The sequence below is a fragment of the Streptomyces sp. ISL-99 genome (assembly GCF_018614005.1).
Lineage (GTDB): Bacteria > Actinomycetota > Actinomycetes > Streptomycetales > Streptomycetaceae > Streptomyces > Streptomyces flavidovirens.
Genome location: NZ_JAGGPC010000043.1, coordinates 1 through 54,979 on the forward strand (window position 1 = coordinate 1; position 54,979 = coordinate 54,979).

54 protein-coding genes and 1 pseudogene (1 of these 55 cut by a window edge) are annotated in these 54,979 nt (G+C 70.9%); 24 read left to right on the top strand and 31 right to left on the bottom strand.

Annotated features, from left to right (window positions below):
* Positions 1-15: 15 nt before the first annotated feature.
* Positions 16-723 carry an ANTAR domain-containing response regulator gene (locus J7E91_RS25115; RefSeq protein WP_214908524.1) on the bottom strand — a complete coding sequence of 236 codons (708 nt, stop codon included), beginning with the start codon at positions 721-723 and terminating at the stop codon, positions 16-18.
* Between the two features lie 75 nt (positions 724-798).
* On the opposite strand from J7E91_RS25115, the gene J7E91_RS25120 reads away from it, so the two are divergent.
* A complete protein-coding gene (locus J7E91_RS25120) occupies positions 799-2,025 on the top strand; it encodes a PAS domain-containing protein (RefSeq protein WP_214908526.1) in 1,227 nt (408 codons plus the stop codon).
* Here J7E91_RS25120 and J7E91_RS25125 read toward each other — a convergent pair.
* On the bottom strand, positions 1,973-2,767 hold the full coding sequence (locus tag J7E91_RS25125) for an RNA polymerase sigma factor SigF (RefSeq protein WP_214908527.1): 795 nt from the start codon (positions 2,765-2,767) through the stop codon (positions 1,973-1,975). The genes J7E91_RS25120 and J7E91_RS25125 overlap by 53 nt on opposite strands.
* A gap of 270 nt (positions 2,768-3,037) precedes the next feature.
* Between J7E91_RS25125 and J7E91_RS25130 the strand changes: the two genes are divergently transcribed.
* Positions 3,038-4,843, top strand: coding sequence for a thiamine pyrophosphate-requiring protein (locus J7E91_RS25130; protein ID WP_214908528.1), 1,806 nt, complete (start codon positions 3,038-3,040; stop codon positions 4,841-4,843).
* Positions 4,844-4,871: 28 nt separating this feature from the next.
* Here J7E91_RS25130 and J7E91_RS25135 read toward each other — a convergent pair whose 3' ends face one another.
* Complete coding sequence (locus tag J7E91_RS25135; RefSeq protein ID WP_214908781.1) at positions 4,872-5,048, bottom strand: hypothetical protein; 177 nt, start codon at positions 5,046-5,048, stop codon at positions 4,872-4,874.
* A gap of 325 nt (positions 5,049-5,373) precedes the next feature.
* Between J7E91_RS25135 and J7E91_RS25140 the strand changes: the two genes are divergently transcribed.
* Entirely contained in the window at positions 5,374-5,811 is a 438-nt protein-coding gene (locus J7E91_RS25140) for a CBS domain-containing protein (protein WP_214908529.1), read from the top strand.
* 78 nt (positions 5,812-5,889) lie between these two features.
* Positions 5,890-6,435 (top strand): type 1 glutamine amidotransferase domain-containing protein, encoded by a 546-nt coding sequence (locus J7E91_RS25145; protein ID WP_214908530.1) that lies wholly within the window; start codon positions 5,890-5,892, stop codon positions 6,433-6,435.
* A 73-nt stretch (positions 6,436-6,508) separates the two neighbouring features.
* Here J7E91_RS25145 and J7E91_RS25150 read toward each other — a convergent pair whose 3' ends face one another.
* Complete coding sequence (locus J7E91_RS25150) at positions 6,509-7,114, bottom strand: TIGR03086 family metal-binding protein (RefSeq protein ID WP_374224778.1); 606 nt, start codon at positions 7,112-7,114, stop codon at positions 6,509-6,511.
* A gap of 55 nt (positions 7,115-7,169) precedes the next feature.
* On the opposite strand from J7E91_RS25150, the gene J7E91_RS25155 reads away from it, so the two are divergent.
* Both J7E91_RS25155 and J7E91_RS25160 read left to right on the top strand, forming a co-directional pair.
* Positions 7,170-8,318, top strand: coding sequence for a Vms1/Ankzf1 family peptidyl-tRNA hydrolase (locus J7E91_RS25155; protein WP_214908535.1), 1,149 nt, complete (start codon positions 7,170-7,172; stop codon positions 8,316-8,318).
* An 80-nt stretch (positions 8,319-8,398) separates the two neighbouring features.
* On the top strand, positions 8,399-9,919 hold the full coding sequence (locus J7E91_RS25160; RefSeq protein WP_214908536.1) for a bifunctional phosphatase PAP2/diacylglycerol kinase family protein: 1,521 nt from the start codon (positions 8,399-8,401) through the stop codon (positions 9,917-9,919).
* Here the strand turns inward: J7E91_RS25160 and J7E91_RS25165 are convergent.
* Complete coding sequence (locus J7E91_RS25165) at positions 9,891-10,901, bottom strand: cation diffusion facilitator family transporter (protein WP_374224779.1); 1,011 nt, start codon at positions 10,899-10,901, stop codon at positions 9,891-9,893. The two genes, J7E91_RS25160 and J7E91_RS25165, sit on opposite strands and share 29 nt — an antisense overlap.
* 23 nt (positions 10,902-10,924) lie before the next feature.
* Between J7E91_RS25165 and J7E91_RS25170 the strand changes: the two genes are divergently transcribed.
* Positions 10,925-11,095 (top strand): hypothetical protein, encoded by a 171-nt coding sequence (locus J7E91_RS25170; RefSeq protein WP_028813010.1) that lies wholly within the window; start codon positions 10,925-10,927, stop codon positions 11,093-11,095.
* A 48-nt stretch (positions 11,096-11,143) separates the two neighbouring features.
* Here the strand turns inward: J7E91_RS25170 and J7E91_RS25175 are convergent, their stop codons facing one another.
* The 11 genes and pseudogenes from J7E91_RS25175 to J7E91_RS25225 all read right to left on the bottom strand — a co-directional run bounded on the left by J7E91_RS25175 (position 11,144) and on the right by J7E91_RS25225 (position 18,972).
* Positions 11,144-11,443 carry a gas vesicle protein K gene (locus J7E91_RS25175; RefSeq protein ID WP_028813009.1) on the bottom strand — a complete coding sequence of 100 codons (300 nt, stop codon included), beginning with the start codon at positions 11,441-11,443 and terminating at the stop codon, positions 11,144-11,146.
* Positions 11,440-11,658: a gas vesicle protein gene (locus J7E91_RS25180; protein ID WP_214908537.1), complete on the bottom strand. Its 219-nt coding sequence runs from the start codon at positions 11,656-11,658 to the stop codon at positions 11,440-11,442. The genes J7E91_RS25175 and J7E91_RS25180 overlap by 4 nt, the downstream gene beginning before the upstream one ends.
* The gene (locus tag J7E91_RS25185) at positions 11,655-12,455 is read right to left on the bottom strand and encodes a GvpL/GvpF family gas vesicle protein (RefSeq protein ID WP_214908538.1); all 801 of its coding nucleotides are present in this window, start codon (positions 12,453-12,455) and stop codon (positions 11,655-11,657) included. The genes J7E91_RS25180 and J7E91_RS25185 overlap by 4 nt, the downstream gene beginning before the upstream one ends.
* Complete coding sequence (locus J7E91_RS25190) at positions 12,452-12,790, bottom strand: gas vesicle protein (RefSeq protein ID WP_214908539.1); 339 nt, start codon at positions 12,788-12,790, stop codon at positions 12,452-12,454. The genes J7E91_RS25185 and J7E91_RS25190 overlap by 4 nt, the downstream gene beginning before the upstream one ends.
* A 67-nt stretch (positions 12,791-12,857) precedes the next feature.
* Positions 12,858-13,094, bottom strand: a complete 237-nt coding sequence (locus J7E91_RS25195) for a gas vesicle protein GvpG (RefSeq protein ID WP_214908540.1) — start codon at positions 13,092-13,094, stop codon at positions 12,858-12,860.
* Positions 13,095-13,101: 7 nt separating this feature from the next.
* On the bottom strand, positions 13,102-13,818 hold the full coding sequence (locus tag J7E91_RS25200) for a GvpL/GvpF family gas vesicle protein (RefSeq protein WP_214908542.1): 717 nt from the start codon (positions 13,816-13,818) through the stop codon (positions 13,102-13,104).
* Complete coding sequence (locus J7E91_RS25205) at positions 13,815-14,246, bottom strand: gas vesicle structural protein GvpA (protein ID WP_028813003.1); 432 nt, start codon at positions 14,244-14,246, stop codon at positions 13,815-13,817. The genes J7E91_RS25200 and J7E91_RS25205 overlap by 4 nt, the downstream gene beginning before the upstream one ends.
* Positions 14,247-14,282: 36 nt before the next feature.
* Positions 14,283-14,693, bottom strand: coding sequence for a gas vesicle protein (gvpO, locus tag J7E91_RS25210; RefSeq protein ID WP_214908544.1), 411 nt, complete (start codon positions 14,691-14,693; stop codon positions 14,283-14,285).
* Between the two features lie 83 nt (positions 14,694-14,776).
* A pseudogene (locus tag J7E91_RS25215) lies at positions 14,777-15,584 on the bottom strand (DNA polymerase domain-containing protein).
* A gap of 145 nt (positions 15,585-15,729) precedes the next feature.
* Positions 15,730-17,592, bottom strand: coding sequence for a transketolase (locus J7E91_RS25220; RefSeq protein ID WP_214908547.1), 1,863 nt, complete (start codon positions 17,590-17,592; stop codon positions 15,730-15,732).
* Positions 17,593-17,619: 27 nt separating this feature from the next.
* A complete protein-coding gene (locus J7E91_RS25225; RefSeq protein WP_308377052.1) occupies positions 17,620-18,972 on the bottom strand; it encodes an NAD(P)/FAD-dependent oxidoreductase in 1,353 nt (450 codons plus the stop codon).
* Positions 18,973-19,117: 145 nt separating this feature from the next.
* On the opposite strand from J7E91_RS25225, the gene J7E91_RS25230 reads away from it, so the two are divergent.
* Positions 19,118-20,080, top strand: a complete 963-nt coding sequence (locus tag J7E91_RS25230; RefSeq protein ID WP_214908551.1) for a TIGR03557 family F420-dependent LLM class oxidoreductase — start codon at positions 19,118-19,120, stop codon at positions 20,078-20,080.
* Between the two features lie 41 nt (positions 20,081-20,121).
* On the opposite strand, the gene J7E91_RS25235 is transcribed toward J7E91_RS25230, so the two are convergent.
* Positions 20,122-20,538, bottom strand: a complete 417-nt coding sequence (locus J7E91_RS25235) for a phage holin family protein (protein ID WP_251016228.1) — start codon at positions 20,536-20,538, stop codon at positions 20,122-20,124.
* A gap of 137 nt (positions 20,539-20,675) precedes the next feature.
* On the opposite strand from J7E91_RS25235, the gene J7E91_RS25240 reads away from it, so the two are divergent.
* A complete protein-coding gene (locus J7E91_RS25240) occupies positions 20,676-21,485 on the top strand; it encodes a methyltransferase domain-containing protein (protein WP_214908553.1) in 810 nt (269 codons plus the stop codon).
* Between the two features lie 306 nt (positions 21,486-21,791).
* Positions 21,792-22,145, top strand: a complete 354-nt coding sequence (locus tag J7E91_RS25245) for a VOC family protein (protein ID WP_214908555.1) — start codon at positions 21,792-21,794, stop codon at positions 22,143-22,145.
* A 16-nt stretch (positions 22,146-22,161) separates the two neighbouring features.
* Here J7E91_RS25245 and J7E91_RS25250 read toward each other — a convergent pair whose 3' ends face one another.
* From J7E91_RS25250 to J7E91_RS25260, 3 genes are all read right to left on the bottom strand, one after another.
* The gene (locus tag J7E91_RS25250; protein ID WP_214908557.1) at positions 22,162-24,141 is read right to left on the bottom strand and encodes a DUF5107 domain-containing protein; all 1,980 of its coding nucleotides are present in this window, start codon (positions 24,139-24,141) and stop codon (positions 22,162-22,164) included.
* Positions 24,142-24,274: 133 nt separating this feature from the next.
* Positions 24,275-24,817 (bottom strand): GNAT family N-acetyltransferase, encoded by a 543-nt coding sequence (locus tag J7E91_RS25255; protein ID WP_214908559.1) that lies wholly within the window; start codon positions 24,815-24,817, stop codon positions 24,275-24,277.
* Between the two features lie 114 nt (positions 24,818-24,931).
* Positions 24,932-26,737, bottom strand: a complete 1,806-nt coding sequence (locus J7E91_RS25260; protein WP_214908560.1) for a CocE/NonD family hydrolase — start codon at positions 26,735-26,737, stop codon at positions 24,932-24,934.
* A gap of 196 nt (positions 26,738-26,933) precedes the next feature.
* Here J7E91_RS25260 and J7E91_RS25265 point away from each other — a divergent pair, with 196 nt between their 5' ends.
* On the top strand, positions 26,934-27,434 hold the full coding sequence (locus J7E91_RS25265) for a DinB family protein (RefSeq protein ID WP_214908561.1): 501 nt from the start codon (positions 26,934-26,936) through the stop codon (positions 27,432-27,434).
* Between the two features lie 14 nt (positions 27,435-27,448).
* On the opposite strand, the gene J7E91_RS25270 is transcribed toward J7E91_RS25265, so the two are convergent.
* The 7 genes from J7E91_RS25270 to J7E91_RS25300 all read right to left on the bottom strand — a co-directional run bounded on the left by J7E91_RS25270 (position 27,449) and on the right by J7E91_RS25300 (position 36,514).
* A complete protein-coding gene (locus J7E91_RS25270; protein ID WP_214908562.1) occupies positions 27,449-28,384 on the bottom strand; it encodes an LD-carboxypeptidase in 936 nt (311 codons plus the stop codon).
* A complete protein-coding gene (locus J7E91_RS25275; protein WP_214908563.1) occupies positions 28,381-30,372 on the bottom strand; it encodes an LpqB family beta-propeller domain-containing protein in 1,992 nt (663 codons plus the stop codon). Before J7E91_RS25275 ends, J7E91_RS25270 begins: the two co-directional genes overlap by 4 nt.
* 34 nt (positions 30,373-30,406) lie before the next feature.
* Positions 30,407-31,741 (bottom strand): M20/M25/M40 family metallo-hydrolase, encoded by a 1,335-nt coding sequence (locus J7E91_RS25280; RefSeq protein WP_214908564.1) that lies wholly within the window; start codon positions 31,739-31,741, stop codon positions 30,407-30,409.
* A complete protein-coding gene (locus J7E91_RS25285; protein WP_214908566.1) occupies positions 31,734-32,567 on the bottom strand; it encodes a M55 family metallopeptidase in 834 nt (277 codons plus the stop codon). The genes J7E91_RS25280 and J7E91_RS25285 overlap by 8 nt, the downstream gene beginning before the upstream one ends.
* 6 nt (positions 32,568-32,573) lie before the next feature.
* Complete coding sequence (locus tag J7E91_RS25290; protein ID WP_214908568.1) at positions 32,574-33,365, bottom strand: class I SAM-dependent methyltransferase; 792 nt, start codon at positions 33,363-33,365, stop codon at positions 32,574-32,576.
* A gap of 161 nt (positions 33,366-33,526) precedes the next feature.
* Complete coding sequence (locus J7E91_RS25295) at positions 33,527-35,902, bottom strand: MFS transporter (RefSeq protein ID WP_308377059.1); 2,376 nt, start codon at positions 35,900-35,902, stop codon at positions 33,527-33,529.
* A gap of 168 nt (positions 35,903-36,070) precedes the next feature.
* Positions 36,071-36,514 carry an SRPBCC family protein gene (locus J7E91_RS25300; protein WP_028812985.1) on the bottom strand — a complete coding sequence of 148 codons (444 nt, stop codon included), beginning with the start codon at positions 36,512-36,514 and terminating at the stop codon, positions 36,071-36,073.
* 154 nt (positions 36,515-36,668) lie between these two features.
* On the opposite strand from J7E91_RS25300, the gene J7E91_RS25305 reads away from it, so the two are divergent.
* Together J7E91_RS25305 and J7E91_RS25310 are read left to right on the top strand one after the other, a co-directional pair.
* A complete protein-coding gene (locus tag J7E91_RS25305) occupies positions 36,669-37,697 on the top strand; it encodes an Rv2578c family radical SAM protein (protein WP_214908572.1) in 1,029 nt (342 codons plus the stop codon).
* A 111-nt stretch (positions 37,698-37,808) separates the two neighbouring features.
* Positions 37,809-39,395 carry an alpha/beta hydrolase gene (locus tag J7E91_RS25310; protein ID WP_308377062.1) on the top strand — a complete coding sequence of 529 codons (1,587 nt, stop codon included), beginning with the start codon at positions 37,809-37,811 and terminating at the stop codon, positions 39,393-39,395.
* 1 nt (position 39,396) lies between these two features.
* Here J7E91_RS25310 and J7E91_RS25315 read toward each other — a convergent pair whose 3' ends face one another.
* A complete protein-coding gene (locus J7E91_RS25315) occupies positions 39,397-39,999 on the bottom strand; it encodes a TetR/AcrR family transcriptional regulator (RefSeq protein ID WP_214908574.1) in 603 nt (200 codons plus the stop codon).
* A gap of 71 nt (positions 40,000-40,070) precedes the next feature.
* Between J7E91_RS25315 and J7E91_RS25320 the strand changes: the two genes are divergently transcribed.
* Entirely contained in the window at positions 40,071-40,577 is a 507-nt protein-coding gene (locus tag J7E91_RS25320; RefSeq protein WP_214908576.1) for an SRPBCC family protein, read from the top strand.
* A complete protein-coding gene (locus tag J7E91_RS25325) occupies positions 40,574-41,128 on the top strand; it encodes a GNAT family N-acetyltransferase (protein WP_214908579.1) in 555 nt (184 codons plus the stop codon). Before J7E91_RS25320 ends, J7E91_RS25325 begins: the two co-directional genes overlap by 4 nt.
* Here the strand turns inward: J7E91_RS25325 and J7E91_RS25330 are convergent.
* Positions 41,077-41,655, bottom strand: coding sequence for an adenylosuccinate lyase (locus tag J7E91_RS25330; RefSeq protein WP_214908581.1), 579 nt, complete (start codon positions 41,653-41,655; stop codon positions 41,077-41,079). The genes J7E91_RS25325 and J7E91_RS25330 overlap by 52 nt on opposite strands.
* A 337-nt stretch (positions 41,656-41,992) precedes the next feature.
* On the opposite strand from J7E91_RS25330, the gene J7E91_RS25335 reads away from it, so the two are divergent.
* From J7E91_RS25335 to pssA, 9 genes are all read left to right on the top strand, one after another.
* A complete protein-coding gene (locus J7E91_RS25335; protein ID WP_214908583.1) occupies positions 41,993-43,774 on the top strand; it encodes a 3-hydroxyacyl-CoA dehydrogenase family protein in 1,782 nt (593 codons plus the stop codon).
* A gap of 97 nt (positions 43,775-43,871) precedes the next feature.
* Entirely contained in the window at positions 43,872-44,708 is an 837-nt protein-coding gene (locus J7E91_RS25340) for a TetR family transcriptional regulator (RefSeq protein ID WP_214908585.1), read from the top strand.
* A gap of 410 nt (positions 44,709-45,118) precedes the next feature.
* Positions 45,119-46,456: a crotonyl-CoA carboxylase/reductase gene (ccrA, locus tag J7E91_RS25345; RefSeq protein WP_214908587.1), complete on the top strand. Its 1,338-nt coding sequence runs from the start codon at positions 45,119-45,121 to the stop codon at positions 46,454-46,456.
* The gene (locus J7E91_RS25350) at positions 46,456-48,477 is read left to right on the top strand and encodes a protein meaA (RefSeq protein WP_214908589.1); all 2,022 of its coding nucleotides are present in this window, start codon (positions 46,456-46,458) and stop codon (positions 48,475-48,477) included. The genes ccrA and J7E91_RS25350 overlap by 1 nt, the downstream gene beginning before the upstream one ends.
* Positions 48,474-49,433, top strand: a complete 960-nt coding sequence (locus J7E91_RS25355; protein WP_214908591.1) for a CoA ester lyase — start codon at positions 48,474-48,476, stop codon at positions 49,431-49,433. Before J7E91_RS25350 ends, J7E91_RS25355 begins: the two co-directional genes overlap by 4 nt.
* Positions 49,434-49,435: 2 nt before the next feature.
* Complete coding sequence (locus tag J7E91_RS25360; protein ID WP_214908593.1) at positions 49,436-49,963, top strand: MaoC family dehydratase; 528 nt, start codon at positions 49,436-49,438, stop codon at positions 49,961-49,963.
* A 2-nt stretch (positions 49,964-49,965) separates the two neighbouring features.
* Positions 49,966-51,171 carry an acyl-CoA dehydrogenase family protein gene (locus tag J7E91_RS25365; protein WP_214908595.1) on the top strand — a complete coding sequence of 402 codons (1,206 nt, stop codon included), beginning with the start codon at positions 49,966-49,968 and terminating at the stop codon, positions 51,169-51,171.
* Positions 51,172-51,341: 170 nt separating this feature from the next.
* Positions 51,342-51,998: a phosphatidylserine decarboxylase gene (locus tag J7E91_RS25370; RefSeq protein WP_028812974.1), complete on the top strand. Its 657-nt coding sequence runs from the start codon at positions 51,342-51,344 to the stop codon at positions 51,996-51,998.
* The gene (pssA, locus tag J7E91_RS25375; protein ID WP_251016229.1) at positions 51,985-52,842 is read left to right on the top strand and encodes a CDP-diacylglycerol--serine O-phosphatidyltransferase; all 858 of its coding nucleotides are present in this window, start codon (positions 51,985-51,987) and stop codon (positions 52,840-52,842) included. The genes J7E91_RS25370 and pssA overlap by 14 nt, the downstream gene beginning before the upstream one ends.
* A gap of 80 nt (positions 52,843-52,922) precedes the next feature.
* On the opposite strand, the gene J7E91_RS25380 is transcribed toward pssA, so the two are convergent.
* A complete protein-coding gene (locus J7E91_RS25380) occupies positions 52,923-54,200 on the bottom strand; it encodes an ABC transporter substrate-binding protein (RefSeq protein ID WP_214908597.1) in 1,278 nt (425 codons plus the stop codon).
* Positions 54,197-54,979, bottom strand: the 3' portion of a protein-coding gene (locus J7E91_RS25385; RefSeq protein WP_214908599.1) for a branched-chain amino acid ABC transporter permease. It continues 282 nt past the right edge of the window; the window shows 783 of its 1,065 coding nt (coding positions 283-1,065); its start codon lies off the right edge, out of view; the stop codon is at positions 54,197-54,199. The genes J7E91_RS25380 and J7E91_RS25385 overlap by 4 nt, the downstream gene beginning before the upstream one ends.

Here is a 54,979-nt window from a genome sequence, read left to right on the forward strand (position 1 = left end):
CACGGGTCAGTACAACTAGGGCTGCTGCGTGAGCCGGGCCAGGGTGCTTTCCAGGCCGCTCCCCTTGCCGTCGACGACCGCCTCCGCGACCTCCGCCAGCTTGCGGTTCGACCGCTGCGAGATCTGCCGCAGCACCGCGAACGCCTCACCGCTGTCGCAGCACAGCACATGCATCACGATGCCGCAGGCCTGGTCGATGACGGTGCGCGAGCGCAGCGCCGTCTCCAGCTGGTCCACCTCGGCCAGGGCCTGGCGATAGCGCCGGTCACGGACCAGACCGGCGGTCACCTGCTCGCCGAGGACGCCCACCGGGCCGTACGCCGCGCGCTCCAGGGTGCCGGGGCGGAAACTGTAGAGGCTGACGGTGACCTCGATGCCGGTCCGGCAGAAGGGAATGGTCACACTGGCCCGTACGCCGGAATCGAGCGCCAGGGCCCGGTACTCGGGCCACCGCTCCTCATACAGCAGGTCTTGCGCGTCCACGGGCTCGCCGCGGTCGATCGCGGTCGGGATCGGCCCGTCCCCCACGGCCAGCTGGAGGGAGGCGAGTGCGGCCAGATCCGGGTGGGTCGCCGTGGCGCGCCGCTCCGTGCCGCCGTCGGCTATCGTCGCCACGGCGCCGCAGCTGGCGGGGGCGCAGCGTGCGGACTGTTCGGCCAGCTCGGAGAGCCTGCGCACCGCGGATTCAGGCTCCGGTCCATGGACTTCCTGCTCGGGATGCATGGTGGCGTCCTCCCTTCCTTGTGCGGCTTCCCACCACCCGGTCCGCCAAACGGCTGGACCCGTTAGCTTTCTCGTATGACGCAGACGGACGACTTCGGCGCGGAACTGGCAGATTTCGTCAGACGGGTCGGCGAGTTGAGGGCAGCGCGTGCCCTGCCGCCCGACGAGCACCTCGCCGTCCTCGACGCGGCTCTCTTCGAACTCCGGCACGTGGCCGACACCTTGTGGCCCCGTTACGAGCAACTGAAGGCAGCCGCCCCCAACGCCTCCTCCCCCGACCGGCAGGAGCGACAGGAGCGGCAGTTGCTCAAGGCCCTGTTCCAGCGGCTGCCGATGCCGGTCGCCCTGGTGGACAGGGACACCGTCGTACGGCGGATGAACTTCGCCGCGACGGGACTCACCGGCGTACGCGCCGGGTACGCGACCGGGCGCCCGCTGGCGGCGCTCCTGAGCCCCGGTGACCGGGGCGCGTTCCGGTCACAGGCCGCGGCCGTGGCGCGCGGTGAGGGCGACCGGAGCCTGTTCGTCCATCTCCAGCAGCGGCCGGACGAGCGGCTGCTGGTCAGCCTCACCGCGCTGCGCCCGCCGGACGAGCCGCATCCGGCGGTGCTCGTCGTCTTCCAGACCGGGGTTTCCGCCGGCGCGGCTGCGCCCGACGGAAAGCCGCGGTCCGCGGGCGCCGTCGCGGCGGGCCGGCGGCGCCCCGCGCTGCCGGATCTCGCCGAGACGACCCGGCACACGGAGCTCCTGGACCTGGTCGACGCGATGACGACGGAGCTGCTGTCCGTCGTGCCCGGGGACCAGGAAGCCGCCCTGGGAGGCGCGGCCCGGGTGCTGCACGAACGTTTCTCCGACTGGGTGATCGCCGACACCGTCGCCGGAAAGCCCCTCAAGCGCACGCTCGTGCTCGGCCCCGGTGGTCCGGGTGACGAGGCGCTCGTACAGGTACTGGCCGGGCAGGACCCGGCCGGCTGCCCGCTGGTGACGGAGGCCGCCCGCGGCGGCTCCGCGACGCTCCAGGTGCGGCCGGAGGACACGGAAGGCTTTGGTCACGACCCGGCGGGGGATCCGGTGCTCGTCCGGGCGGACGTCACCTCACTGCTGTGCGTGCCGCTGACGGCGCCGGGCGACGGCGGGACCACCGGACCCGTACAGGGAGTGCTCACCCTGTTCCGTACGGGCGCCCGCAGGGCGTTCTCCATGGCGGAGGGCCAGGTCATGGACCTGATGTCGCGCCACGCGGCGCTCGCTATGCGGCGTCCCGCAGAGCCTCGTCGCGCAGGCGGGTACAGCAGCGGCTGATCAGCCGGGAGACGTGCATCTGGGAGAGCCCGAGGTCCTCGGCGATGCTGCTCTGCGTCATGTCGCGGAAGAAGCGCATGTAGAGGATCTTCTTCTCGCGCTCGGGGAGCCTGTTCAGGGCCGGCTTGACGGCCTCGCGGTCGACGACGACGTCGAGTGCGCCGTCGGGGCCGCCGAGGGCGTCGCTGAGTGAGTACCCGTCGCCCGTACCCGGCAGCTGGGCGTCGAGGGACAGCGCGGTGAAGGAGTCGAGCGCCTCAAGGCCGGTGAGGGCCTCCTCCTCCGTCATGCCGGCCTTCTCGGCGATCTCCGCGACGGTGGGGGCATGGCCCGAGACGGTGGCGGACAGCTCCTGGCTGGCGGCGCGGACGCGGTTGCGGAGGTCCTGGACGCGACGCGGCACGTGGAGGGTCCACATGTGGTCGCGGAAGTGGCGCTTGATCTCGCCGGTGATGGTCGGCACGGCGTAGCTCTCGAAGGCCGAACCGTGGTCCGGGTCGTACCGGTCGACTGCCTTGACCAGGCCGAGCGCGGCCACCTGGCGCAGGTCCTCGATGGCCTCGCCGCGGTTGCGGAACCGGCCCGCGAGCCGGTCGGCCATCGGCAGCCAGGCGTTCACGATCTCCTGGCGCAGCACGTCCCGCTCCTCGCCCTCGGGCATGGCACACAGGCGTCGGAAGGCCTCGGTGGTGTCGGGGGCGTCGTGGTGCGGGTGTGTCCTGCGGACTGTGGTGGTACGCATCTTCGTTGCAACTCCCTGAACGGTGCAGACGTCGGACGGTTATCACCGCGGGGAGGGTTTGCCGGGGCTCCAGGGACGTGACACGCCCGGAGCGCAAGACTGCCGCTCCCACGGACGTGCCTCCGGTCCGAAGCACATGGAGCACGTGCCCCCGCTCATGGACCCCAAACGGGTCGGGTTTCGCGGGCGGCCGGTTTCCATCACCGCCTGCCTGGTACTCGGCAGAGTGCTGCCTTTGTCCACCCGCACCGCCCCGTAGGAGGCCCTCATATGAGCACCGACGTCGCCGACCGGATCCTGTCGCGCCTGCGCGAGTGGGGAGTCGAGTGTGTCTTCGGCTATCCGGGTGACGGCATCAACGGCCTGCTGGCGGCCTGGGGACGCGCCGACGACCAGCCGCGTTTCATCCAGTCCCGGCACGAGGAGATGTCCGCGTTCGAAGCGGTCGGGTACGCGAAGTTCGGCAACCGGCTCGGTGTGTGCGCCGCGACGTCCGGTCCCGGCGCGATCCACCTCCTCAACGGCCTGTACGACGCCAAGCTCGACCATGTGCCGGTGCTGGCCATCGTCGGGCAGACCGCGCGCAGCGCGATGGGCGGCTCGTACCAGCAGGAGGTCGATCTGCACTCGCTGTTCAAGGACGTCGCCTCCGACTTCGTCGAGACGGTGACCGTGCCGGAGCAGCTGCCGAACGTACTGGACCGGGCGATCCGTACGGCGTACGCCCGGCGCTGTCCCACCGCCGTCATCGTGCCGGCGGACGTCCAGGAGCTGGAGTACACGCCGCCGCCGCACGCCTTCAAGATGGTCCCCTCCAGCCTGGACCGCAGCAGCTGGACCGCGATGCCCTCGCCGGACGCGCTGCGGCGGGCGGCCGACGTCCTCAACGCCGGCGACAAGGTGGCGATCCTGGCGGGCCAGGGTGCGGCGGGGGCGCGCGCGGAGGTCCAGGAGATCGCGGAACTGCTGGGGGCGGGCGTCGCGAAGGCGCTGCTCGGCAAGGACGTGCTGTCCGACGAGCTGCCGTACGTCACGGGCTCCATCGGGCTGCTCGGCACCCGTCCGTCGTACGAGATGATGCGGGACTGCGACACGCTGCTGACCATCGGCTCCAGCTTCCCGTACTCGCAGTTCCTGCCCGAGTTCGGCAAGGCGCGGGCCGTGCAGATCGACATCGATCCGCACATGATCGGGATGCGCTATCCGTACGAGGTGAACCTCGTCGGCGACGCGCGGGCGACGCTGCGCGAGCTGATCCCGCTGCTGCGGCGCAACGAAGCGCGGGACTGGTTCGACGAGATCTGCGCGGGCGTCGAGCGGTGGACGGAGATCATGGAGCGGCGGGCCGCCCTGTCCGCCGACCCGGTCAATCCGGAGTACGTGGCGGCGGCCCTGTCACCGCTGCTGCCGGACCACGCGATGGTGACGGCGGACTCGGGGTCGGCGACCAACTGGTACGCGCGCCATGTGCGGCTGCGCGGCGACATGCGGGCGACGCTTTCGGGGACGCTGGCCACGATGGGGTGCGGTGTGCCGTACGCGATCGGGGCGAAGTTCGCGCATCCGAACCGTCCCGCGATCGCGCTCGTCGGTGACGGGGCGATGCAGATGAACGGCATGGCGGAGCTGATCTCGGTCGCGAAGTACCGGCACCTGTGGGAGGACCCGCGGCTGGTGGTCGCCGTCTGGAACAACCGGGACCTGAACCAGGTGACCTGGGAGCTGCGGGCGATGGGCGGCGCCCCGTCGTTCCTCCCGTCGCAGTCCATCCCCGATGTGTCGTACGCGGAATTCGCGCGGTCGATCGGCCTCACCGGGATCCGGGTGGAGAAGCCGGAGCAGGTGGAGAGCGCGTGGCGGACCGCGCTGGAGGCGCAGGGGCCGGTGGTACTGGACTTCGTCACCGACCCGTCGGTGCCGCCGATCCCGCCCCACGCGACGTGGGACCAGATCGAGGCCACGGCCTCGGCGCTGCTGAAGGGCGACGCGGAAGGGGCCGCGGTGATGAAGCAGGGCCTGAAGTCGAAGCTCCAGGAGTTCCTGCCGGGCAGCCCCAGGCCGGGCGCGGACGACTGAGAACTCCGCCGCCTCCGGCCCTGGAACCTCATTCGCCGGACGGGCTCACCACCGGGCCTGTCCGGCGATGGCGATGGCGATTGCCCTTCGCCTCTGTCGCTGCCGCTGTCGGCAGGATGAATTCCTCGTAGCGGCCGAGCGCGATGATCACGCCCAGCATGAAAACCGGAATGAATACTGGGATCAGCACGGCTAAACCCACCATGGCCCTGTCCTTCCTTGGGACGGCCTTGTTGCCGGGTCACCAGCACGGCGGTGCGCAAACCCCCTGGAAGCAACGGTTTCGGGCAGGGGAACGCTCCGGGCGCGTCCCGCACCGCCGCCGTTCGAAGCGGTGCGGGACGCGCCCGGAGACTCATCCCTTTTCCCAAGTGGCCGCTCAGCCGCGCACCGAGTCCCCCGCGCGAGGGGGCTCAAACACCACTGGTCGGCGAATGTTTGCCGCCCGCGCCACGGGTACCCGCGCCGTAGCCGACAGCGCGAGCGAAGACGTGAATGAAGACGCGAGTGAAGAGATGAGGCGGACAGCCATGGCTCAGTTCGTGAGGGAAGTCATGACGGCAGGTGTCGCAGCCGTACGGCCCGATGCCTCGCTCGTCGAAGCGGCGCAGCTGATGCGCGCGCAGGACATCGGTGATGTGCTGGTGGCGCGGGACAACCAGCTGATCGGTGTGCTCACCGACCGGGACATCGCGTTGCGCGCGGTCGCGGACGGCGTCGATCCCCTCACAGTCAGCGCCCAGTCCGTATGCACCCCGGCGCCGGTGTGCGTCGGACCGGACGACGAGGTGTCGACGGCCGTCACCCTGATGCGCCAGCACGCCATAAGGCGGCTTCCCGTCGTCGAGGACGGCCTGCCTCTCGGTGTGGTCAGCATCGGCGATCTCGCGGAGTTCCAGGACCCGCAGTCTGCGCTCGCCGACATCAGCCGGGCAGCGCCCAGCGCGGGCCCCGGCACCGGCGCCTGAGGCACCGGCGGCACGGCACAGACAGCACGGCATGAGACAGCACAACAGCACGGAACGCAGTTCCAGGGAAGGAGCACGATGCGGATCGCGTTTCTCGTGGCGCCGGAAGGCGTCGAGCAGGTCGAACTCACCGAGCCCTGGCAGGCGGTGACCGACACGGGTGACACACCCCGGCTGATCTCCACGAAGCCGGGCAGGATCCAGGCGTTCAAGCACCTCGACAAGGCGGACACCTTCCCCGTCGACCAAATGGTCGGCGACGCGTCCGTCGACGAGTACGGCGGCCTGGTGCTTCCCGGTGGCGTCGCCAACCCGGACTTCCTGCGCATGGACGAGAAGGCCGTGGCGTTCGTACGCGCCTTCTTCGACGCGGGCAAGCCGGTCGCGTCCATCTGCCACGGCCCCTGGACGCTCGTCGAGGCGGACGTCGTACGCGGCAGGACCCTGACCTCGTGGCCCAGTCTCTGTACCGACATCCGCAACGCGGGCGGCACCTGGGTCGACGAACAGGTGAAGGTCTGTGACGCGACCCCCGCCACCCTGATCACCAGCCGCAAGCCGGGCGACCTCAAGGCGTTCTGCGCCGCCTTCACCGAGGAGTTCGCCCGGGCGGCCAAGCCCTAGCCCCCCAGCCCCAGCCCTGGCCCGACCCCGGCGGGTCCGGGCCGGGGCGGGGCCCGGTGGCATGGCGCGGGCGTCAGACGCGGCGCCCCAGCAGCGAGAGCAGCTTGGTCTGTACGTCGGCCCCGGGGGGCGGCTCCACCGGAGCGGCGAACAGACCGCTCTTCTCCAGCTCGGCGGAGTACGGCCCCACTTCACGCACCGCGAAGTTCACCAGGTCGTCGGGCAGCCGCTCGTCCGCGCCGATCGCCCGCGCCAGGTCCCAGGCGTGCACCACCAGGTCGGCCACCATCTGCGAGCAGTACGCCGAGCACGGGGTCTCCCCGTACGAGAGCTGCACGGTCCGCTCCAGCGCCCCCGGCTCCGTGAACGCCTCGCGTGCGCCCGCCGCCGCCCGGTCCCAGACGGCCACCGGGTCGTCGCCCAGCGCGTCGCCGTCGGGGTCGAAGCCGAAAGCGCCGTCGGCGCCCTCCTCGGTCGTGCGCTGCTCCGTCACCAGCGGGGGCACCCACAGCTGTTCCACCGTCAGGTGGTTCACGAGATCGCGCACCGACCAGTCGGTGCAGGGGGTCGGTGCCTGCCACTGGTCCTCGCGTACCGCGTGCACGTGACCGCCGAAGAGGGCGAGCGCTTCGCTGTGGCGCGTGAGGAGCGGATTCAGGTTCGAGTCCATAGTGTTCATGGTTCACCTTCGGGTACCCGGCGTGCACGTCCTACCAGACATCCCGGAGGGAGAAATGGACCTCTCATTCCTCACCCCACTGTACGAACGTCCCGGCCCGTGGGCTTCCGTCTACGCCGACACGTCGACCGTCGACGAGGCCACACCGGAACGGCGCGAGCTCCACGCCCGCCAGGCCTGCCGCGACCTGCTGGAGCAGGGCGCGGACGAGGCGACGGGGTACGCGGTGTACGACGCCCTGGCCTCGTACACCCACGGCTCGGCGCCCGCGGGCCGCGCCGTCTTCGCGCGGGGCGGCGCGGTGGTGCTGGACCCGGCGCTGGCGGCCCGCCCGCCGGCCCCTGTGACGAGCTGGTCCGTGCTGCCGCGGGTCGGTCCGCTGCTCGGTCTCGCGGGTGAGGAGCCGGTGTGCCTGGTCGCGTACATCGACTGCAAGGGCGCCGACTTCGAGTTGCGCACCACCCTCGGCAGCCGTCCCGCCGGACAGATCCACGGCGAGGACTGGCCGGTGCACCGCACCGCGAGCGACGACTGGTCCGAGCGCCACTTCCAGCGGAGTGTCGAGAACACGTGGGAGCGGAACGCCCGCGACACCGCCGGGGCGCTGAGTGCCTGTCAGGAGGAGAGCCGGGCGGGTCTGGTGGTCCTGGCGGGCGACGAGCGCGAGCGTCGCGCCGTACACGACGCCCTTCCGCAACGGCTTCAGCCGCTGACCGTCGAGACGGACCACGGGGGCCGGTCGGCCGGGGCGGACTCCCGGCTGCTGGACGAGGACGTGGAACGCGCCCGGCAGGAGCACGCGCGCCGGCGGGCCGCCGCCGAGCTGGAGCGCTTCCGGTCGGCACGCAACCCGTCGGCGGACGGCGGGATCGTCGTCGCGGCCGAAGGGGTGCCGGCGCTCGTGGACGCGGCGCGCGAACACCGGATCTCGGAACTGCTGGTGGACCCCGCCGGGCCGGACGCCGGCCGTGAGGTGTGGGTGGGCGGCGAGCCCCACCAGTTGGCGGTACGCCGCACGGACGCGCGCTACCTCAGTGAGGGCGAGCCGCACACCGCCCGCGCCGACGACGCGCTGCTGCGCTCGGCGGCCATGACCGGCGCCGAGGCGATCAGGGTCCCGCCCTCCGACCACACCGCCCCGGACGCCGGGCCGGCGGGCGGCCTCGGGGCACTGCTGCGGTGGGCGCGGCCGGACGGGACGTAACGGCGGGGGCGTAGCCGGGCCGGAGGGCCCGGCGGGCGTGGCGTTGATTCGGAAGGCTTCGCGCCGGGTACTCGCGTGCCATGTCTTCTGCGTATTCAGCACGCGCGCATGTCCCGCCCCGGGCGCCGGGGCGGATCGCCGCCTGGCTGAGCGCCCGTGACCGGGCGCTCTTCCATGGCGTGGCCACCCATCACTGGCCGGGCGCCGACCGCGTCCTGCCGCGTCTCAGCCATGGGGCGAACCACGGTCTGCTGTGGTTCGGTACGGCCGCCGGGATAGCGGCCATCGGCGGCAGCACCCGCGCCCGCCGGGCCGCCCTGCGCGGGGCCGCCTCGCTCGCACTGGCCTCACTGACCGTCAATACCGTGGGGAAGCGTTCGGTACGCCGGGTGCGGCCCGTCCTGGACGCGGTGCCGCTGATCCGGCAGCTCAAGCGCCAGCCGATCACGACCTCCTTCCCCTCCGGCCATTCGGCCTCCGCCGCCGCCTTCGCCACCGGTGTCGCGCTGGAGTCCAAGGGGTGGGGGGCGGTCGTGGCGCCGGTCGCGGCATCGGTGGCCTTCTCCCGCATCTATACCGGCGCGCACTATCCGAGCGATGTACTGGCAGGCGCGGCGCTGGGCATCGGAGCGGCGTTCGCGGTGCGCGGACTCGTACCCACGCGGGCGCAGATCCCGGCACCGGGGAGGCCGTACACCGAAGCGCCCGCTCTGCCCGACGGCCAGGGCCTGATCGTCGTCGCCAACAAGCGGTCCGGTTCCTCGGCCGCAAAGGCGGCGATGGTGCGGGACGCCCTGCCACGGGCCGAGGTCGTCGAGTGCGAGCCCGACGAGCTGTCGGCCGAGCTGGAGAAGGCCGCGCAGCAGGGCCGGGCGCTCGGAATCTGCGGCGGGGACGGCACGGTGAACGAGGCCGCGGTCATCGCCGCCCGTCATCAGGTACCGCTCGCCGTGTTCCCCGGCGGCACGCTCAATCATTTCGCGTACGACCTGGGCATCGAGGAAGTCGACGACACCTGCCGGGCCCTGGCGTCCGGTGACGCGGTCAAGGTGGACCTGGGCCGGTTCACGCCGGGGCCGGGGCCCGGCGGGGAGCCGGGCTATTTCCTCAACACCTTCAGCCTGGGCGTCTATCCCGAACTCGTACGGATCAGGGAACACTGGGCCCCGCGCATCGGCGGCTGGCCCGCCGGCGTGCTGGCGGCGGCCGAAGTGCTGCGCGCCGAGCGGCCGCTGGAGGCGAACATCGGGGAACACAAGGGCCGCCACCGCAAGTTGTGGATGCTGTTCGCCGGCAACGGCATGTACCAGCGCTTCGGCCCGACCCCCGGCCGGCGGCACAACCTGGCCGACGGGCTGCTTGACGTACGCGTGGTGCACGGTGGGCGGCTGCCCGGCCTGCGGCTGCTGGCCGCGGCGCTCGCCGGGCCGCTGAGCCGCTCTCCCGTGCACGCGGCCCAGCGGCTGCGCCGGGTGTGGATCTCTGGCCTGGCGCCGGGCACGCTGCTCGCCTACGACGGCGAAGTGGCCGAGGCTCCGCAGGAGTTCGTCATCGACAAGGCCGACGAGGCGCTCACCGTATACCGTCCGCTTCCTTTGTAGCGGCCTGGGAAGGCACTTCGGAAGGGCCGTCGGAAGGGGCCTCCGTGACATCGAGGAAGACCTGGTCGGCTCGCGGCCAGGTCTTCCTCACGGAACGCTTGATGCGTACGCAGACGAGTTCCACCTCCTCGCTGTCCAGGCCCGGCATCAGGTCGACGCGGGCCGCCACCAGGAGCGATTCGAGCCCGAGCTGCATCGTCAGCAGCTCGGCGACGTTGTCGATCTCCGGCTGGGCCTCGATGAGCGCGCGGATGTCCGCGCGCAGTTCGGGGTCGGCGGCCTCTCCGACGAGCTGGGCCCTGGCGTCCCGGCCGAGCCGGTAGGCGACGTACACGAGCAGCAGGCCGATGGAGAAGGACGCGACGACTTCGTACACGACGTTCCCGGTCACCATGTGGAGTCCCATGCCGGCCGCTGCGAGGAGCACGCCGACGACGGCGGTGCCGTCCTCCGCGACAACTGTGCGCAGGGCGGGGTCCTTGCCCAGCCCGGCCCCCGGCTGGCGCCGCGCCTGGTAGAGGGCGCGGACCAGGGACGCGCCCTCGGCGAGCAGGGCGACGCCGAGGACGGCGAGCCCGGCGACGTAACCGGTGTGCGACTCCTTGCCGGTGGCTCCGCCGAGGGCTTGGAAGCCCTGGAAGAAGGAGAAGCAGCCGCCCATGACGAAGATGCCGACGGCGGCGAGCAGCGCCCAGAAGTAGCGCTCCTTGCCGTATCCGAAGGGGTGCTTCCGGTCGGCCGGCCGACGGCTGCGGCGCAGGGACGCGAGCAGGAAGACCTCGTTGACGCTGTCCGCGACGGAGTGCGCGGCCTCGGAGAGCAGGGCGGGCGATCCCGATGCGAGTCCGCCGACTGTTTTCGCGGCGGCGATGACGAGATTGGCGGCAAGTGCCACCAGGACGGTAATCCGGGTCTTGCGGTCGGACTTTCCGGTCACATCGGCTCTCAGTGTAGGCAGTGTATAAGGACGTAATGCGGGCACTCGGAGATCAGGAGGTACACACAATGGTTCCTATTCTTCTGGTTCTTCTTCTCGCACTGATTCTCTTCGGTGCCGGTTTCGCGGTGAAGGTGCTCTGGTACGTCGCCATCGCGGTCCTGGTCATCTGGCTCCTCGGGTTCCTGATGCGAAGCACTTCGGCCTCGGGAGGCAGGTCGCGTTGGTACCGGTGGTAGGAGAGGCGAGATGAGCGGGGCGGCGGCCTTCGGGCCGCCGCCCCTTTTCTATTCACCTTTGGGCAGCAGCGGTCCCAGGGGCCCCAGGTCGATGTTGAGGTCTTCGGGTTCGAGACCGAACCGGGTGCGCAGGACGTCCATCCGGTCCTCCAGGAGCATCAGTGTCATACCGATCCGCTCCTCCTGCTCCTCGCTGAGATCCCCGGTCTCCACGCGGCGCAGCGCCTGGCGTTCCATCAGCTGGCGCAGCAGCTCCACGACCGTCAGGACGAGCTTGACGAGGTCGCGTTCGACGGTGTCGGCGTCAAGCTCAACACGGCGGCGCCCTTCGGTGGTTTCGGTGGTCACAGGGACTCCTCCTCCTCGAACGGGGACGGCACGTTGACGTTGACGGAGCTGATGAGGGCGTTGAGGTCGACCCGTACGAGGTCGACGTCGGCGATACGGAGGGTCAGGTCGCCCGTGATCACGACGCCGCCGGCCAGCAGCCGGTCCAGCAGGTCCACGAGGGCGAGCTGGCGCTGGGCGAGGGGGCCCGCGCCGGTGGTCTGCTGCGCCGTCATCGGGCTGCCCCTGCCTCTTCCTGCCCTGCGAAGGAGTACGGGGCCCAGGGGCCGGTGAGTTCCACCCGTACGCCCCGGTCCTCCGGCGCGAGTCGGCGGACCTCCGCCACGAACTCCTCGCTGTGCTCCCGTGGCACCAGATACGCCGCGTTGAGGACGTTCTGTCCCCGCGCCTCGGAAAGCCGGGAGTCCTGTGGGCGGTGCAGGGCGGCGGCTTGTGCGCGCTGGGAGAGTTCCGCGTGGAGCGTGCGCGACAGGGCGTCGGCGCGCTCCCAGACGCTCTCGCGCGCCTGGCGCATGCTGAGGCGTCGGCGCAGGTAGTCCCGGCCGGACGCGGGGGCGGCGGCCGGCGCCGCCTGCGGCGCCCCGGACGGCTCGGGCTGAGGGCTCGGGTCCGGCTCGGGATCGGCGTACACCTTGACGCCCCACTCGACCCGTCCGTCCAGCCGCTCCAGCGTCTGTACGAACCGGTCGTGGCCCGCGTCGAGCAGCCTGCGTACGCCGCTGTCGTCCCGGCACACCGTGGCCAGGCGCAGCGGCACCGGGCAGGTGACGGTGGTCATGGCGCCGATGACGGCCTCGTGGACGCGGGCCGTGGCGGTGAGCCAGTCCAGGTTCTCCAGGTGCTCCTTGAGCGGCGCCTCGGCGAAGTCCTCGGCAGGTACCGGGCTGACCACGGCGACGAGGTCGCCGTGATGCAGCAGCCGGGGCGGCTCACCGTCGAGGCCGCACACGCCCTCGGGGAGGACACCGTCGAAGGGCCGGGTGACCGCGTACACGTAGCGCAGTTCGTTCATGCCTCGTCGTCCTTGCGCTCTGCGAGTGCGGGCGCCGCCTCCAGGTCGGCGATGCGCCGCTGCAACCGCTCGTTCTCCTCGGCGAGTTCACGGCGACGGGCGCCGGTGGAGAGGGACGGGTCGTCCTCCCACCAGTCGATGCCCATTTCCTTCGCCTTGTCGACAGAGGCGACGACGAGGCGCAGTTTGATGGTGAGAAGTTCGATGTCGAGGAGATTGATCTTGATGTCTCCCGCGATGACGACACCCTTGTCCAGTACGCGCTCAAGAATGTCGGCGAGATTCGCGCTTCCATTGGAGGCGTACGCGTCGGGAAGTCTGTTCGGCGTCGTCATCGGCGGCCCCGGATTCCGCTTTCCGCGGTGACGGCGCCCTTTGCGGGGTCATCGGCCGGCCTGTCGTTCATGTCGTGGGGTTCCTCTTCTCCAGCCGGTCCAGGAGTTCGTCCTCACGGCGGTCGAATTCGGCCTCGTCGATCTCTCCGGCCTCCAATTGGCGCTCCAAGGCAGCGAGTTCGCGCTGGATGGCCGACGGGTCGTAGTACTGCCGTTCCGCCTCCGTGACCACCTGCCGCAGCACCCATGAGGTGCCGCGGACAGGGGCCAGCGGCAGGAGAAGCAGCTCTCCCAGGAGACCCATCGTCCCGTCACTCCACGAAGCTGTAGGGCGGCAGCGGGCCGTTCACCTGGAGCACGAGATGGGGGTGCTCCTTGCGCAGGGCGTCCACCGCCTCCACGAAGTCCGCTGTGCGGTCGCGGTCGACGAGGAAGGAGACATTCGCCAGCCAGCCGCTGCTCTCGGGCCCCGGACTGACGGCTCCCGCCGCCCCCTCCAGAGCCTGGCGCACCAGTTCGCCGTCGCGCTGTTCGCGCTGCTGCACCGCCGCCACGACACGTTCACCGAGCCGCAGCTTCTGCTCGTACGTGCCTCCGCCGGCCGCCTGGTTGGCTTCGCTGAGCGCCCGCAGCTCGGCGTCGTCCGCGAGGACCTGGTGGAGGACGGCCTCCTCGTCGTGCGAGGCCTTCACGTTGTACTCGACCTTCTTGTCGAGCGCGTCGAGCCGCTCCAGGTAGTGCTTCTCGCGTTCGGCGAGCACCGTGCGTACCGACTCGTCGTCGGTCGACAGGCTCCCGAAGCGCATCGGCAGCACGGCGCCCACCGCGCCGGCCTCCGCGAGCACGGTCTGGTGGGCCAGCAGATCGCGCCGCTTGGGCCGCAAATCCTGGGGCGCGTCGCTCACCAGGGCGGTCAGCTCGCCGGTCCTGAGGGCGCGTACGGGCATCGGCGGGTCACCGACCCCGTTCGTCGGCTGGGGCAGTTCCGGGTGGTCGCCGCGTGCGATGCCGTAGACGTACGTACTCACTCCTGCTCCTCCTTCCGGCGGGACGTGGTGCTGCGCCGGGCGCGCGGCTTGGACTCGGACTGCTCGTCACCGCCGCCGCGGACCTGCTGGAACGCGTCCGAGATGGTCTCGGCGGCGCCGGACAGCGCACCCTTGGACTTGCCCTTGGCGCCGGACTCGGTGACCTCGCCGACGATCTCGGGGAGGCCGGGGCTCTTGTTGGCGCCGGTTTCGAGGTCGAGGCGGTTACAGGCCTCCGCGAAGCGCAGGTACGTGTCGACGCTCGCCACCACGACCCGGATGTCGATCTTGAGGATCTCGATGCCGACCAGGGAGACACGGACGAATGCGTCGATGACGAGCCCCCGGTCGAGGACGAGCTCCAGGACGTCGTAGAGGCCGCTGGTACCGCCGCCGCCTCCACCTTGCTGTGCCGGGACTACGGTCATGCCGACCGGCCCTCCTTAGTGTGGGAGTCTGGGAGTTTATGAACGGTCTGCCCTGCCGCGCTCGTAGCGGCGGACGCGCCGGTAGCCGGTGAGCGCCCCGTAGGCGTCGAGGGTGACTTCGTACGACGCGAGAAGGCTCATCGTGTCGGGGACCCGGGCCAGTTCGAGCACCTCGATCCGCAACATCCAGCCGTCGTCCTCCATGCGTTCGAAGGACGAGACCGATTCGGCCTCCATGCCGGTGAGCTCCGCCAGTTGTGCCCGCGCTCCGCGCAGCACATCCATCGGGCCCGGCAGACTTTCCGTCTTGTTGCTCTGTGTCTTGTTGCTCTGTGTCTTGTTGCTCTGTGTCTTGTTGCTCTGTGTCTTGCTCGGTGAACTCTGGTCGTTCTTCGGCTTGTTCTCGGATGCTTCGGACGTATCTGACTTTCCGGATGTATTTGCCATTGCAGCCTCCGACATCGGGTAACCCGTGGCGTCGGGTCCAAACTCCCGACGCCCGAATGTCGTTCGAAACCGTGCGGGTTCGGTCAGCGCAGGGCGCGCAGGCGCCTGCGCGCCGGGCCCAGCGCGCGGCCCCTGGAGGAGACGCCCGCCCAGGGGTTCGCGCGGGCCTGTTCCAGTACGCCGTCGGGGTCCGTCAACGACCAGCTCCGGGCGGTGAGTTCCTTGTCGTCGAGCTGCTCCCAGGAGAGGGGCGCGGCGACCGGGGCGCCTTCCTCGGGGCGGAGCGACCAGGGGGCGACGGCCGTCTGGGCGTAGGCGTTGCGCCCGGTGTCCAGGAAGAGCCGGTCGCCGCGGGCGTCCTTGCGTACGGCCGTGGTCAGTTCGTCCGGGTGGCGCGCGGCGAGTGTCTCCGCGTAGCTGGTCGAGGAGTTCACCGAGCCGGTGCGCCGCCTCCCGTACCGCCGGGAAGTCGTCACCGGGCGGGTCGAGGTCGAAGACCAGCCGGTCGGGCCAGTCGACGCGGTCGGCCCGGGAGAGCCAGCGGTGGAGCGTGAGGCACGCCTGGTCGGCCAGGAAGACGAGGGTGGCGCTGTTGTCGCACACGGTGTGCGTGACGGTGCCGCCCTCCTTGGGGACCCGCACCCGGCGTACCCAGTCGGGGTAGTGCTCGGGGGTGTCCTTCTGCATGAAGCGCGGGCCTTCGGTGCCGTCGGGCCGGCGTTCCAGCATCAGGGGCCGGTCGCGCAACTGGGGCACCATGAACGCCGCCACCCGCCGGTAGTAGCCGACGACATCGGCTTTGGTGAGGCCGCAGTCGGGGAAGAGGACCTTGTCCGGGCGGTGGACAGTCACCGTGCGGTGCCCGGCCCTGACGGTCGTGGTGTCGCTCATCGTCTCTCTCCTGGGCTCTCTCGGCGTCGTACGCACTGCGACCGCCACCAGCACGACAAGCGGGCCCGCTCCCGGCGGGCCCGCACGGCGCGGGGAGGGTGGCGGGATGTTCAGGGCATCCCGCCACCCACTCCCCGCCGCGCTCTCACCGTACGATCACCTTCTCCGCCAGCAGCTTCACGGCGGCCGCGATCGAGTCGGCGTCGATCCCCGAGGCGCTCAGCTGTTCCTGCTCCGTGGCCGAGCCGGGCATGTTCCCCACGGCCAGGCGGACCAGTCGCGGCACGGGCCGTCCGTCGGAGAACACCTCGGCGACCGCGTCGCCCAGGCCGCCCTGCGGGTGGTGGTCCTCCACCGTCACCAGGCAGCCGGTGCGTTCCGCCGCCTCCTGCACGGCGCGCTCGTCGACGGGCTTGACCGAGTACAGGTCGACGACCCTCACCGGCACGCCGTCCTGCGCCAGCAGGTCCGCGGCGCGCAGCGCCTCATGGACCGTCACGCCCGCTGCGAGCAGGGTCAGTTGGTCGTCGTCGCCGGAGCGCAGCAGCTTGCTGCCGCCGACGGGGAACTCCTCGTCGGGCCCGTAGATGACGGGGGTGGCGCCCCGGCTGGTGCGCAGGTAGCGCACGCCGCGGCTCTGCGCTTCGCCCTCCGCCATCGCGGCGACGAGCTTGGCGGTCTGGTTGGCGTCGCAGGGGTACAGGACGGTGCTGCCGTGTACGGCGCGGAAGAGCGCGAGGTCTTCGAGTCCCATCTGGGAGGGGCCGTCCTCACCGATGGCGACTCCGGCGTGCGACCCGACCAGGTTGATGCCGGCCCTGCTGACCGCCGCCATGCGTACGAAGTCGTGCGCGCGGGTCAGGAACGCGGCGAAGGTCGAGGCGTACGGGACGTAACCGCGTGTCTGCATCCCGACCGCCGCCGCGACCAGTTGCTGTTCGGCGATGTAGCACTCGAAGAACCGGTCCGGGTGCTCCTTGGCGAAGAACTGCGACCGGGTCGAGTCGCTCACCTCGCCGTCGAGGGCCACGATGTCGCCGCGCGCGGCCCCGAGCGCGGCGAGCGCCTCTCCGTAGGCGTTGCGGGTGGCGACCTCGTCGCCCTTCTCGTAGCCCGGCAGCTTCAGCTTGCCGTTACGGGCGGCGAGCAGAGCGGAGATGCGCGCGGCGGCCGGCTTTCCCACCTCCACGTGGGCGAACCGGGGGCCGCCGAGCTCCTCGATCGCGCTCCCGGCGTCCTTCAGCGGCTTGCCGTGCATGCCTTCCTTGTCCTCCACGGCGGCGACACCGCGCCCCTTGCGGGTGCGCGCGATGACCGCGGTGGGCCGGCCCGTGGTCGAGCGCGCCTCGTTGAAGGCGGTGTCGACGGCCTCGACGTCGTGGCCGTCGACCTCGATGGTGTGCCAGCCGAAAGCGTGCAGCCGGCGGCTGTAGGCCCCCAGGTCCCACTCCTGGCGGGTGGGGCCGCGCTGTCCGAGCCGGTTGACGTCGATGACCAGGGTGAGGTTGTCGAGGTGCTCGTGGGCCGCGTGCTCGACGGCCTCCCACACCGATCCCTCGGCCATCTCGCTGTCACCGCTGAGCACCCACACGCGGTACGGGACCCGGTCCAGCCGCTTGCCCGCGAGCGCCACTCCGACGCCGACCGGCAGGCCCTGCCCGAGCGAGCCCGTCGCCACGTCCACCCAGGGGAGCCTGGGCGTGGGGTGCCCTTCGAGGCGGCTGCCGCGCCGCCGGTAGGTGAGGAGTTCCTCGTCGTCGATGGCGCCGGCCGCCCGGTACATGGCGTACAGCAGCGGGGACGCGTGGCCCTTCGAGAGGATCAGCCGGTCGTTGCCGGGATGGTCGGGGCGGCCGAAGTCGTAGCGCAGGTGCCCGCCGAGGAGTACGGCCGCCAGGTCCGCCGCCGACATCGACGACGTCGGATGGCCCGACTGCGCGGCGTCGGCGGCCCGTACCGCGTCCACCCTCAGCTGCTGCCCGAGCTGGATGAGCTGTTCGCTGTCCATGTCACTCCCTGTGGTCACTCCTTGTGGTCATCGGTCGGGTTCACTTTGCTGCGCCCGGCCGCGCGGTCCGGGGACCCTGGCCAGTTCCGGTGACGACGTGTCGAGCGGGACGGACCAGGACCGTACGAGCCCCAGCTGCACGGCCTGACGCGGCAGTACGGCGTCGAGCACCCAGTCGGCGGCGACCCGCACCCGGTTGCCGGGCATGGCGGCGAGGTGGTAGCCGCGCGTGACCGCGCCCGCGACGGGGCCGGACAGGGGCACGCCGAGCGGGTTGGCGGCGGCCTTGACCCCGCCGAGGTCCACGACGAACCCCAGGTCGTTGTGCTTGTACCGCTGCCGCTCCCCGTGCCCGAGGGAGGCGGCGACATTGCGGCCCGCCACCTTTCCCTGCCGGGCGGCGTGCTGGGCGGTCATCGGCGTGAACTCCCCCGGCCTGGTGAGGTCGGGCACGGCCGCCGCGTCACCGCAGGCGAAGACCTCCGGATGGCCGGGCACTTCGAGCGTCGGCTCGACGAGCAGCCGCCCGCGCTCGACGGGCAGGCCGACCTCGGAGACCAGCGGATCGGGGCGTACGCCGACGCACCAGACCAGCGTCTTCGTGTCGACGAACTCCCCGTCGTCGAGCAGGACCCCTTCGCGGGTGGCCTCCTTGACGGAGGTCTCCGTCCGTACGTCGACTCCGCGCCCCCGCAGCACCTTGTCGGCCGTCCGTGACAGGCGCCGGTCCAGCTCGGGCAGGACGCGCGGCGCGATGTCGAGGAGCAGCCAGCGCGGCTTGTGCCCGGCGTGCCGCCAGGCGCGCTGCTTGCGGACGAGGGCGTCGGTGAACATCTGGCCCTGGGCGGCGACCTCGGTCCCGGTGTAGCCGGCGCCGACGACGACGAAGGTGCAGCGCGCGGCGCACTCGTCCGGGTCGCCGGCGGCGGCGGCCAGTTCGATCTGGCGGGTCACGTGGTCGCGCAGGTAGAGGGCCTCGGGCAGGCCGCGGAAACCATGGGCGTGCTCGGCGACGCCGGGAACCGGCAGCAGCTTGTTGACGCTGCCGACGGCGAGCACGAGCCGGTCGTACTCCAGCTCACCCCTGTCGTCCTCGGGCCCGGTGTAGTGCACGCGCCGGGCCGCCAGGTCGATGTGGTCCGCCTCGCCGAGGACCAGCCGTACGCGCGGAAGCGTCGCGGGCAGCGACACCGTGACGCGGCGCGGTTCGAGGATGCCGGCGGCGACCTGTGGCAGGAGGGGGAGGTAGAGGAAGTAGTCGGTGGGGTTGAGGAGGACGATCTCGGCGTTGTCCCTGAGCTGCCGGGAGAGGGTCTTCGCGGCCTGGTGGCCGGCGAAACCCGCTCCGACGATGACGATGCGGGGACGGTTACGGGTCACTGCGTTCACCTCGTAGGCGGGGCGGTTGCGGTGGACCTTCCCGGTGCCCCTGTCCCCGGGGTGCAAACACGGGGTGGCGCGGGTTTCCCGGCGAACGCGCGGGTTACCCGCCGCACAGCAACCGCTCGCCCGGGAGGCGCCCCTCATGACCGAGTACGGATACTTCCTGTCGACCGAGGAGTTCGGCCCCGCCGACCTTGTCGAACAGGCGCGGATGGCCGAGCAGGCCGGCTTCCAGGCGCTGTGGATCTCCGACCACTACCACCCGTGGAACGAGGAACAGGGGCAGAGCCCCTTCGTCTGGTCGGTGATCGGCGCCCTGTCTGAGGCAGTCTCGCTGCCGGTGCAGACGGCGGTCACCTGCCCGACCGTACGCATCCACCCGGCCGTGGTGGCTCAGGCGGCGGCCACGGCGGCCGTACAGCTCGGCGACGGCAGGTTCCGGCTGGGCGTGGGCACCGGTGAGGCGCTCAACGAGCACATCCTGGGCGGCGCGTGGCCGAGCACGCGGGTGCGGCTGGAGATGCTGGAGGAGGCCGTACAGCTCATCCGCAGCCTCTTCGACGGCAACGAGGTCAGCCACGAGGGCAAGCACTACACGGTGGAGAACGCGCGGCTGTACACCGTGCCGGACGAGCATGTCCCGATCGACATCTCCGCGTTCGGCGCCAAGGCCATGTCGCTGGCCTCACGGATCGGCGACGGCCTGATCACCATGGCTCCCGAGGAGGAGCCGGTGACCCGCTTCCGCACGGGAGGCGGCGGCCGCAAGCCGGTGAGCGGCGGGACGAAGGTCTGTTACGGACCGGACCGCGACGAGGCGGTACGCACGGTCCACCGCCTGTGGCCGAACGCCCAGCTGCCCGGCGAGCTCGGCCAAGTCCTGCCGGCACCACGCCACTTCGAGCAGGCCTCGACCCTGGTCACCGAGGACATGGTCGCCTCGAACGTGGTCTGCGGCGACGACACCGACGCGCACGTGCGCGGACTGCTGGCGTACGCCGACGCCGGGTTCGACCGGGCGTACGTGAACCAGATCGGCCCCGACCAGCGCGGGTTCTTCGACTTCTACCGCACCAAGGTGCTGCCGCAGGTACTGGGGACATGACGCGCCCCCCCCTCCCGCAACCGCACGTCTCCGCCCGGGAGTCAGGCGGGGCGCCGAGGCGCGTCGGGGTCGCCGGATGCCGGGGCGGCCGGGGGCGCCGGCGGGACGGGCGGGGTGCCGAAGGGTGTGCCGCTCGGCGGGACGACGGGCGGCACGGCGGGGGCGCCGAGCTCGGCGTCGTGGGTACCGCTGCCGGGGCGGCCCGCCTGCTGCTTGAGCACGACGGCCAGCCCGGTCAGCAGGATTCCGGCGACGAGTGCGGCCGCCCACGCGGGCAGGGCGATGTCCAGCACGAGTACGAGGAAGGCGGCGACCGCCGCGCCTCCGTACAGCGCGGCGGCCGCGGCGGCGGTGTAGAGGCGCGCGGTGCGGCGTTGCTTCCTGGTCTGTTCGCGCAGTCCGTCCTTGAGGGTCTCGCGGACGACCCGTGCGATCTGTTCCGACAGGTTCGTATCCATGGCGTGCGAGTACCCGCCTCCGGCACGCATAGGCGTCTCGCATACCGAGATCTCCGTCTCACATACCGGCATGGCGGCGTACCGTACGGCGTACCGCTTCCACCACTCGGACGCATGACGAAGAAGGAGTACGGGCCATGCCGGCGGAGACAGCCGTCTACACCCACGGACACCACGAGTCGGTGCTGCGCTCGCACAGTTGGCGTACCGCCGCCAACTCCGCGGCGTACCTCCTGGGCGAACTGCGGCCGGGGCTGGACGTCCTGGACGTGGGCTGCGGCCCCGGCACCATCACGGCGGACCTGGCCGCACTCGTCGGCCCCGGCCGGGTGACGGCGGTCGACGCGGAGCGGGACGTGCTCGGGCGGGCGCGTGAGGTCGCGGCGGAACGCGGCCTGGGCAATGTGGAGTTCGCGGTGGCCGATGTCCACGCGCTCGACTTTCCCGACGACTCGTTCGACGTCGTCCACGCGCATCAGGTACTCCAGCACGTCGGCGATCCGGTGCGGGCGCTGCGGGAGATGCGCCGCGTGTGCCGTCCGGGTGGGCTCGTCGCGGCGCGCGACAGTGACTACGCCGCCATGACGTGGTTCCCGGAGGTGCCGCTGCTGGACGACTGGCAGCAGTTGTACGGCCGGGTGGCCCGCGCGAACGGCGGCGAACCGGACGCGGGCCGCAGGCTCCTGTCCTGGGCGCGCCGGGCCGGCTTCACCGACGTGCGGGCGTCGGCGGCGACGTGGTGTTTCGCGACGCCGGAGGAGCGGGCGTGGTGGAGCGGTCTGTGGGCGGACCGCACGACGGCGTCCGGGTACGCCGAACTGGCGGTGGCCGGCGGCCACGCGACGCGGGACGACCTGGCGGCGATCGCCGGGGCGTGGCGGGAGTGGGGCGGCCGGGAGGACGCGTGGTTCATGGTGCCGCACGGGGAGGTGCTGTGCCGCGCGTGAGCCGGTCGCCCAGACTGCGCGCCCATGACCCTGCGGGGCTTTTCCCCACCCCGCCCCTTCCCACTGTGACACTGTGCGGCAGGTCTGGAGGTGCCATCGGGCGACTGTTTTCGGCTGAGCGCGGCTCATCGAGCCGCGCTCAGCCGAAGTATCCAGCCCGTCCGGCGTTTGAGGACACGCCCGTAGGGCGTCCGGGGTCTGGGGCGGAGCCCCGGTTCGGGAAGGGGCGGGGTGGGGAAAGGCCCCCGGCAGGGACCCTGGGCGTACCCCCGCCGGCCCGGCACACGACCAACTACGCTGGTCCCCATGGAGATCCTCGGAACCACGCTGCGCATCTGCGTCGACGACCTGGAGGCCCCGGTCGCCTTCTACGAACGCCTCACCGGGACCCGCGCGCTGCGCTTCGAGCGCGGCGGGGTATCCGTCGCCGCGGTCGGCTGCTTCCTCCTGATGAGCGGCCCCGAGTCCGAACTCGAAGTGCTGCGCAAGGTGTCGGCGACCATCGCCGTCAAGGACGTCGACGAGGCCGGCGCGGCCCTGACCGGGGCGGGCGCCCGCATCATCGCGGGCCCCGTCCCGACCCCGGTCGGCCGCAACCTGATCGCCGCACACCCCGACGGCTCGGTCTTCGAGTACGTCGACCGGCGCCCGGTGACCTGAGCCGGCCCGAGCCGCCCTACTCCGCCGCCGCCGGCCGCATCCGGTAGTCGTACGCGTCGGGCAACGGATCGTCGCTGACCGCCGCCCACACCTCGCCCAGAATCTCCGCGCCCTCGCGCAGGTCCGGCACCTCGAACCCGGCGTCGAAGACCGCCCGCGCGCCCTCCTTGTCGCCCTCGGCGGCCAGGAGTTGCGCGTCGGCGAGCCGGAAGCGGCCGCTCGCGCGCAGGGCGGGCGGCAGCCCCTGCCAGACCGCGCGCGCCGCGTCCGCCCGCCCCGCCGCGAGCAGCGCGGCGATCGCCTCGCGCCCCAGCGCGGCCGTCGCCGCCGCCCACACCTCACCCTCGCCCCGCTCGCGGCACAGGTCTTCGAACGCCTCGGCGTAATGATCGGCGGCACGCCCGGCGTTGCCCGCGTCCCGGTCGGCGACGGCGAGGCAGCGCAGCAACGGCCAGCGCGACCGGGTGGCTTGAAGGCCCCGCTCCCAGCTGCGCACCGCCTGCGCCAGATCACCCGCGTGCCACTGGGCGACACCCAGGTGGTACTCGGTGAGGGGCTCGGCCGGCGCCGTCTCCAGCATGTCCCGCCAGTGCGGCGCGACCAGGGACGGGCCGGGCGGCGCCACCTCGCCCGACGACGGAAACGTGCCGGTACGCAGCAACTCCAGCCAGGGTTCCTGCGGTTCGCCGAGCGTCGCCTCGCCGAAGGGCGTGCCCGGCAGCTTGGCTCCGGCGCGCAGCACTTCGAGGGCGCCCCACCCGGATCCGGTGGCCAGGGACTCCCCCGGCTCGTGGTCGGCGTACGGCCGCCACGCCTCGTACGCCGCGTCCACCCGCGCCCGCGGCAGCGCCTCCTCCAGCCGCGCCTCGGCCTCCGCGCGCGCCGCGGACCAGTCCTCGCCGTGCACGGCGCCGGGGTCGGCGGCCAGCGGCCCGTACGCCTCCAGCCAGCTGAACTCGGCCCCGGCCTCCAGCGGTACGTGCTCCAGTTGGGTACGGGCGAGGCCGGCCTGGATCTCGGCGTAACCCGGGGTCCCCGGCTCGGTCAGCCACTGCTGCCAGCGCCGCCCGCCCCGCCCCGCGCCCCACAGGAACAGCTTGCGTCCGCGCAGCTCGTCGGTGGAGGTCTGGACGAGGCCCTGCCCGCCTGCGTCGAGTGAGGCGATCCACTTGCGGGCCTCTCGGGGCACTTCGTAGAAGTAGTCGGCGGGGTGTTCGCCGCGCAGCGGGTAGGTACGGTCGACTCCGTCGCCGTGGGAATCCGGTACCGGAACGCGCCGCAGGCTGCGTTCGTACCCGAAGTGCCAGGCCTCGTCCGCCGGGGCGAGGACCCTGGTCCCCTCGTCCTCGGGGACCGCGATGTTGGACCACCAGTAGGTGGGCACGGTCCGCTCGTGCGGGTTGCGTATCCGTACGCCGACGTACAGGAAGTCGGAGTCGGCCGGCAGCCACAGGTCCACCTGGAAGGGCAGGTCGCGCAGCCGTTCCCACTCCCAGAGCCTGACCATGTCGCCGCCGTCGGGGGCGGGGACGATCGCGGCGTGCAGCGGTGCGCAGGACAGCGTCGTGTGTCCGGTGGCGCCGATGTTCCACTCCAGTCCGCCGGAGAACCAGGCGCCGTTGATCGCGAAGTCGGCGGGCTGGAAGACCGGGTTGCGGTAGAGGAGTTCGCGTCCTGACGGCTTGTGGAACAGTGAGTGCACGCGCCCGCCGAGCCCCGGCAGCACGGTCGCGCGCAGCCGGTCGTTCTCGATGACGATCGCTTCGAAGTCCGTCTCCCGGCGCTCGCGTCCGTATCCGTCCAGGACGCGGACGGGCAGGTGGGTGCGCAGCGGCTCGTATCCGACCTGCCGGGCCATGTCGCGCGGGAGCCTCGCCCGCGAGCGCTCGTCGACAACGTGCTGCTCGTCGAGTGGCCGCAGGCCCGGAAGCGGGTTCTCCGGCCCCAAAGGGGCGGCGGGCAGGGTCAGTACGGCACGTCTCACGGTGGTGGCCAAGGCAGCCTCACTCCCTCACACGGGCCGCCGTCCACCGGCGCCCGGCAACCATCGGAACATGCCGGACGCCTCTGTGACCAGGGTGTCCTGCTCCGGATCCGGCCACGCGGGGCACGTCGCGGAGCGCCGGGGTTCAGTGCCGCATCTCCGTGGTGATCGCCCATCGCTCGTGGTCGCGCCAGGCGCCGTTGACGTAGATGAAGTCGGGCGAGTACCCCTCCAGCCGGAACCCGGCCCTGCGCACGAGCGCGATGGACGCCTCGTTCGCCGGCTGGATATTGGCCTCCAGTCTGTGCAGGCCGAGGGGGCCGAAGGCCTGGTCCATGACCAGGCCCAGGCCCTCGCTCATCAGGCCGCGGCCCGCCACGTGCGCGAACGCCCCGTAGCCCAGGGCGCCGCACAGGAAGCCGCCCCCGACGATGTTGTTGATGTTGATGAAGCCCGCGATGCGGTCGTCGGAGCGCTCGCACACCAGGTAGCCGGCCCTCGTCGGGTCGTCGATGAGCAGACCCGCGTAGGAGGCGTACGCCGCGGGCTGTTCCGGTGGGAAGAGCCACGGGTGGTGCAGGGTTCTGCTCTCGCGCGCCCGCGCGGTGAACTCGTCGGCGTCGGCATGGCTGAAGTGCCGCAGGGCCACCCGCGGGCCCTCGGCAAGGTAGGCAGCGCTCTCGGACATCCGGCCAGGCTACTTCCGCCGGCCCCTGAAGCAGCCGCCGCACAGCGCGCCGAGGGTGCGGTGGAGGGGGCCGTACAGGTGACAGGCGCGACCTGCCCGGCCCCCCGGTGCAGCTCAGCCGAGTGTGCCCCTGACCACCGGGAGCTCCAGCACGCCGGTGTCCTCGGGGGCGCTGGTGATGGTGACCGGCTTGATGCCGCGGTTGCCGTAGTACGCGTCGTCGCTCGCCGCGACGACGAACTCCAGCCGGTGTCCCGCCTCGTACCGGTGCACGATGCCGGGCAGCGAGACCGTGAAGGCGCGGCGCACGTCGGGCACCCGGACCGGCGCGACCAGGCGCTGGACCAGTGTCTTCCTGCCGTCGGGAGCGACGTCGTACAGCTTGGCGAAGAGGACGAGCTTGTCGGCGGCGTCGTCGGAGTTCTGTACGCGCTCGGTCTGCGGGGAGACGACCTTGAGCGTCGCCTTCGGCGCGCCGACCACGTCCACGGGGGCCTTGAGCGGCTCGGTGGACCAGCCCAGGTACGTGCCGGGGGCGTCGCTCGGCTCGCGGTCGGGCAGGCCGGTCAGGCCGGTCAGGCCGGTCAGCGAGTTCTCGGAGTGGCTGGTGGGGAACAGGCGGTTGCGGTACTCGCGGGCGCCGCGCACGACCTTCGAGCGGTTGTCGACGAGCTTGCCGTCGCCGGAGAGGTAGACCTTCCGCGAGAGCGCGGGCGGCGCGGCGGCCGTACCGTAACCGCTCTGCCAGTCACGGTAGTACGCGAAGGCGGGGCCGGTGTCGGTGCCTTTCTTGCCGTGCAGGTAGCGGTCGAACCAGGCGAGGATGCGCTTGCCGACGTAACTCGTCTCCAGATTGCCCTGTCCGAGGTTGAGTTCACCTGCGGCGGGGTCGGTGAGGCCGCCGCTGTGGCCCCAGGACTGCCAGATCATGCGGGTCTCGGTGCCCTGCGCCTTGAGGGTCTTGTACGTCGCCTCGGCCTCGTTGAGGTTGAAGAGGGTGTCGGCCTGGCCCTGGATGATCAGCGTCGGCGCCTTGACCCTGTGGAGGTACGAGGCCGGGGAGACGCTGCGCGCGTACGCCAGCATCTCGGCGGTGCGGTCGGCGGGGTAGCGGCCGGAGGCGAGGAGCCGGGTGGTCTCGCAGGCCTTGGCGACGAAGTGCAGACAGCCGCCGCCACCGATCCGGGACGGGTCGAGGCTGGGGTTGAGCAGTCCCTGTGCCTCGCCCATGAGGAAGAAGCCGGACGTCCACTGGTACTTGTACGCGCCGGGGGTGGCCGGGTCGTTCGCGTTGTTCGGGTCGAGGGAGTAGGCGAGGTCGTTCCAGGTGATGAGGGGGACGAGGGCGTCCAGGCGGCGGTCGTTCGCCGCCGTGGCCAGCTGGATCGTGCCACCGTACGAGCCGCCGATCATCCCGAGGCGCGGGTCGCCGGCGCCGTCCTTGACGACGTAGTCGGCGCGGGTGCCGTCGTCGGCGGCCCGTGTGCCGCCGAGGAAGTCGATGAGGCTCGACGCCGCCCGGCCGTCGATCTCCGGGTCGTTGAGCGAGATGGGGCAGCCGGACTTGCCGAAGCCGAGGCCGGAGTAGGCGAGGGCGACGTAGCCGCGGGTGGCGAACGCCTTGGCGATGGCGTCGGTGGAGCCGTCGGCCTTGCTGCCGCCGAAGCCGTTGGTGGTGAGGACGGCGGGTGCGGGACGGGCCTTGTCGGCCCCGGCGGGACGGTAGAGGTCGGCGTCGACGACACACTTCCTGTCGCCCGCCTGCACGGTGAACTTCAGTGGGGTGACGGTGAATCCGGTGGTCGCACCAGCCTGTCCGGGAGCGGCGAGGACAAGGGGCGCGGCGAGTGCGGCGCCGGCGGCGAACACGATCGGTCTGCGGGACGCGGAGACGGGGTGGCGGCGACGGCGACGGGACATGGGGGACCTCCACACTGAGGACACGACACCTTACCGACCAGTAAGTATCGGCGCCGGTCATGCTGTGACACGTGTCATACCACTGTCAACGGTCGGGACACGGGTGATTGATGGAGAGTCAGTGGAGATGACGGCGGCCGGGCCGGACGGCGGAGCGCGGAAGGCGTTGTCAGACCCGGCTGTTACGTTCCGGGGCATGACGAGGAAACATGTTCCGTTCACGGGCGGCGAGAAGGAAAGTCTCCAGGTCAGCCTGGACCGGCACCGTGATGCCGTGCTGTGGAAGCTGGACGGGCTCGACGACGAGCAGCTGCGCCGTCCCATGACCCCGTCGGGGACAAGTCTGCTGGGTCTGGTGAAGCACCTGGCGAGCGTGGAATACGGATGGTTCTGCACCACGTTCGGGCGCGAGAGCGAGCCGCTGTGGTTCGATCCGTTCAAGGGCGAGGACATAGTGGTGGCCGACGGCGAGTCGACCTCGGACATCGTGGAGTTCTACGGGCGCGCGCGGGCAGCGGCCGACCGGGCCATGGCCGAGCTCGACCTGGACACGCTGGGCACTTCGTGGTCGGGCAACACCGTGTCGATGCGCTGGGTGCTCATCCACATGCTGGAGGACACCGTGCGGCACGCGGGCCACATGGACATCCTGCGGGAGCTCATCGACGGGGCGACGGGGGACCACCCGGACGCTTGAACCCGCCGGTCTCCTCAGCGCAGCGCGGGCACGTCGAGGGTGAGGGCGCGGGTGTCCGTGTCGAGTACGGCGGGCACGCCCAGCGGCATGGTCAGGGCGGTCGCGCAGTGCCCGAAGCCCAGCTCCTCGACGACCGGCACCTCCAGCGGACCCAGCCGGTCGTACAGCAGCGTCCGTACCTCCTCCTCGTACGGGCCGCAGTCCTCCCACGAGCCGAGGGCGACGCCCGCCACGCCGTCCAGCCAGCCGGAGCGCGAGAGCTGCGTGAGGATCCGGTCGAGGCGGTACGCCTCCTCGCCGATGTCCTCGATGAGCAGCAGCCCGCCGCGCGCGCCGGGGCGCGCGTCCGGGGTGCCGAGGCCGGCGGCGAGCAGACTGACGCAGCCGCCGAGCGTGACGCCGCGCGCCCGGCCGGGGACCAGTACGCCCGCTGTCTCAAGACCCAGCGTCATGACCGACTCCGGCTCGAAGAGGGTGGCCCGCAGCGAGTCCTGGGTGCGGGCGTCCTTGAGGAAGGACACCGTGGCGGCCATCGGACCGTGCAGGGTGGCCAGCCCCAGCCGTACGGCGAACGCTTCGTGCAGCGCCGTGATGTCGCTGTACCCGACGAAGACCTTGGGCCCGGCCGCGCGCATCGCCGCCCAGTCGAGCAGGTCCACGATGCGCTGGACGCCGTAACCGCCCCGCGCGCAGATCACCGCGTCCACCGACGGGTCGCACCAGGCCTCCTCCAGGTCCCGGGCCCGCCCCTCGTCCGCACCGGCGAGATAGCCGAAGTCCCGGTGCACGTCCAGCACATGGCGTCCCACCACCGGGTCGAGGCCCCAGCCCCGCAGGATGTCGAGTCCCGTCTCCAGCCGTTCCCCGGGGACGGGCCCGCCGGGCGCCACGACGGCGACCCGTGCGCCCTGCCTGAGCCGCACGGGCCGGGTCAGCGGCGCAAGGGTCATTTGGCGAGCTCCAGGAGTGGTACGTCGCTCCGGTCGATGCCGAAGGTCTGGACGTACAGGGAGAGTTCGGCCTCCAGCGCGCGGGCCATGGTCTCGGCCCTGCGGAAGCCGTGCCCCTCGCCGTCGAAGGCGATGTAGGCGTGCGGGACGCCGCGCCCCGCCATGCGCTCCAGGAACCGCTCGCACTGCGCGGGCGGGCAGATCACGTCGTCCAGCCCCTGGAGCAGCAGGAAGGGTGCGGTGATCCGGTCTGCCTGATGGGCGGGCGAACGGTCGCGGTAGCGGTCGGCGTAGGCGGCGAGCGGTCCGACGAGGCTCTCCAGATAGCGGGATTCGAAGTCGTGGGTCTCGCCCGTCGCCCAGGCCGTCAGGTCGAGGATCGGGTAGATGACGGTGCCGCAGGCGTACACATCCGTGGCGGTCAGCGAGGCGGCCGCCGTCCAGCCGCCCGCGCTGCCGCCGCGGATCGCGAGCCTTCGCGGGTCCGCGGTGCCCTCCTCGGCGAGGGCGACGGCGACGGCGGCGCAGTCCTCGACGTCCACGACGCCCCACTGTTCGCGCAGCCGGTTGCGGTACTCACGCCCGTACCCCGTCGATCCGCCGTAGTTGACCTCGGCCACCCCGATGCCGCGCGAGGTGAAGTAGGCGATTTCCAGGTCGTGTACGAGCGGCGCGCGTTGCGTCGGCCCGCCGTGCGCCCACACGACGTACGGCGGCAGTTCGTCGGCGGGCGCGACGCGGTCCGGGTTGTGCGGCGGGTAGATGTGGGCGTGCGTCTCACGGCCGTCGGGCCCGGTGAAGACGCGGATCTGCGGCTCGGGGTAGAAGGACGGGTCGACCGGGTCGTCGTGCGCGGAGCCGATGACCCGCGTGCGGCCGGTGCTGGTGTCGAGTTCCATGACCTCGTACGCGCTGCGCGGGCTCGCGGCGACGCCGACGACCCGGCTGCCGTGCACGGCGAGGGTGGGGGCCCATTCGGTCCAGGGCCCCGCGGAGTCGACGACTTCGCAGCTGGCCGGATCGAGGATGCCCAGCGTGGTGGAACCGCTGCCGTGGATGACGGCGACCAGGCCGTTGTCCAGCGGGTGGAACCAGCGCAGGCCAATCTTCCACAGCGGCCCGCCGAACTCCTCGTCGCGGGAGCAGAGCGCCACCGTCTCGCCGCGCGCGTCCGCGCGGTAGAGGTTCCACCACCCGGTGCGGTCGCTGGAGAAGAGGAGCTGCCCGTCGGCGGCCCAGTCGACCTGGGCGACCGACTCGTCGGGCCCGCCGAGCAGGCGCCGCGGTTCCTGGAAGGTGCCGTCATCGGCGACGTCCGCCAGCATCACCTCCGTGCCGTCCCAGGGCATCCGCGGATGGTCCCAGGCGATCCAGGCGACGCGGCGCCCGTCCGGGGAGACGCGCGGCCCGGTGACGAAGCGGTGCGCGCCGTCGGAGAGTTCGGTTACGGCGGCGCGGTCGCCGGCGGCCGATCCGTCGAGCGGTACGGCCACGATGACGCGCCGTACGTCGGTGGGCCCTTCGCCCGTGAACTCCTCCAGTACGCACCACACCTCTCCCGCCGCGCCCCGGTCCATGCGCAGCTGCGGGTCGGCCCAGCGCAGCCCGCCGCCGACCGCCGACACGGGGGTGAGCGGGCGGGGTGCGGCGCCGGGGGCGTCGGGTTCGTACGCGTAGAGCCGCTGGTCGGGGAAGTGGACGAAGACGACGAGCGGCCCGCCCACCGCCCGCTGTGCCCCCGCCCAGGGCTGTCCGCCGTACTCGATGACTCTGCTGCGCACGTTCCAGGGGGCGGGCAGAACCGATTCCTCGCCGCCGTCCGCCCAGCGGCGCACCAGCGCGCGCCGACCGTCCTCGGTGGGACGCGGCGCCGTCCACCACACCTCGTCGCCGATCACGCCGACGTACTCGGGGTACCCGTCGTGCGAGGCGGCGAGCTCGGCGCCGATCGGCGACGGCCAGCTTCCGTACGTCCCTGTGGGCACCATGCCTGCCAACTCCCCCTGCCGGGCGGTCTTCCCGCTATGCGGTCTTCAGGTAATGGTCGAGCACGCGCACGCCGAAGTGGAGGGCCTCGACAGGTACGCGCTCGTCGACGCCGTGGAAGAGGGCGCCGTAGTCGAAGTCGACGGGCAGCTTCAGCGGCGAGAAGCCGTAGCCGGTGATGCCGAGCCGCGAGAACTGCTTGGCGTCCGTGCCGCCCGACATGCAGTACGGCACGACATGCCCGCCGGGCGCGAAGTGCTCCACCGCCGCCCGCAGCTTCGCGTACGTCGGCGAGTCGGTCGGCGCCTCCAGGGCGGTCTCCCGGTGGTGGAACTCCCAGTCCACCTGATCGCCGGTGAGCAGGTCCAGGGTCCGGCGGAACTCCTCCTCGCCGCCGGGCAGGAACCGCCCGTCGACGTAGGCGGTCGCCCGCCCCGGAATGACGTTGACCTTGTACCCGGCGTCCAGCATCGTCGGGTTGGCGCTGCCCCGTACCGTCGCCTCGACCAGCTGGGCGGCCGGGCCCAGCTTGTTGAGCAGGGCGTCCACGTCGAACCCGGGCGAATCGAAGTCCGGTACGTCGAGCTGGTGCAGGGCGGCGAGCTCGGTGAGGCAGGCCCGGACGGTCGGCGTGAGCCGCACCGGCCATTCGTACGCGCCGATCCGGGCGATGGCGGCGGCCAGCCTGCTCACGGCGTTGTCCCGGTTGACCTTGGAGCCGTGACCGGCCGTGCCGACGCCGGTGAGCTTGAGCCAGCCGGTGCCCCGCTCCCCCGCGGCGATCGGGTAGATCTCCATGCCGGGGCCCGCGTGGAAGGTGTAGGCGCCGGATTCGCTGATGCCTTCCGTACAGCCTTCGAAGAGTTCCGGATGAACGTCGGCGAGGAAGCCGGAGCCGTCGACGGCACTGGCCTCCTCGTCGGCGGTGAAGGCGAGCACGATGTCGCGGCGCGGCCGGGTGCCGGAGCGCGCCCAGGCCCGTACGACCGCGAGGACCATCGCGTCCATGTTCTTCATGTCGATCGCGCCACGGCCCCAGACCACTCCGTCGCGGACCTCCCCCGAGAAGGGGTGCACGCTCCAGTCGGCGGGTTCGGCGGGTACGACGTCGAGGTGGCCGTGGACCAGGAGCGCGTCGGCGGACGGGTCCGTGCCGGCGATCCGGGCCACGACATTGGTCCGGCCGGGGGTGCGTTCGAGCAGGAGGGGGGCCAGGCCGGCCTCGGCCAGCCGCTCCGCGACGTACTCGGCGGCAGGGCGCTCGCGGCAGTCGCCGCCGCCCCGGTTGGTGGTGTCGATGCGGATGAGATCGGACGTGAAGGTCACCACCTCGTCGAGCGCGAGCGCGTCGACCGGCTGCTGCTCACCCATACTGCTCCTCCACCGCGGCCGAGACGATCGTCGTGACGGCCTTGAACGTACGAATGCCCTCATACATCGTGGTGCTGGTGTACGCGACACGCCGTTCTCCGGTCGCCTCCACCCCCGGTACCACGGTGGCGGCCCCCGAAAGGTGCTCCGCGTCGAATTCCAGCTCCACGGTGAACGGGCCGCCGCGCACCGGTTCGTGGCGTTCGGCGAGAGCCGTCGCCTCCTTGGCCGCGGCCCTGATGTCCGCAGACGTACGGGCCGGGGTGCGGCAGACGGCGGCGTACCGCGAGACGTGGTCCTTGACCGCGACCTTGCGGGCTCCGGGGGCGTACCCCTCGGCGTCCTGACACGTCAGGTCGTCGCCGGTGACGAGCACCACCGGTACGCCGTACTCCGCGACGACGTGGGAGTTGAGCAGGCCCTCACTGGCCCGTACGCCGTTCACCCACACGCCCGTGATGGTGTTGGCGAGGTAGGTGTGCGCGAGGACGCCCTCGGTGCCGGCGCCGGTGTGGTAGCCGACGAACGCGATGCCGTCCACGTCCCCGTGCTGCACGCCCTCGACCATGCTGAGCGACTTGTGCCGGCCCGTCAGCATCTGGGCGCGCTCGTCGAGCCGCTCCAGGAAGAGGTTGCGCATCGACCAGTGCGCCTCGTTGACGAGGACCTCGTCGGCGCCCCCGTCGAAGAAGCCGAGGACGGCCGCGTTCACGTCCGAAGTGAACAGGGACCGGCAGCGCTCCCACTGCGCGGTCCCCGGCAGTACATCGGCCGGCCAGGTGACGCCGGTGGCGCCCTCCATGTCGGCGCTGATGAGGATCTTCATGTGGCCTCACGTTACGCGTCGGCGCGGGCCCCGGCCAGAACTGTCCATATCTCCAGAGGTCTGGTCCACAAAAGCCCCGTCGCCTTCCCGCCGCGCGGCACCGCGCTCACGGTCTGCCGCACCGGAGCCCGCGCCGCCCGGCAGCGTCTGGGTGATCCGCCACAGACGGCGAGGCAGGTCGCCCTCCTCGAAGGCGTGGACCTCCCGCAGCTCCCACCCCTCGGCCAGCGCGTCGACCAGGGAGCGGTCGAAGAAGTGCACCGCGAACCCGCCGTGCTCGAAGATGTCGTCGCCGTGGGCGGTACCCGCCCCGTAGTGGGCGTCGCCGGTGTGCCGGACGGTGTAGACGAACGTGCCGCCGGGGCGCAGTACCCGCCGCACCTCGCCCACCAGCTGGTGGATCTCCGGCGTCGACAGGGCCATGCACATCAGCATGTGGGCGAAGACCGCGTCCACGGAGCCGTCCGGCAGCGGCAGCGGGCGCCGCACATCGTGGACCATGACGCTCACCGAGGGCCCCAGGCCCAACTCGTCAGCCCTGTCCGTCAGTTGTCTCAGCCCCGCCGGGCTGAAATCCGTGGCGCGGACGGTGAAGCCGCAGCCGGCGAAGTACAGGGCGTCGCGCCCGTGCCCGGCTCCCAGCTCCAGTACGTCCTTGGCGCCCGCCACGCAGAACACCGCGGCGGCATGGACAGCGGCGGCCGAGGGAGCCTCGCCGTACATCCCCGGATGCTCGGTGTACGTCCGCTGCCAGTGCTCGCGCTGCGCGTCGGCCGCGTCCCGGCCCTGCTCCGGCATCGTTGCTCCCTGGGTCCACCGGCGCCCCGCACCGGGGCCGGGCTCAGCGTAGAACCCGGCACCGGCCCCGGCCCGGCTCAGCGCGCCCGTACCGGCCCGCGAACCCGCGGCGTCACTCCGAACGGCCCACGGCACGCCGCATGGGGCGGCAGCCCGAAGGGTCAGTCCTCGTGGCCGAGTTGGAGGTCGCGTTCGGTACGCCCGCCTCCCGCGACCTGGAGCACGGTGGCGACCGGCGGGTAGCCCGCGGCGATCACCGTGTACTCGCCGGACGACAGGTCGATGAAGCGGAACAGGCCGTCGGGCCCCGTGGTGAGCGTGTCCACCACGTTGCCCCCGGCGTCGAGCAGCGTCACCCGCGCGTCCTCCACGGGCCGGCCGCCGGTCGCCCGCACGGTGCCGCGCAGCACCGCGCCGCCCGCCAGCTCGATGTCCTGCCGGGTCTCGCGCGAGGCCTGCACGCTCACCGGAAGGGCGGCGGGCCGGAACGCGGGCGCGCTCCCGGCCAGGGTGTACTCCCCCGCCACCAGTTCCGTGATGACGTAGCCGCCCTCGCGCCCGCTGCGGGTCGAGGCGACGACCTCTCCGCGTACGTCGGTGAGCGTGACGGCGGCGTCCCGCACCGGCGTGCCGTCCGCGGTGTGTACGGTCCCGGCGAGGCGGCCCGCGCCGCCGAGCACCACGTCGAGTTCGACGGGGCGTTCGCCGACGGTGACGGTGACGGCCTGCGGCTGGTGCCCGCCGGCCGCCGCGATCATCACGTACGAACCGGATCCGGCCACGCTCAGCGCGTACCGCCCGTCGTCGCCGCTCGCGCCGCGCCCGACCTGCCGCCCCGATACGTCGATGAGGGTGAGCGCGGCGCGCGGCACGACGCTGCCGTCGTGGTGCTGGACGGTGCCGCAGACGGGAACACCTGGCAAGTAGGGGGAGGCGGCGGGCGTGCGGGCCGTGGGGATCGTGGACGGCTCGGCTGCGGGGGCGTTGTGGGACACCAGCGGTTTCTCCTTGAGGAAGCAGGCGATGAGCAGGCCGAGTACGAGCACCGGCACGAGGTAGAGGAAGATCCGCGGTATGGCCTCGGCGTACGCCGCGATGTAGGCGTCGCGCAGCGTGGGCTCCATGGCGTGCACGAGCTGCGGGGTGACCGACGCGGGACCGGGGAGTCCGGCGTCCCCGGACAGGTGCTCGGACAGCGAGTCGTCGAGCCGGTTCGCGAAGAGGGTGCCGAAGACGGCGGCGCCGACGCTGCCGCCGATCTGCCGGAAGTAGTTGTTGGCGCTGGTGGCGGTGCCGAGGTCGGCCTGGGGCACGGAGTTCTGGACGGCGAGGATGAGGACCGGCATGACGAGTCCGATGCCGACGCCGAGTACGGCCATCCAGATGCTGTAGTGCAGCCGTGAGGTGTCGGCCTCCAGCCGGGACAGCAGCCACATGCCGACCACCGCGCACGCGCTGCCGACGACCGGGTAGAGGCGGTAGCGGCCGGTGCGGCTGATGAGGTGCCCCGTGACGATCGAGGCGACGACGACCCCGCCCATCATCGGCAGCATCAGCAGCCCGGACTCCGTCGCGTCGGCGCCGTGGACCATCTGGAGGAACGTCGGCAGGTAGCCGGCGGCGCCGAAGAGCGCGACGCCGACAACCGCGCCGACGAGGCTGGTGAGGGTGAAGACCGAGTCGCGGAACAGCCGCATCGGCATCAGCGGTTCGGGCGCGTAGTGCCCGACGACGATGAACAGCAGAGTCGTTCCGGCAGCTCCGGCGGCGAGTCCGAGGATCACCCGCGAGTCCCAGGCGTACTCCGTACCGCCCCAACTGGTCAGCAGGACCAGGCAGGTGGACGCGGCGGCGAGCAGCAGCGCGCCGAGTACGTCGAGTCGCGGCCGTACGCCGGGCTTCGGAAGTTTCAGCACGACGGCGATGACGGCCATGGCGAGCAGGCCGAACGGGACGTTGAGGTAGAAACTCCAGCGCCATGACGCGTGGTCGGTGAAGAAGCCGCCGAGCAGCGGTCCCGCCACCGAGGCGAGACCTAAGACGGCGGCGATGAGGCCCATGAAGCGGCCGCGGTTCCTGGGCGGCACGATGTCGGCGATGATCGCCTGGACGCCGACGACGATGCCGCCGGCGCCGAGGCCCTGGATCGCCCGGAAGGCGATGAGCTGGTCCATGGTGCGCGACCGGCCGGCCAGCGCCGAGCCGACGACGAAGACGACGAGCGCGAACTGGAAGATGCCTTTACGGCCGAAGAGGTCACCCAGTTTCCCGTGGACCGGGAGGCTGATCGTGGCGGTGAGCAGGTAGGCGGTGATCACCCACGACATCCGGTCCAGGCCCTGGAGTTCACCGGCGATCTCCGGGAGGGCGGTGGCGACGATCGTCTGCTCCAGCGCCGCGAGGAGCAGCGCGAGCATCAGCCCGGAGAACACCAGCCGGACGCGGCGGGGACTGAGAGGGCGGCCCTGCGGTCTTTGCGCCACCGGCAGTTGGGCCGGGCCTGCCGAGTCCGTCTTCACCAGAGTGGTCCCGCCCACGTACTGCTCCCCTCGTCGCACTGCGCCGCCCTTTTCTCGCATTACGCGACAACGGGGAGCAAGCGGGGCGATCGAGGCGGGAGGCGTACGCGGGCGGCTTCACCCCCGGTGGGAGCCCCTGCGGCGCACCACCGGCGCGCCGGGAAGACCACTCGAACCGGTGACGGGCTACTTCTCCACGTGAGCGGCGAGGTTGGCGAGCAGGGCGTCGTAGATCCGGCCGAGCCCCTTGGGCGCGAAGGTCTTCTCGAAGAAGCCGCCGATGCCGCCGGCGCCGTTCCACACCGTGCTGACGACGGCCTTCGACTTGCCCTCACCGGCCGGGGTGACGATCCAGGTGGTGACCATGGACGAGTTGCGGTCCTTCTCGACGAGCTGCCCGTCGGTCGGCTCGGTCACCTCGAGCAGGCAGTCACGGACGCGCTTGCTGGTGGCCTGGAGCTTCCAGTGGACGAGGGTGCCCTCGCCGTCGCCGCCCTCGCGCACCTCGTACTCGGAGAAGTGCTCGGGAAGGAGCTTTTCGCGCGCGCCGCTGTAGTCGGCCAGCGTGTCGAACACCGTCTCCGCATCCGCCGCGATGATCCGCTCTGTGGTGGCCTCGACCTGCGCCATGCCTGTTCCTCCAGCACTTGGGTTTTCAAGGGTGCGGCTTACCCAACCACCTCCGGTACGGCGGCCCAAAATCGGGGGTGCACCACAGAAGGGGCTGCGACAATTAAAGGAACGTGTGTTCTATTCTGTGGTCAGTGCTACCGAGGAGGCGCACATGCGCTGGAACAATCTGGCCGAAAACCCCGCCACCACCGGGGAGGCCGCGCTCTTCGGAACGGACGCGGTGACCACCCGTACCTTCGACACCCCCGAGTTCCGGGGGATCACCTTCCACGAGGTGCGCGCCCGTTCGATCGTGAACCGGGTGCCGGGCGCCTCACGCATGCCGTTCGAATGGACGGTCAATCCGTACCGGGGCTGCACGCACGCGTGCGTCTACTGCTTCGCACGCAAGACCCACACCTATCTGGACCTCGACACCGGCCTGGACTTCGACTCACAGATCATCGTCAAGATCAACGCGCCGGAGCTGCTGCGCGGCCAGCTCGCCTCCCGGCGCTGGCAGGGCGCGCACATCGCGATGGGCACGAACGTCGACTGCTACCAGCGGGCCGAGGGCCGCTACCGCCTCATGCCCGGCATCATCGCCGCCCTGCGCGACCACGCGAACCCCTTCTCGATCCTGACGAAGGGCACGCTGATCCTGCGCGACCTCGACCTGCTGGTGCAGGCCGCCGAGGTCACCGACGTCGGCATCTCCGTCTCCGTCGGCTTCACGGACCAGGAGCTGTGGCGCACGGTCGAGCCGGGCACCCCCTCCCCCGAGCGCCGTCTGGACGTCGTACGGACGCTCACGGACCACGGCATCGGCTGCGGCGTGCTGATGGCCCCCGTCATCCCCTTCCTCGGGGACTCCCCCGACCAGCTGCGCGCCACCGTCCGGGCGATCGCCGCCTCGGGCGCGACCTCGGTCACCCCACTCGTGCTGCACCTGCGGCCGGGCGCGCGCGAATGGTTCATGGCGTGGCTCGGGAAGCACCATCCCCATCTGGTGCGGCGCTACGAGCGGCTGTACGCCGAAGGGGCGTACGCACCCAAGTGGTACCAGCGTCGGATCACCCGTCAGGTGCACGAGCTCGCGACGGAGTTCGGCATAGGCCCGTCGGGCCCGGGCGCGCGCCGACGCGTTCCGGCGGCCGCGGAACCGGAACCTCCTGACCCCACGCAACTCACCCTGCTCTGACGCCACGCCAGTCATAAACGTTCATATCATCTACTTTCGGGCGCCTTTCCGGCACGATGCGGCGGGGGCTGTGTCACTCACAGCCACATTCCCCCCAGCACGGGAGGCTCAGTGAAGAAACGCGCAGGAGTCCTGTTCGCCGTCGGAGCGACGGTGGCCGGACTGGTCACGGCCGTACCACCCGCGGTCTCGGCGGACGCCGGGGCCGCTTCCGCCGCGGCGGGCACCACGCTCAAATGGACCAGCTGCGGCAGCAAGAAATATCCGAAGCTCCAGTGTTCGTCGGTCGAGGTGCCTCTGAACCACGCCGATCCGCGCGGCAGGAAGATCACCCTCGCGCTGTCGCGCGTACGGCACACCGCCAGGAAATTCCAGGGACCGCTGCTCGTCAATCCGGGCGGCCCCGGCGGCAGCGGCCTGTCACTGGCCGGTTTCGTGGCCGGCGCACTGCCGAGGAAGGTGGCGGCGCAGTACGACGTCATCGGCTTCGATCCACGCGGCGTGGGCGCGAGTAAACCGGCCTTCGACTGCCGGCCCGGGCACGCCTCGCCCGTACGCCCGGATTCCGTACCGCGCGGCGAGAAGGACGAGCGGGCCAACGTCCACCGGGCACAGGCGTTCGCCAAGGCGTGCGGCGACAAGTACGGCGATGTGCTGCCGCACATCAACACCGTGAACGCCGCCCGGGACCTGGACGTCGTCCGCCGGGCACTCGGCGCGCGGCGGATCAACTACTTCGGCTACTCGTACGGCACCTACCTCGGCGCCGTGTACGCGAAGCTCTATCCGCAGCGGGTGCGGCGGCTCGCCCTGGACAGCATCGTCGACCCGACGGGCACCTGGTACGACAACAACATCGCGCAGGACTACGCGTTCGACGCGCGCCACAAGGCGTTCGCCGCCTGGGTCGCCAAGTACGACGCGACGTACGGACTCGGCAGCGATCCGGCGGAGGTCGAGGCCAAGTGGTACCGGATGCGCGAGGCGCTGCGCAAGAGCCCCGCGGGCAAGAAGGTCGGCCCGACCGAGCTGGAGGACACGTACCTGCCCGGCGCCTACTTCAACGGCTACTGGCCCCACCTCGCCGAGGCGTTCGCGGCGTACGTGAACGAGAAGGACGCGCTGCCGCTGCTCGGGGCGTACAAGAACTTCGGCGCTACCGACGCCGCCGGCGACAACGGCTACAGCATCTATACGTCGGTGCAGTGCCGGGACGCCTCGTGGCCGCGCGACTGGGCCACCTGGCGCAAGGACAACTGGGACGTGCACGAGAAGGCGCCCTTCTCGACCTGGAACAACGCCTGGTACAACGCGCCGTGCGCCTTCTGGCCCACCCGGTCGCTGAATCCGCCGGACGTCACGAACGACAAGCTGCCGCCGGTGCTCCTGCTCCAGGCGACGGAGGACGCCGCCACGCCGTACGGCGGCGGGGTCACCCTGCACCGGATGCTGTCCCGGTCGGCGCTCGTGGTCGAGGAAGGCGGCGGCAACCACGGCATCGCACTGACCGGAAACGCCTGCGTGGACCGCTATTTGGCGGACTATCTCGCGACCGGCAAGGTGCCGCGCGGTTCCGGCAGCGGTGACGCGGACGCGGTCTGCGACGCGTTGCCCGACCCGAAGCCGCTGCCGCCCGAGAGGGCGGCGGTCCCGACGGAGGGCAGCACCCTGCACGGCCTGCTCGGCTTCCGCGCCTGACCTACGGGCCGGGTGGCAGGTCGGACAGCAGCAGGGCCGTGCTGTCCGCGGCCAGTTGTTCGGCATGTGCGGGGAGGCTCCCGCCGACCCGCACATGCCGGCGTACCAGCGCGAGCGGCAGGTCGACGAGCGCGAGGGAGAGGCGCTCCGCCTCGACGCCGCCGGTCACTCCGAGGGCCGAGCCGAGCGCGGAGACGGCCCCGAAGACCCGGCGATTGCCCTCGTCCGCGCGGGCGAGCTGCTCTCGCGGCCACTGGCTCCTGTTGAACGCCTCGGGGCCGTGCAGCAGGAGCGCCGCCTCCTCCTGGTTTTCCCGGCTCCACGCCACCACCTGCCGCGACGCGGCGACAGCGGCCCGCCGGGGATCGTCGCCGGACGCGGTCAGCACCGCGAGGTACCCCTCCTGGAACCGCTCGACGGTACGCAGCCACACCTCGGCCAGCAGCGCGGTCCGGGACGGGAAGCGGTGGTAGACGGAGCCGCTCGGGGCGCCGGCCGCCTGGGCGACGGCCGCCATGGTGACGGCGGCCGGGCCGCCCTGGGCCGCGAGGATCACGGCGGCGTCGAGGAGGAGCGCGGAGTCGTACCGGGGTGGTCTCGCCATGTTCTGGAGAGTACCCTCCAATTTATTGGAGAGACCTCTCCAAAACGGTGCGACCGACCTCGGGAGTCCTCATGTCCGCAGCAGCCTTCAACGTCCACGAGCGCATCCTGCCGGCCACGGTGGCCGAGACCGGCGCGCTCATCGACACCCTCGCCACCGCGGACGACCGCCTCTGGCCCGGCGGCCCCTGGCCCCGCATGTCCCTGGACAACGGCCTGACGCCCGGCTCCAGCGGCGGCCACGGACCGGTGCGCTACACCGTGACCTCGTACGTCCCCCGGCAATGGGTCCGCTTCACCTTCAGCGGGCCGCGCGGCTTCGACGGCTTTCACGAGTACACCGCGCACGCCACCGGCGACGGCCGGAGCGTGCTGCGCCACACGCTCGCCATGAAGGTCACGGGCCCGGCCCTGCTCACCTGGCCGCTGGCCTACCGGGCCTTCCACGACGCGGTCCTCGAAGACAGCCTCGACCGGGCCGAGTCGGCACTCACCGGCACCGTCGCCCGGACCGCCCGCTGGAGCCCGTACGTCCGCCTGCTCCGCGGCCTCACACCGGCCAGCATGCGGGCCCTATGAGCGGCGTACGCCTGCGGGACATGACCCTCGACGACTGCGAGGCCGTCGCACACGTCCGCGTGCGCGGCTGGCAGTCGACGTACGCCGGGATGATGCCGCAGACGTATCTGGACGCGATGAGCGTCGAGAAGGGCGCCGCCCGGCTCCGCGACCACCTCGCCAGGGGCGACAGCGCGGGCCGCAGTCTGGTCGCGGAGCGTGACGGGCAGGTGATCGGCTGGGCCTGCTACGGCCCGTACCGCGACGAGGAGGGCGGGCGGACCGCCGACGCGGAGCTGTACGCCCTCTACGTCCTGCCCGAACACCACTCCACCGGCGTCGGCCGCGCCCTGACCGCCGAGGTGCTCGCGCGCGCCGCCGCCGACGGCCACCGGCGCATGCTCCTGTGGGTCCTCACCGAGAACGCGCCCGCCCGCCGCTTCTACACGAAGGCCGGCTTCGCGCCCGACGGGACCGAGGCGCCGTTCGACGTGGACGGCGTCGCCGTGCCCGAGACGCGTTACTTCAGGCGGCTGAGCGCGGCGGACGCGGCGGCGACCAACCGCGGGTGACCCAGCGCCGCTTCGAGCACCGGCCGGGCCCGCGCGTCCCGCAGCTGCCCCAGACCCTCGACGCAGGCGAGCGCCACCCGCCAATGGGGGTTCGCCGGGGCGAGCAGCCCGCGCAGCGTGGTGATCAGCGCCGGTACGGTCTCGGGCGCCCGGAGCTCGGTGAGCAGCCGTACCGGATGCAGCGCGTACGCGGTACGCAGCGAGTTCGTGGCCAGCGCGGCCGCCGCGCGGGCGGTACGCGGGTCACCGAGGCGCGCCAGCGCGTACGCGGCGGTGCCGCACCGCTGCGGATCTCGGTGGTTGAGGAGCAGCACCAGCGTCTCGAAGGCCCTGCGGTCGCCGGCGCAGCCCAGCCGGAAGGCGGCCATCTCGCGGGCCCACAGCGGGCGTTCCGTCTCGGTGAGCACCCTGGCCAGTTCGTCCGGGTCCTCGGTGGCGAGCAGCCGCTCGTACGCCGCGGCACCACCCGGCCCGGACCCGGCCTCACTCCGTACCCGGTCGGCGAGCGACCGCAGCTCCTCGTCCATGGCGCAAGCGTATGCAGCGCACAGGCGTCCTAGATCACATCCCGCCAGGTCTGGCGCGCTCGTTACTCGCCGGTTACTCTCAAGTGAGCGGGCCACCCCCCGCTGATTGATCACCTCATGGCGGCCTGGTGACGCAGCCGCCCCGAGTGCTTTGTCGGTTCGGTGTTTTCTTCCGCGACGTGACTCCGGGACAGGGTCCGTCGGCCCCGCAGCTCGACCGCTTCGCGCGTTCCGCGCGCCCTCCGCACGCAACTCCCTTGCGCCGTGCGCCCCTTGGCGTACCCCGCGACGCGGTGCGTGTGCCCCTCAGTCGTCACTCATTGTCTGGAGTCCCGTGATGGACACCCCTCTCAGTACCGTCGCCGTGGTCGGACTCGGCACCATGGGCACCGGCATCGCCGAGATCCTGGCCCGCGCCGGCCGTGAAGTCATCGGCATCGACATAAGCGAAGAGGCCGCCCGGCTGGCCGTGTCCTCGCTCGAGGCCTCCACCGCCCGCGCGGTGGAGCGCGGGCGGATGACGGACGAGGAGCGGCGTGACGCCCTCGCCCGTTTCCGTACGTTCAGCGATCTTCAGGCCGCCGCGGACGCCGATCTGGTGATCGAGGTCGTGCACGAGTCGTACGAGGCCAAGCAGCAGGTCTTCCGCGCGCTCGACGCCATCGTGCGCCCCACCACGGTCCTGGCGACCGGCACGAACGCGCTGTCCGTGACCCGCCTCGCCGCCGACTCCGCGCACCCCGAGCGCGTCCTCGGGATGCACTTCTTCAACCCGGCGCCCGCGATGAAGCTGGTCGAGATCGTCTCCTCGGTGCTCACCGCCCCGCAGGCCGTCGAAGCCGTCACCGCGCTCGCCCGCGACCTGGGCAAGGAGCCGGTCGCAGTAGGTGACCGGCCCGGTTTCGTCGCCGACGGGCTCCTCTTCGGCTACCTCAACCAGGCCGCCGCGATGTACGAGGCGAAGTACGCCTCCCGCGAGGACATCGACGCCGCGATGAAGCTCGGCTGCGGCCTGCCGATGGGCCCGCTCGCCCTGCTGGACCTGATCGGCATCGACACGGCCCGTACCGTCCTGGACGCGATGTACGCCGAGTCCCACGACCGGCTGCACGCCCCCGCCCCCATCCTGAAGCAGCTCAGCGAGGCGGGGCTGCGCGGCCGCAAGTCGGGGCGCGGCTTCTACACGTACGAGGCGGTCGGCAGCCAGACCGTGGTGCGCGACGCGCTCACCCCGCTGGAGTCCGCGGGCGTCACGCCCGGCCGGCCGGTGCGGTCGGTCGGTGTCGCCGGGTCCGGGACCATGGCGTCCGGTATCGCCGAGGTCTTCGCGAAGGCCGGTTACGACGTGGTGCTCGCGGCCCGGAGCCAGGAGAAGGCGGACAAGGCGAAGGCCCGTATCGCCAAGTCCCTTTCCCGCTCTGTTGACAAGGGCCGGATGACGGCCGAGGCGCGCGACGAGACGCTGGACCGGGTCACGCCCGCGGGCTCGCTCGACGCGTTCTCCGACGTCGATCTGGCGGTGGAGGCGGTCGCGGAGGACCTGGAGGTCAAGCAGCAGCTCTTCGAGACGCTCGACAAGGTCTGCAAGCCGGGTGCGGTGCTGGCCACGACCACGTCCTCACTGCCCGTCGTGGCCTGCGCCCGCGCGACCTCGCGCCCGCAGGACGTCATCGGGATGCACTTCTTCAACCCGGCGCCCGCGATGAAGCTGGTCGAGGTCGTCCGTACCGTCCTCACGTCGGACGCGGTCCACGCGACGATCCGGGAGGTGTGCGTGAAGATCCGCAAGCACCCCGTGGACTGCGGCGACCGGGCCGGGTTCATCGTGAACGCGCTCCTCTTCCCGTACCTCAACAACGCGGTCAAGATGGTCGAGCAGCACTACGCGACGCTGAACGACATCGACGCCGCGATGAAGCTGGGAGGCGGCTATCCGATGGGCCCCTTCGAGCTCCTCGACGTCGTGGGCCTGGACGTCTCCCTCGCCATCCAGAAGGTGCTGCACGGCGAGTTCCGCGATCCTGGCCTCGCCCCGGCCCCGCTGCTCGAACACCTGGTGGCGGCGGGGTGCCTCGGCCGCAAGACGGGGCGGGGCTTCCGGGAGTATGCCGGGCGCTGAGCAGGAGGGTGTGACCGGATGGGGCGGACTGCTGGAGCCGGCCGGCAGCCCGCACCCACAGGCGCGCTCTCCTGCGCGGATGCAGTACGTTCGGGGCATGTCCCAGCCCGCTGACTCCCCCCGTCGACCGTCACGTGTGAACCCTGCTTCCGACGCGCCTGAGAGCGCCGCGGGCAGCCGGGCGGCTGCCCAGCGGCTCAAGATGCGCCGGGAACTGTCGGCCGCGGCGATGGAGCTGTTCGCGACGAAGGGGTACGAGGCGACGACCGTCGACGAGATCGCCGCCGCGGGCGGGGTCGCCCGGCGGACCTTCTTCCGGCACTTCCGTTCCAAGGAAGAGGCGATCTTCCCGGACCACGACGACACTCTCGTGCGCGCGGAGGCGGTGCTCAACGCGGCGTCCCCGCACGAGCACCCGCTGGACACCGTCTGCCGGGGCATCAAGGAAGTCATGCGGATGTACGCGGCGTCCCCCGCCGTCTCCGTGGCCCGCTACAAGCTCACCCGCGAGGTCCCGACGCTGCGCGAGGCGGAGATCGCCTCGGTGGCCCGCTACGAGCGGCTGTTCACGCGCTATCTGCTGGGCCACTTCGACGAGCACGACCAGCACGACGGCAACGACGACCCGCTGCTGGCGGAGGTGGCGGCGTCGGCCGTGGTGACGGCACACAACCACGTACTGCGGCGCTGGCTGCGGGCGGGCGGCCAGGGCGACGTGGAGGCGCAGCTCGACCACGCGTTCTCGATCGTCCGCGACACCTTCGGCACGGGCATCGGCGCGGGGCGCTCCACGTCCGCGGGGCGCCGGAAGCCCGAGCAGTCGCCTTCCGCCTCGGCCTCGGTGAGCGGCGACGTGCTGGTGACGGTGGCCCGTACCGACGCGCCTCTGGACGAGGTCATGCGCACGATCGAGCGAGCACTCAAGCAGAGCTGAACAGGCCGCGTTCGCGCCGGCCGCAGACGCCGTCCGCCCCCGGATTTCCGGGAGGCGGGCGGCGTCTTCACGTGGTCTCATGGAGCCATTCGATCGATCATCGCTCATGTGTGACGGCGAGGTGACAAGTGAGAGAAATTGTTGGCACTCAGTGTCTTGTCACGTGGCACGGGGTGTCATACGTTGATGTTGTCCGGGCGGCCGGCGTGCAGTGATCTTTCGTACGCCGGCTGTCCCCGCAAACCCACGTGTTTGTGCGCCCGGGCGCCTGCGTCACAGGCAACCTCCCGCGCTACCCGCGCTGCCGAACACCCGCACCACCGCCGAACCGACGGCACACCTCCACAGCAGCATCCCGTCGTATCCCCTCAAAGCGTTCCCTCAAAAACGCGCTTCGCCGGAGGCACCCCGTGAAGGAAATCCTGGACGCGATCCAGTCGCAGGACAGTTCCGCCGCAGACATCGCCGCGCTGTCCATCCCCGAGTCCTACCGCGCGGTGACCGTGCACAAGGACGAGGCCGAGATGTTCGACGGCGTCGCCAGCCGCGACAAGGACCCGCGCAAGTCCCTGCACGTCGAGGACGTGCCGGTGCCCGAGCTCGGTCCGGGCGAGGCCCTGGTGGCGGTCATGGCCAGCTCGGTGAACTACAACTCCGTCTGGACCTCGATCTTCGAGCCGGTCTCGACCTTCGGGTTCCTGGAGCGGTACGGCAGGCTCAGCGACCTGAGCAAGCGCCACGACCTCCCGTACCACGTCATCGGCTCGGACCTCGCGGGCGTCGTCCTGCGCACCGGCCCCGGCGTGAACGCCTGGAAGCCGGGCGACGAGGTCGTCGCGCACTGCCTGTCCGTCGAGCTGGAGTCGTCCGACGGCCACAACGACACGATGCTCGACCCCGAGCAGCGCATCTGGGGCTTCGAGACGAACTTCGGCGGCCTCGCCGAGATCGCGCTCGTCAAGTCCAACCAGCTGATGCCCAAGCCCGACCACCTCAGCTGGGAGGAGGCGGCGGCCCCCGGCCTGGTCAACTCCACCGCGTACCGCCAGCTCGTCTCGCGCAACGGCGCCGGCATGAAGCAGGGCGACAACGTGCTGATCTGGGGCGCGAGCGGCGGACTCGGTTCGTACGCCACCCAGTTCGCGCTGGCCGGTGGCGCCAACCCCATCTGTGTCGTCTCCAGCGACCAGAAGGCCGACATCTGCCGGTCCATGGGCGCCGAGGCGATCATCGACCGCAACGCCGAGGGCTACAAGTTCTGGAAGGACGAGCACACCCAGGACCCCAAGGAGTGGAAGCGCTTCGGCAAGCGCATCCGCGAGCTGACGGGCGGCGAGGACATCGACATCGTCTTCGAGCACCCCGGCCGTGAGACCTTCGGCGCGAGCGTGTACGTCACCCGCAAGGGCGGCACGATCACCACCTGCGCCTCGACCTCGGGCTACATGCACGAGTACGACAACCGCTACCTGTGGATGTCGCTGAAGCGGATCATCGGCTCGCACTTCGCGAACTACCGCGAGGCGTGGGAGGCCAACCGCCTGATCGCCAAGGGCAAGATCCACCCGACCCTGTCGAAGGTGTACTCGCTGGAGGACACCGGCCAGGCGGCGTACGACGTCCACCGCAACCTGCACCAGGGCAAGGTCGGCGTCCTGGCGCTTGCGCCCCGCGAGGGTCTCGGCGTCCGCAACCAGGAGCTGCGCGAGCAGCACATCGACGCGATCAACCGCTTCAGGAACATCTGATGAGTGAGCGTCGGAAGGACCGGCCCTGGCTCATGCGGACGTACGCCGGTCACTCGACGGCCGAGGCGTCCAACGAGCTGTACCGCAACAACCTCGCCAAGGGCCAGACCGGCCTGTCGGTCGCGTTCGACCTTCCGACGCAGACCGGCTACGACCCCGACCACATCCTCGCCCGCGGCGAGGTCGGCCGGGTCGGGGTCCCGGTCTCCCATCTCGGTGACATGCGGCGCCTGTTCCAGGACATCCCCCTGGAGCAGATGAACACCTCGATGACCATCAACGCCACCGCCATGTGGCTGCTGGCGATGTACCAGGTGGTCGCGGAGGAGCAAGGTCTCGACAAGGAGGCCATCACCAAGCTCCAGGGGACGACGCAGAACGACATCGTCAAGGAGTACCTGTCGCGCGGGACGCACGTCTTCCCGCCGGTGCCGAGCCTGCGCCTGACGACGGACATGATCACCTACACGGTGAACCACATCCCCAAGTGGAACCCGATCAACATCTGCAGCTACCACCTCCAGGAGGCCGGCGCCACGCCGGTCCAGGAGATCGCGTACGCCATGAGCACGGCCATCGCCGTACTCGACGCCGTACGCGACAGCGGGCAGGTTCCGCCGGAGAAGTTCGGGGACGTCGTCGCCCGTATCTCCTTCTTCGTGAACGCGGGCGTCCGCTTCGTCGAGGAGATGTGCAAGATGCGCGCCTTCGGCCGCATCTGGGACAAGGTCACGCGCGAGCGCTATGGCATCGAGAACGACAAGCAGCGCCGCTTCCGCTACGGCGTGCAGGTCAACTCGCTGGGCCTGACCGAGGCCCAGCCGGAGAACAACGTCCAGCGCATCGTCCTCGAAATGCTGGCTGTCACCCTCTCCAAGGACGCCCGCGCCCGCGCCGTGCAGCTCCCCGCCTGGAACGAGGCGCTGGGCCTGCCCCGGCCCTGGGACCAGCAGTGGTCGCTGCGCATCCAGCAGGTGCTCGCGCTGGAGAGCGACCTGCTGGAGTACGAGGACATCTTCGCGGGGTCGCACGTCATCGAGGCCAAGGTGGAGGCGCTGGTCGCCGAGTCCTTCGCCGAGATGGACCGCATCGCGGAGATGGGCGGCGCGATGGCCGCCGTCGAGTCCGGCTACCTCAAGTCGCAGCTGGTCTCCTCGCACGCGGAGCGGCGCGCCCGCATCGAGTCGGGCGAGGAGAAGATCGTCGGCGTCAACTGCTTCGAGTCGACGGCGCCCAGCCCGCTCACTGCGGACCTGGACGGCGCGATCATGACGGTCGACCCGGCCAACGAGGCCCGCGTCGTCGCCAAGCTCCACGAGTGGCGCGACAACCGCGACGAGGCCCGCGCCTCCGAGGCTCTGGCGGCCCTCAAGAAGGCCGCGGCGGGCACCGAGAACCTGATGGGCCCCACCGTCGAGTGCGCCCGCGCGGGCGTCACCACCGGCGAGTGGTCCTGGGCGCTGCGGGACGTCTTCGGCGAGTTCCGCGCGCCGACGGGCGTGAGCAGCGCCCCGGTCGCGGTCACCGCCGAGGCGGGCACCCCGCTCGCCGTCGTACGGGAGAAGGTGGCCCGTACGGCCGACGAGCTCGGCTCGGGGCGGCTGCGTCTGCTGGTCGGCAAGCCCGGCCTGGACGGGCACTCCAACGGCGCCGAGCAGATCGCCGTACGAGCACGTGATGCGGGCTTCGAGGTGGTCTACCAGGGCATCAGGCTGACGCCCGAGCAGATCGTGAGCGCCGCCCTCGCGGAGGACGTGCACTGTGTCGGTCTTTCCATCCTGTCCGGCTCGCACGCCGAGCTGGTGCCGGACGTTCTCGTACGGCTGCGGGAGGCCGGGGCCGCCGACATTCCGGTGATCGCGGGCGGAATCATTCCGCCGGCGGACGCCGCCGCGCTGCGTGCTGCCGGAGTGGCCGCAGTTTTCACCCCTAAGGACTTCGGTATCACGGAGATCATCGGCCGTATCGTCGACGAGATCCGGAAAGCGAACAAGCTCGACCCTCTGGAGGTCTCCGCATGACCGTCAACCGCCTGCGCCCGCGCCGCTCCTGTCTGGCCGTCCCCGGCTCGAACCCGCGCTTCCTCGAGAAGGCCCAGGGCCTGCCCGCGGACCAGGTCTTCCTGGACCTCGAGGACGCCTGCGCGCCGCTCGCCAAGCCGGAGGCCCGGCACACCATCGTGAAGTTCCTCAACGAGGGTGACTGGACGGGCAAGACCAGGGTCGTGCGCGTCAACGACTGGACCACCGAGTGGACGTACCGCGATGTCGTCACGGTGGTGGAGGGCGCGGGTCAGAACCTCGACTGCATCATGCTGCCGAAGGTCCAGGACGCGCAGCAGGTCGTGGCGCTGGACCTCCTGCTGACGCAGATCGAGAAGACGATGGGCTTCGAGGTCGGCAAGATCGGCATCGAGGCGCAGATCGAGAACGCCAAGGGCCTGGTCAACGTCGACGCGATCGCGGCCGCCTCGCCCCGCGTCGAGACGATCATCTTCGGTCCGGCCGACTTCATGGCGTCGATCAACATGAAGTCGCTGGTCGTGGGCGAGCAGCCGCCCGGCTACCCGGCGGACGCCTACCACTACATCCTGATGCGCATCCTGATGGCGGCCCGTACGCACAATCTCCAGGCGATCGACGGTCCCTACCTTCAGATCCGCAACCAGGAGGGCTACCGCGCGGTCGCGCAGCGCGCTGCCGCCCTCGGCTTCGACGGCAAGTGGGTGCTGCACCCGGACCAGGTCGCCGCCGCGAACGAGATCTTCTCGCCGTCGCAGGAGGACTTCGACCACGCGGAGCTGATCCTGGACGCGTACGAGTACTACACCTCCGAGGCGGGCGGCAAGAAGGGCTCCGCGATGCTCGGTGACGAGATGATCGACGAGGCCAGCCGCAAGATGGCGCTCGTCATCTCCGGCAAGGGACGCGCGGCCGGCATGCGGCGCACCTCCAAGTTCGAAGCGCCGGAGGCCTGATCATGCAGTTCGGACGCACTTACGAGGAGTTCGAGGTCGGCGCCGTCTACAAGCACTGGCCCGGAAAGACGGTCACGGAGTACGACGACCATCTCTTCTGCCTGCTGACCATGAACCACCACCCGCTGCACATGGACAGCAACTACGCCGAGAAGACGACCGACTTCGGCAAGAACGTCGTCGTCGGCAACTACATCTACTCGCTGCTGCTCGGCATGTCGGTGCCGGACGTCTCCGGGAAGGCCATCGCCAACCTGGAGGTCGAGTCGCTCAAGCACATCGCGCCGACCTTCCACGGCGACACGATCTACGGCGAGACGACCGTCCTCGACAAGACGCCGTCGAAGTCCAAGAGTGACCGCGGCATCGTCTACGTCGAGACGAAGGGCTACAAGCAGGACGGCACCGTCGTCTGCGTGTTCCGGCGCAAGGTGATGGTCCCGACCGAGACGTACATCAAGGAGCGCGGCGGCGAGCAGCCCGGCCGCCCCGAGCCGCGTGACATTTCAAAGAAGCCCCAGGAGAAGTAGCCATGGCCCGTCTCGCCCAGACCGCCGGTCTGACCGACATCCAGCAGGAAATCCTGGCCACGGTCAGGAACTTCGTCGACAAGGAGATCATCCCGGTCGCGACCGAGCTGGAGCACCGCGACGAGTACCCGACGGAGATCGTCGAGGGTCTCAAGGAGCTCGGACTCTTCGGACTGATGATCCCCGAGGAGTACGGCGGCCTGGGTGAGTCCCTTCTCACATACGCGCTGTGTGTCGAGGAGATAGCTCGTGGCTGGATGAGCGTCTCCGGGATCATCAACACCCACTTCATCGTGGCGTACATGCTCAAGCAGCACGGCACGCAGGAGCAGAAGGACACGTTCCTGCCGCGCATGGCGCTGGGCGAGGTGCGGGGCGCGTTCTCGATGTCGGAGCCGGCGCTGGGCTCGGACGTGTCGGCCATCACGTCGAAGGGCGTGAAGGACGGCGACGAGTACGTCCTCAACGGCCAGAAGATGTGGCTGACGAACGGCGGCTCGTCCACGCTCGTCGCGGTCCTGTGTCGCAGTGACGAGGGTCTCCCCGAGGGCACGGCCCCGCACAAGCAGATGACGACCTTCCTGGTGGAGAAGGAGCCGGGCTTCGGCGAGGTCCGGCCCGGCCTGACCATCCCCGGGAAGATCGACAAGATGGGCTACAAGGGTGTCGACACCACCGAGCTCATCATGGACGGACTGCGCATTCCGGCCAATCGTGTACTCGGCGGGACGACCGGCCGAGGGTTTTACCAAATGATGGACGGCGTCGAGGTCGGCCGCGTGAATGTGGCCGCGCGTGGTTGCGGCGTCGCGCAGCGTGCGTTCGAGCTGGGCGTCTCATATGCCCAGCAACGTCACACTTTCGGAAAGCCGATCGCTCAGCACCAGGCCATTCAGTTCAAGCTGGCCGACATGGCCACCAAGGTCGAGGCCGCGCATGCGATGATGGTGAACGCAGCGCGCAAAAAGGACTCCGGGGAACGAAACGACCTAGAGGCAGGGATGGCGAAGTACCTCGCCTCCGAGTACTGCAAGGAAGTCGTCGAGGACGCCTTCCGTATCCATGGCGGCTACGGGTTCTCGAAGGAGTACGAGATCGAGCGTCTCTACCGTGAGGCGCCGATGCTGCTCATCGGTGAAGGTACCGCCGAGATCCAGAAAATGATCATCGGTCGACGACTCCTCGAAGAGTACCGGTTGCAGGGCTGATTGCCCCTTTCGCGGTGAAATGACCGCGAAAAAGATCACACCCTGTCATCGGCTTCAGGCCGCCGACTCGGCTTCTGGCTTGCCCAGTTGCGCCCCGCAACCGCTACCATCGCCGGTAAGCCGCCGTCCCCCTGTTGCCAGCGCGGCATCATCCGCTACGAAGGTCATCCATGCCCCACAGCCAAACCTCTGCACCACGCGACGGCCTCCTCAAGGGACGCCTTGCTCGCGGAGCATCGCCGTGGCTTCTGCCGACCGTCGCCACTGCGGCGCTCAGCCTCGCCCGGGCCCGCAAGTCCGGCCGCTGGGCCGCTGTCGCCGTGCCCACCACCGCGCTCGCGGCGGGCATGCTGTGGTTCTTCCGCGACCCCGAGCGCGAGATCACTCAGGGCCGGGTCATCTCCCCGGCCGACGGAGTGGTGCAGAGCATCATGCCGTGGAAGGACGGACGTACCCGCGTCGCGATCTTCATGAGCCCGCTGAACGTCCACGTCAACCGTGCCCCCCTCGCGGGCACGGTGACGTCGGTCGAGCACATCCCCGGCGGGTTCGTCCCGGCGTTCAACAAGGAGAGCGAGAACAACGAGCGCGTTGTCTGGCACTTCGACACCGAGCTCGGTGACATCGAGATGATCCAGATCGCCGGTGCCGTCGCGCGCCGCATCGTCCCGTACGTGCCGCAGGGCACGAAGGTCGAGCAGGGCGAGCGCATCGGCCTCATCCGCTTCGGCTCGCGCGTCGACATCTACCTTCCGGAGGGTGTCGAGGTCGATGTCGAGGTCGGCCAGGTCACCACAGCGGGGGTGACTCGAATTGACCGTGACTGATCCTGAGACACAGGCCGGCTGGGTGCCGGAGGCCGAGGACGAGAACACCGACGCCGAGGACATGCCGCTCTCTCTGCGGCTGTCAATAGCGGACACCCTCACCCTCGGCAACGCGACCTGCGGATTCATGGCGGTGTACTTCACCACCACCGGAATCCTCATTCCGCACCTCCAGGGCAGCCAGGAGACCGGCATGGCGCGGCACAGCGCCGCGACCGCCGTGATCCTGATGCTCCTCGCGGCGATCTTCGACCTCTGCGACGGGCTCGTGGCGCGCAAGCTCCGCAGCTCGCCGATGGGCGCCGAGCTGGACAACCTCTCCGACCTGATCAGCTTCGGGCTCGCCCCGGCCTACTTCGTGCTGGTGTACGGAATGGTCGCGGACGACGCCCACCAGCGGGTATCGGCACTGGCGGCGATCGTGGTGCTGCTGGCGGTGGTCCTGCGACTCGCGAGATTCTCCTGCGTGACGATGAAGGACGGCATGTTCCAGGGCATGCCGAGCCCCTTCGGTGCGCTGACGGTCGTCTCGATCGTGCTCCTTGAGCTCCCCTTCATCCCCACGCTGCTCGCCATCATCGGCGTCGCGTGGCTGATGGTGAGCCGGGTCGAGTACCCCAAGCCGCGGGGTGTCCTCGCGGTGGCCATGCTCGCGTGGATCGTGGGCGCGATGGGGCTGCTGGCGGCCTGGGCGTTCGACGCCCCGGGCGGCCAGGTCCTGCTGGCGACCGGCTGCGCGCTCCAGGTCGTCATGGGCGCGGTCATCCCGCTCTTCGCGACCGCGCGGCGCGTGAACACGTTCCGCGACAACCGGCGCGAGGCGCGCGCGGCGCAGCTGCCGTAGGCGTTTGACCGTACGTACGACCGAGGGCCCCGGGGTGACCATCCCCGGGGCCCTCGGTCGTTTCGTCGTTCCCGGGTCCGTCAGCCGCCCACGGTGAAGCTCTTGGCCGCCTCCGACATCTCCGCCTCGCGCACGACCTTCATGCCGCCGGTCACGTTCTTGTCCGGCTGCAGGATGACCGTCTGGCGCGAGGAGGGGGCCTTCGGGTCGGTGAAGTCGTGCGTGGTGCCGAAGCCCGAGTCGTACGCGTTGATCGTCAGCAGGGCCTTGCCGACGCCGTCCCGCGTCAGGTCCTTCGACGTACACGCCTTCTTCAGCGCCTCACCGAAGACCGAGGCGGCCGTCCAGCCGGCCACCACGCCGTCGTCGAGCGCGTCCGAGGGGTACGCCGCCCTGTAGTCGGCGACGAGCTTCCTGGCGGCCGGTGAGTCCGTGCCGATGGGCTGGGTGGGTGAAGCCACGTAGTAGTTCTTCATCAGCGCCGGTCCGGCCTGGGTGTCGAGGAGCTGCGGCGAGAACGCCGAGTTGTTTCCGATGATCGGTGCCTGGAGCTTCACCGCCGCCGCGACGCCGACGAAGGAGGCCGCCTGGCGCGGTCCCGCACTGATGACGACGCCCTTGACCCCGGCCTTCTTGAGCGCGGCGACCTGGGCCGTCATGTCGTTGTCGGTCGGCTTGATCTTCTGCTCGACTACGGTGAGCCCGGCCTGCCCGGCCGCGTACTTGGCCCCCGCCAGGGCGTTCTCGCCGTAGTCGCCCTCGAAGTAGACATGGCCGATCTTGTCGCCCTTCTTGAGGCCCTTGTCCTTCGTCAGGAAGTCGATGGCGTTGATGGTCTCGACGTCGTACGTGTTGCCTATGACGCGGATGTACGGGCTGCCGAGGAGCGAGGCGGACCACGCCTGCGGGATGACGAGGCCCTTGTCCTGGCCGTCGACGCGCTGTTTGACGGCGGCGACGAACGGCGAGCCGATGAACTGGGCGAAGCCGAGGACCTGCGGCGACAGCTCGGTGTAGCCGGAGACGGCCTTCTGCGGGTCGTAGCCGTGGTCGCGCACCACGAGTTCGATCTTGCGGCCGCAGATGCCGCCGTCGGCGTTGGTCTGCTTCGCGTACAGCTGCTGGGCCTGGGTGACGCTCTTGCCGAGTGAGGCGTAGACGCCGGTCATGTCGGTCAGTACACCGAGTTTGATCGTCTTGTCGGTGACGCCCTGACCGGTCTTGACCCCGCCGGCCCCGGCCTGGTCGCCGTTCTTGCCGCCGTCCTTCGCCTTCGAGCTGCACCCGGCGGCGGTCAGCGCGAGCAGGGCCGCGAGGGTGGCGGCGGTGGTTCTGGTGACCTGGGTACGCGTGGTCATTCTGACTCCTCTGGGGTTGTTGACTTGCGCCGGAGGGCCGGCCGCACCAGGCCGCCCGGCAGGAAGAGCACCACGGCGACGATGGCGGCGCCGTAGAGGTACCGGGATGCCTCGCCCGGAGCGACCCCGCCCGTACCGGGGGCGGAGACCAGGGGCAGGGCGTCGCTGTACCGGGTGAGGAGCTGGGGCAGCAGGGAGACGAAGACGGCTCCCACCACCGCTCCCGCGACCGAGCCGAGACCGCCGATGACGATCATGGCGAGGTATTCGAGGGAAAGGATCATGCCGAAGTACTCCGGCACGGTCCGCTGGAAGACGAGCGCGAGCAGGACGCCCGCCAGGCCCGCGTACATGGAGGAGAGCACGAACACCCCGGCCCGGTAGCGGGCCACCGGCACCCCCATGACGCCCGCGGCGATGCGGTGGTCGCGGATGGCGTTCATGGCCCGTCCGGGGCGCCCGCGCAGCACGCCGCGGGCGAAGAGGGCGCAGCCCGCCAGGGCGAGCAGGGCGACGTACCAGAGCTTCTCGGCGGAACCGAAGGGTACGGAGGCCACCAGCAGCTCGCTCTCGTCGAAGGTGATTCCGAAGAGGCTCAGCGGAGGGACGTCGCGGCCGTTGAAGCCGCCGGTCAGGTCGTGCGCGTTGAAGAGGACGTGCTGGCCGATGAAGATCAGCGCGAGGGTGGCGATGCCGAGGTACGCGCCCTGGAGGCGTCCGGCGATGGGGCTGAAGAACCCGCCGGCGACTCCGGCGAGCGCCACGGCGAGTACCGCCGC

Excerpts from the sequence above, each read along its gene's own strand:
- J7E91_RS25115 (WP_214908524.1), bottom strand. The coding sequence starts at position 723 with ATGCATCCCGAGCAGGAAGTCCATGGACCGGAGCCTGAATCCGCGGTG.
- J7E91_RS25120 (WP_214908526.1), top strand. The coding sequence starts at position 799 with ATGACGCAGACGGACGACTTCGGCGCGGAACTGGCAGATTTCGTCAGA.
- J7E91_RS25125 (WP_214908527.1), bottom strand. The coding sequence starts at position 2,767 with ATGCGTACCACCACAGTCCGCAGGACACACCCGCACCACGACGCCCCC.
- J7E91_RS25130 (WP_214908528.1), top strand. The coding sequence starts at position 3,038 with ATGAGCACCGACGTCGCCGACCGGATCCTGTCGCGCCTGCGCGAGTGG.
- J7E91_RS25135 (WP_214908781.1), bottom strand. The coding sequence starts at position 5,048 with ATGGTGGGTTTAGCCGTGCTGATCCCAGTATTCATTCCGGTTTTCATG.
- J7E91_RS25140 (WP_214908529.1), top strand. The coding sequence starts at position 5,374 with ATGGCTCAGTTCGTGAGGGAAGTCATGACGGCAGGTGTCGCAGCCGTA.
- J7E91_RS25145 (WP_214908530.1), top strand. The coding sequence starts at position 5,890 with ATGCGGATCGCGTTTCTCGTGGCGCCGGAAGGCGTCGAGCAGGTCGAA.
- J7E91_RS25150 (WP_374224778.1), bottom strand. The coding sequence starts at position 7,114 with ATGAACACTATGGACTCGAACCTGAATCCGCTCCTCACGCGCCACAGC.
- J7E91_RS25155 (WP_214908535.1), top strand. The coding sequence starts at position 7,170 with ATGGACCTCTCATTCCTCACCCCACTGTACGAACGTCCCGGCCCGTGG.
- J7E91_RS25160 (WP_214908536.1), top strand. The coding sequence starts at position 8,399 with ATGTCTTCTGCGTATTCAGCACGCGCGCATGTCCCGCCCCGGGCGCCG.
- J7E91_RS25170 (WP_028813010.1), top strand. The coding sequence starts at position 10,925 with ATGGTTCCTATTCTTCTGGTTCTTCTTCTCGCACTGATTCTCTTCGGT.
- J7E91_RS25180 (WP_214908537.1), bottom strand. The coding sequence starts at position 11,658 with ATGACGGCGCAGCAGACCACCGGCGCGGGCCCCCTCGCCCAGCGCCAG.
- J7E91_RS25185 (WP_214908538.1), bottom strand. The coding sequence starts at position 12,455 with ATGAACGAACTGCGCTACGTGTACGCGGTCACCCGGCCCTTCGACGGT.
- J7E91_RS25190 (WP_214908539.1), bottom strand. The coding sequence starts at position 12,790 with ATGACGACGCCGAACAGACTTCCCGACGCGTACGCCTCCAATGGAAGC.
- J7E91_RS25195 (WP_214908540.1), bottom strand. The coding sequence starts at position 13,094 with ATGGGTCTCCTGGGAGAGCTGCTTCTCCTGCCGCTGGCCCCTGTCCGC.
- J7E91_RS25205 (WP_028813003.1), bottom strand. The coding sequence starts at position 14,246 with ATGACCGTAGTCCCGGCACAGCAAGGTGGAGGCGGCGGCGGTACCAGC.
- gvpO (WP_214908544.1), bottom strand. The coding sequence starts at position 14,693 with ATGGCAAATACATCCGGAAAGTCAGATACGTCCGAAGCATCCGAGAAC.
- J7E91_RS25220 (WP_214908547.1), bottom strand. The coding sequence starts at position 17,592 with ATGGACAGCGAACAGCTCATCCAGCTCGGGCAGCAGCTGAGGGTGGAC.
- J7E91_RS25230 (WP_214908551.1), top strand. The coding sequence starts at position 19,118 with ATGACCGAGTACGGATACTTCCTGTCGACCGAGGAGTTCGGCCCCGCC.
- J7E91_RS25235 (WP_251016228.1), bottom strand. The coding sequence starts at position 20,538 with ATGGATACGAACCTGTCGGAACAGATCGCACGGGTCGTCCGCGAGACC.
- J7E91_RS25240 (WP_214908553.1), top strand. The coding sequence starts at position 20,676 with ATGCCGGCGGAGACAGCCGTCTACACCCACGGACACCACGAGTCGGTG.
- J7E91_RS25245 (WP_214908555.1), top strand. The coding sequence starts at position 21,792 with ATGGAGATCCTCGGAACCACGCTGCGCATCTGCGTCGACGACCTGGAG.
- J7E91_RS25255 (WP_214908559.1), bottom strand. The coding sequence starts at position 24,817 with ATGTCCGAGAGCGCTGCCTACCTTGCCGAGGGCCCGCGGGTGGCCCTG.
- J7E91_RS25260 (WP_214908560.1), bottom strand. The coding sequence starts at position 26,737 with ATGTCCCGTCGCCGTCGCCGCCACCCCGTCTCCGCGTCCCGCAGACCG.
- J7E91_RS25265 (WP_214908561.1), top strand. The coding sequence starts at position 26,934 with ATGACGAGGAAACATGTTCCGTTCACGGGCGGCGAGAAGGAAAGTCTC.
- J7E91_RS25270 (WP_214908562.1), bottom strand. The coding sequence starts at position 28,384 with ATGACCCTTGCGCCGCTGACCCGGCCCGTGCGGCTCAGGCAGGGCGCA.
- J7E91_RS25275 (WP_214908563.1), bottom strand. The coding sequence starts at position 30,372 with ATGGTGCCCACAGGGACGTACGGAAGCTGGCCGTCGCCGATCGGCGCC.
- J7E91_RS25280 (WP_214908564.1), bottom strand. The coding sequence starts at position 31,741 with ATGGGTGAGCAGCAGCCGGTCGACGCGCTCGCGCTCGACGAGGTGGTG.
- J7E91_RS25285 (WP_214908566.1), bottom strand. The coding sequence starts at position 32,567 with ATGAAGATCCTCATCAGCGCCGACATGGAGGGCGCCACCGGCGTCACC.
- J7E91_RS25290 (WP_214908568.1), bottom strand. The coding sequence starts at position 33,365 with ATGCCGGAGCAGGGCCGGGACGCGGCCGACGCGCAGCGCGAGCACTGG.
- J7E91_RS25300 (WP_028812985.1), bottom strand. The coding sequence starts at position 36,514 with ATGGCGCAGGTCGAGGCCACCACAGAGCGGATCATCGCGGCGGATGCG.
- J7E91_RS25305 (WP_214908572.1), top strand. The coding sequence starts at position 36,669 with ATGCGCTGGAACAATCTGGCCGAAAACCCCGCCACCACCGGGGAGGCC.
- J7E91_RS25315 (WP_214908574.1), bottom strand. The coding sequence starts at position 39,999 with ATGGCGAGACCACCCCGGTACGACTCCGCGCTCCTCCTCGACGCCGCC.
- J7E91_RS25320 (WP_214908576.1), top strand. The coding sequence starts at position 40,071 with ATGTCCGCAGCAGCCTTCAACGTCCACGAGCGCATCCTGCCGGCCACG.
- J7E91_RS25325 (WP_214908579.1), top strand. The coding sequence starts at position 40,574 with ATGAGCGGCGTACGCCTGCGGGACATGACCCTCGACGACTGCGAGGCC.
- J7E91_RS25330 (WP_214908581.1), bottom strand. The coding sequence starts at position 41,655 with ATGGACGAGGAGCTGCGGTCGCTCGCCGACCGGGTACGGAGTGAGGCC.
- J7E91_RS25335 (WP_214908583.1), top strand. The coding sequence starts at position 41,993 with ATGGACACCCCTCTCAGTACCGTCGCCGTGGTCGGACTCGGCACCATG.
- J7E91_RS25340 (WP_214908585.1), top strand. The coding sequence starts at position 43,872 with ATGTCCCAGCCCGCTGACTCCCCCCGTCGACCGTCACGTGTGAACCCT.
- J7E91_RS25350 (WP_214908589.1), top strand. The coding sequence starts at position 46,456 with ATGAGTGAGCGTCGGAAGGACCGGCCCTGGCTCATGCGGACGTACGCC.
- J7E91_RS25355 (WP_214908591.1), top strand. The coding sequence starts at position 48,474 with ATGACCGTCAACCGCCTGCGCCCGCGCCGCTCCTGTCTGGCCGTCCCC.
- J7E91_RS25360 (WP_214908593.1), top strand. The coding sequence starts at position 49,436 with ATGCAGTTCGGACGCACTTACGAGGAGTTCGAGGTCGGCGCCGTCTAC.
- J7E91_RS25365 (WP_214908595.1), top strand. The coding sequence starts at position 49,966 with ATGGCCCGTCTCGCCCAGACCGCCGGTCTGACCGACATCCAGCAGGAA.
- J7E91_RS25370 (WP_028812974.1), top strand. The coding sequence starts at position 51,342 with ATGCCCCACAGCCAAACCTCTGCACCACGCGACGGCCTCCTCAAGGGA.
- J7E91_RS25380 (WP_214908597.1), bottom strand. The coding sequence starts at position 54,200 with ATGACCACGCGTACCCAGGTCACCAGAACCACCGCCGCCACCCTCGCG.